The sequence below is a fragment of the Lutispora sp. genome (assembly GCF_041687175.1).
GTDB lineage: Bacteria > Bacillota > Clostridia > Lutisporales > Lutisporaceae > Lutispora.
This window is the reverse complement of record NZ_JAWLCK010000004.1, coordinates 1-57,671: the sequence shown is the minus strand read 5'-3', so window position 1 is coordinate 57,671 and position 57,671 is coordinate 1. Positions and strand designations below refer to the sequence as shown.

The window sequence follows — 57,671 nt, the reverse complement described above, 5'->3', positions numbered from 1 at the left end:
GTATTTTGAGAGCAAGCCTTAACTCAGGTGTCATAATCAATTTTTGCTGCTGCTCAAGCACCAAATCGTATCCCATCCGCATTGCTTTCACCTCACATAAAAGAGCATTTACCTTACATAAATAATTATATCATATAATTATGCTTATCCCAATAGAATTATAGCAAAAACCTTGCCAATGTTATGGTAAAAAAATAAGCCCACAATTGTGAGCTTATTTTTCTCCCTTTTCATAGGGTATTCCATCAGCTGCAGGAGCAACTGATTTTCCAACCAAACCAGAAACCGCCATCATTGTCAGTATATAAGGTAGAGCGAATAAGAATTCTTTCGGCACATCCAGGCCAAGAGACATTGATACGGTTTGAATGGCATCTGCAAAACCAAAGAACAAACATGCCAAAGCTGCACCGATGGGATGCCATTTACCGAATATTACAGCAGCAAGCGCTATGAAGCCCTTACCTGCTACCATTCCTTCCTTGAATAAGCTTATGGAGCCGATGGATAATGCCGCTCCTCCAATTGCTCCTAAGATACCGCTTAGTATCACACATATATATCTTATCATATACACATTAACTCCCAATGTGTCTGCTGCTCTAGGATGCTCTCCTACAGATCTGACCCTAAGACCAAAGGGTGTTTTATATAGTACAAAATAAGATACTACTACCAAAATAAAAGCAAGGTAGGTAAACATGTTAAAGGGTCCCCAGGGTGTAAAATAGCTTACGTTATCTGTCTGTCCCGGCTTGCCCCATATCTCAACAAGCAAGAAAGTGGTTAAGCTTGCAGCCAAAATGTTTATGGCTGTACCCACTACAACCTGATTAGCTTTAAAGTGAATGCTCAGAAAAGCCATAAGCCATCCAAACAAAGCTCCTGCAACTATTGCTCCAAGCAAGCCAAGGAAAGGTGATCCTGTAAAATAAGATACCAATACGGCGCTAAAAGCTCCTATTGTCATCATACCATCAAGACCTATGTTAACTACTCCGGATCTTTCTGAGAAAGTGCCTCCTAAGGCTGTGAATATTAGAGGGGTGGCTGATCTTATGGTGCTTCCAAATAATATAGTTATTATATCAAACATCTTACTTTACCTCCCCTTTCTTTAACTGTGCTTTGATTTCTTTGTTCTCTTTATATCTTTGTACTAATACTCTGACAAAGTTGGAGGCAACAAATAGCAGGATAATACCCTGTATGATACCGACAACCTCTTTTGGTATGCCCTCAATCTGCATCATAGGTCCACCTCTTTGTAATATACCGAATAGAAAACCGGATATTATAACGCCTATAGGGTTGTTATTACCTACCAAGGCTACTGATATTCCATCAAAGCCATACCCTGTAAGCCCAAAGAGATTGTTCACCCTATATTGTACTCCAGCTGTATGGATTCCTCCTGCAAGACCTGCAAACAGACCTGAAAAAACCATTGCCAGTACAATGTTTCGCTTTACATCTATTCCACCATACTCTGAAGCACTTGGGTTAAAACCTACTGACCTTATCTCATAACCCATCACGGTTTTATTTAGCAAATAATAAGCTGCAAAAGCAACTAATAAGGCTATAATAATGCCAATATGAAGTCTGGAATACTTGAACTGCTCGAAGCTTGATGCAAATCTCCACAGCTTAGCCGTAGGAGCTATTTCATAGGAAAAGGCTTTGCCTGGCTCATTCAAAACAGTCATAATAAGATAATTGCTAAAATTCATAGCTATATAATTCATCATGATGCTATTGATAACCTCATGAGAACCAACTTTTGCCTTTAACCAACCTACTATACCTGCCCAAATTCCCCCAGCTAAAGCACCTGCCAACAATGTTATGGTAACATGGATTATTGTAGGCAAATCCTGAAATGCCCATCCAGCCCATACAGCAGCTACACTGCCCATTATATATTGACCTTCAGCTCCTATATTAAATAAGCCGCATTTGTAAGCAAAAGCAACAGATAAACCGGTTAATATCAATGTAGTTGTAGTTACTAGTGTTTCTCCTAATTTGTTTAAATCTCCTAATGCCCCTAAAAACAATGCTTTATATGCTACTGCAGGACTATTTCCAAAAGCATATACTAAAATTGCTCCTGCAACAAATGAGACTATTATTGCAACAAGAGGGTATAGGATTTCTCTCATGGTATTCTTCAAAGTGCTTTTAAACTCATCCATCTTGTTTTCCACTTACTCCACCCCCTACTGCACATCTGACGGTTTACCGCCAGCCATCATAATTCCTAGTTCAAGTTCATTGGTGCTCTTTGCATCAACAATATCAACAATTTTGCCATCATACATTACTGCTATTCTATCTGATAAATCCATTACCTCATCCAGTTCCAATGATACTAGTAGAACTGCCTTCCCTTTGTTTCTCTGTTCAATAAGCCTTTGATGCACGAACTCTATAGCACCAACATCCAATCCTCTGGTAGGCTGGGAAGCAATAAGCAATGAAGGATCTCTGTCTAATTCTCTGGCTAGAATAAGCTTTTGCTGATTTCCCCCTGATAGTGATTTGGCAGAAACCCTTTCATTTGGTGTTCTGACATCAAATTCATTAATAAGCTTCTTGGTGTATTCTCTGATTTTTCTATAATCCAAGCCTAGACCCTTTCTGAAAGCCTGTTTTCTTTGTGAACCAAGAATACTGTTCTCATACAATGGGAAATCCAGTACTAGACCTCTTTTGTGTCTATCCTCCGGAATATAACCTAAGCCACTGTCTATTATCTCCTTTGGAGTTAAATTTGTAATATTCTTGCCATTTATCAGTATTTCACCAGCTTCAGCCTTTCTTAAGCCTGTTATTGCTTGTACCAGTTCGTTCTGTCCATTGCCATCTACTCCTGCAATACCAAGAATTTCACCGCTTCTAACTTCAAAATCTACTCCTTTTACCGCTTCCAAACCTCTATTGTCCAATGCTTTGACACCTTTTACCTGAAGCACGGGTTCCCCAAGTTTTGCTTCACCTTTTTCCACAGTCAGGCTTACCTTTCTGCCTACCATCTTTTCTGCAAGTTCTTCAATGCTTGTCTCAGAAGTTTTCAGCGTATCAATAACCTTACCTCTCCTGATTATTGTAACCTTGTCGCTCATGCTCATTACTTCCTTGAGCTTATGAGTGATGAGTATTATGGATTTACCCTGACTTACAAGACTTTTTAATATTATTCCAAGCTCCTCTATCTCCTGGGGAGTCAATACAGCTGTTGGTTCATCCAGTATCAGTATTTCAGCTCCTCTATACAGGGTTTTTAAAATTTCTACTCTCTGCTGCATACCTACAGAAATGTCTTGAACCTTTGCCCTCGGATCTACTTTTAGCTCATACTTTTTACACAATTCTTCTACATCAGAAATAGCTTTGTTCATATCTAGAGACAAACCTTTTTTGGGTTCTGCGCCCAAAACGATGTTCTCCGCCACAGTAAAGGGTGGAACCAACATAAAATGTTGGTGTACCATGCCTATACCGAGAGAAATTGCCACATTGGGATTGGTTATTCTGACTTTATTTCCTTTTACATATATTTCTCCTTCATCAGGAGTATATAGTCCATATAGTATATTCATTAATGTTGATTTTCCAGCGCCGTTTTCTCCAAGTAAAACATGTATCTCGCCTTCATTAACCGTTAAATTAACATTATCATTAGCTCTTACGCCGGGAAATGACTTACCAATACCCTTCATTTCAATAACAGCCGACAATAATTTTCCCACCTTCCTAGCACAAATATTTAATCAGGCTAAAAGTATTATACAATTAAATCAAAATAAAAGCTAGAGGCTTACGCATCTAGCTTTTATTATTTAATAGCAAATATTATTTGATTTCAACTGGTTTGAATGCTTCCAATTCCTCTCTTGTGGAAGGAACAACTATAGTACCATCGTTGATTGCTGCTTCATATTTATCAACAACTGCTGCTACTTCTGCAGAAACATTGTTTCCACCATCGCTGTAGCCAACGCCTTCTTCTTTGAGACCAAGTTCTATAGCATTAGCTGCGCCGCCTTTGAAGGCATTATCTGCATATGCTTTTATAACTGTATAAGTACCTGTGTCAACTCTCTTTATCATGCTGCAAAGAACTTTGTTCTTTGTGGATTCTGCGGACTGATCCATATCAACACCAATTGCCCAGAAGTCCTTCTCATCTGCTGCCTGAATAACGCCAATTCCGCAAGCACCGGAAGCATGGAATATAACGTCTGCACCTTGTTGATGCTGAGTCAATGCAACTTCCTTGCCTTTATCAGGGTTATCAAAAGCACCTGTGTAGTTTACTATAACCTTAGCATTAGGATTTGCTGATTTCACACCTGCTATAAAGCCAACTTCAAACTTATGGATTGTTGGGAAGTCCATACCACCTACAAAACCTACTGTATTGGTTTTTGTAGTAAGACCGGCAATAAGACCGACTAAGAAGGAACCTTCATGTTCTTTAAATGTTACTGACATAACATTTGGTTTATCAACTACTGTATCGATAACACCAAATAACTTGTCTGCATACTGATCTGCTGCAGTCTTCATTGCATCTTCAAACAAGAAACCTACAGCCAATGTTAAATCAACTGACTGAGCCATACTTCCAAGGTTTGGAGGATAGTCATCTTGTTTTGTGGATTGTAATAATTTTGGTTCAACACCGAGTTCTTGACCAGCTCTTTCAATTCCTGCCCAAGCAGAATCGTTGAAGGATTTGTCACCGATACCGCCAACATCTGTAACCATACCAAAGGAATACTTTGGTGCTTCTGGTTCTGCAGGAGTCTCAGCTGGAGTTGATTCTGCTGGAGTTTCTGCAGGTTTTGCACAGCCTGCAAATAAGCTCATAATCATAACTAGAGCTAATATTAGACTAATATTTCTTTTTGTCAATTGCATCTTCCCCCTTAATTTTTATATAAAATATGCAATATTAATTACATATTCTACACCACTTTTAAAATTCCTGCCTTATTATACTAATATTATATTGAATTACCTCTTAAATATACTTTTCAGTTAATATTATAGCATAAACAGGCAAGAAATAACCAGAACTTCCCACTCCATTCGGAGCGGGAAGTTAATTAGCAATTACAATCCAATGGTTTTTGAGTTATGAGTTTATTATCAAACAATACCTCAACTGCTTTTTCATAGTCTTCATCGGCAGTGAGAATTATAGGACCTGTACAACCCATTCCACTTTCAGAGTAAATACCTGCTTTTGCTAATGTAGCTACGGCATCTTCCAGTTCCAATATATCTACTCCTGCTATGGATTTGGTTACTACTTTTTTATCAGGCATCTTCACTTCTTCTGCATCAGCCTTTTTAACTTCTGCAGTGAGTCCCTTTAGAATGTCATCCAATCCAGCTTTTCTAGCTTTGTTGAATTCTTCCCTTGCTACTTCAGTAAGCTTTCCTTGTGCACAGGAGGCAGCGTATCTCAAAGCCTCACATACTACAGGAGCACCTGAAGCCCTTGATAATATACATATTATCTTGTCATAGCCATCTCCTACACCAGGACCATAGCCATAACCCAAGGATTCAAAGCTTCCGCCGGTAGTATAGGCTGAGAATATTTTCATCATAATATTTCCTGTCAAGGTATCTAACACCATTACATCTGAAGCTGCAGCCAAAAGGTCATTGCCTCTCATGATGCATCCTCCATCAGCTCTTACAGACTCAGAAAAGTTTATGTCGTAATCTCTCTCTTTCAGCTCTTTTAACGCTCTTTCAACCTGTCTGGCTCCGTCAACATTCAGTATGCCTACAGTAGGATTTTCATTTCCTAATGCCTTTGCAGTTATTATCCCATAAAGAGCATTTTTTACCATTCCTTCTACTCTATGAGTAGAGGAAGTGCCTGTAGTAGTAGCAAGAATCAATTCTTTACCAAAACCAGGCGTTACTACTCTACCTACCGTAGAAACACCTATAGGAAAGCTGTAGTGCATGGTGACTGCTGCATCCAATTCTCCTGCATCCAGCAGTTCATCCATTTTTTTATGCATATCTTCCTCAGAATCTACTTCAACTATTCTAAGAGAAGTATCAACTTTAGGACCGATGAGTACAATTTCAAAATCATTGTACTTTTTAGCCGCCAGTTCTGCGCCTTTAACCAGCTCTTCGGTTCCATGCTCGCTTCCAAGTGTGGTTAGTCCAACTTTAACTTTACTACCAAAGTTCCCTGTCAATATGGCGTCAGCAACTTCGTTGAATACCTCCCCTATCATGGTCCTTATATCATCCATTTTATTCACCCCTACTTTCTGTTAAGTAAGAATGCTGCAAATTCTTTCATTGTTTCTGCTACCATTCCCTTGATCTCTTCTTTAGATACTGCTCCTGTTTCCTCAACTTTTCCAGAGTTCTTTTCCATAACAATTGATACACCATCGAATAGATTGGTCATTCTTCCTAAGAAAAGACTTCCTTTACCTACTATCATGGCTCTTTCAATCTTTCCATCCATTATCATTTGTCTTCCGGCTCCAACGAATGGAACACCTGAAGGAATATGACCCTGAGTAGGTGCAAAACCAGGCATGCCATGTTCTTTAATGAAAGCAGGCATACTTGCTCTGTCTATATCGCCTCTCTTAGCTCCCAAAGCTGCAATCATCTTGAAGTTTGCTAATGGAACATCTCCTGCACCAGCTGGTTCAGTTATTTCTGGGTTCTGCATTTCTACAGAGTATTTATCAATGTCAGTAATCTTAAGACCGTTTTTATCCAATGGTTTGGTTATTATGGATTCCATAACCGCCTGTGGCGATGATCCTGTTCCTACAGTGTGCCTTCCAACTATGTCAGTTCTAAGAACTGGGCTTACACCATCATCTTCAGTTACAAGTACAGCAAAGGCTCCAAGACAATCTTCCAGTATAGGAACATCCTTGTTTACGTGGTCTCTTCCATTCATACCAAGCTTTGCAGTAGCTCCACCTGCAACTATAGCAACGCTCTTGTACAGGCCGGATTTTACCATGGCTGCAGCATTGATGAGAGCATGAGTTGGTGCTGCACAGAAGCCTCTTGTATCTGAACCTGTAGCAGACACTAATCCTGCAACTTCAGCTATAGCCTTTGCAAAATTGCCTCCACCTCTTTGGTTCATATCACCACAAGCCTCTTCAGAGCACTCTATTACATATTCTATGGAATCTGCTGGTATATTATCTTTGTATAGCATGTTTTTCATTGCAATAACAGCTGTAGCTTTAGTAACAATGTTCTCAGCCATTATATGAGCAGTTAGATTCTTATCTGTGGCATGTGCAGCCTTTACGCATCCTACTACTTTACCATTATATTCAAGTGGTTCTGCACCTTCTTCTAACTTCTTTTCAATATCAGCTGCATCAAAACCTTCCTTAATCTTTGCAATTTCTGCTTCTGTGAAATATGGTTTCTTTGCTAGTTTCTCCTTTGCTGCATTAGAAAACTCCTTTTCTAGCATAACCAAATCAAAAGCATCGCATAGCTTCATCACAATATATAGTTCATCCTGAGAGAGGATTTCTCCCATTTTACCATCGGCTTTGGCGTCAGCTATCAGGTTTTTGTACCAGGGTCTTGGGATGTTATTTAGTTCATCAGGTAATATATTTCCGATGTATGCTTGATTTGGTGCATATTTCACTGCTTCTTCAAAGCTTCTTAAGTGACTTGGTACTTTCTTTAAAAACTCTGAATTGGGATTTGCTTCATGTTCGGAAGAGCAGGTGGTTCCATAGTGCATAACCATATCAGGCGTATGAACTAGCACATATGCTGCTCCTTTTACTACAGGCGTTGTCATATATTACACCTCCAAAAATATTTTTAAACACTTAACTAACATTCAGTGGGTTTCCAACCCCCTGAAAAACTCTCGTTTAAAAAGGGTGGTATAGCACCACCCTTTATCCTATTTGTCAAATACTGTCTGACCGTGTACTTCTGTTTCAAGTGCTTTTAATGCTTTAAGCACTAATTGTTTTCTCAAAGCCTTCTCATCTTCCTTGCTGAGTGCAGGATTTCCTAAAGGATGTGGAATTGCTACTGCCGGAACTATCCTGTTTGCACCAACTGTCAATGAGATTGGAACTACTGTACAAATGTGAACAACAGGTATTCCTGCTCTTTCAATTTCTTTTACCATCGTTGCACCGCAACGAGTGCAGGTACCTCAGGTAGAAGTGAGTATAACAGCTTGAACTCCATCTGCCACCAATTCCTTGGCAAAAGTTGAAGCAAACTTTTTAGCATTAGCAACAGAAGTTCCGTTTCCTACTGTGGTGTAGAAATATCTATGGAGCTTGCCAATTACTCCTTCCTGCTCAAGTTCTCTCAAAACATCTACAGGCAATACTCTGTCTGCGTCCTGATTTGCATATACAGGGTCGTATCCACCATGGGCAGTTTCATATGTTTCCTGAGTAAGATCCAAAACACCTTCTATATCGTATTTACCGTACTTAGATGCAGAGGATGCTTCTATCCTGTCAGGGTTGCCCTTTGGAACAATACCTCCGGAAGTAACCAAAGCAATCTTTGCATTTTTCATATCCAAAACTGCTGGATTTGGAGCTACTCTATCAAAGTCAGGCATCGGATATTCAGTTTCAAAAGGTTCGCCCTTTAGTTTTGCAACCAGCATATTAACAGCTCTCTTAGAACCTCTCTCTTCCCTGAATATGTTCTTTCTTACGCCTCTAGCAATATATCCCTCTTCTGCAGGAGATCCAATTGCTTCACCCTTAGCAAGCTTAAGTGCAAGCTTAGCTATAGCAGGGATTGCTTTTCTCATGCCTGTTGCTGCATTGGCTGTTTCTACTATATAGAAATCCTTTTTAAACATATCAGCTCCTGGATTCTCAGGATACATACCTGATACTACGGGGATGTCTAAGCTGTCTTTAACAGCCTTACATATAGTACCGCATGCAACTCCATATCTTCCTGCATTGAAAGCAGGACCTGCTATGAATAAATCCGGCTCATAGCTTTTTACCATCTGGAGAATTTCTTCTGTAGCCTCTTCCAGATTTTCATTGAAATATGAGTCACCACAAATGATTGTAGCTACTATTTTGGCATCGTTACCTAAAGCTCCTTGAAGAGCCATACCTGGCCCTACAACGCCTTCTCTTACTTCTGGCTTAACATCGGCTTTCTCTTCACCACCGATTCCACCGTAGAACTGATTTATATAATGAACTACTTTAATCATGTTAGTAACTTCCCTCCTCTCCCATATTTGGTTTCTCAAACATGAGGATATTAAAATTTAGAATACTGATCTCTCATAGCCTTTACTTCTTCTGCAATAGCATCAACATCTAAAACCATTTCCATCATGCCGCATTGCTCATCGAACACATCGGCATCAACTTCATCTTTAAGTTCAAATATATGATATACTGCGAGTCCCAACGAGACTCCTGCTAAAGGACCTGCATAAGTTGGGTCACCTGCTGTAACTGTCTCAGCTGCTAATCCTGCTGTTTCAGCTTCGGAAGCGCCTAATACTACTACAACATTTTCCTTTCCGTATTTTTCGGAAAGTTCCATAACCCTTTTCTGATTTTCCAGGTCCATTGCTCCTGCAGCCGTTCAGACAAAGCATTCTGTAGAAGCAAACACTACTTCAGCGCCTGCTGTCTTAACGCACTCTTCTATCGCAGGAGCAGGAATGCCATCTCTATCGCCTATGATAATGACTTTCTTGCCCTCTAACATGCGATTCATCCTTTCTTTATAATTTATTATCTATAATTTATTATCTCAATTTTTACATTTAATCTAAACTCTGAGTTCTGAGCACTGAGCTCTGAGCTCTAGTATTGTGTTGCTGATAATTTGTTGAAGCCTATTTCACTTGTTGCTCCTGTTATAACCTGAAGTTCTGCTACTATGCTTCCATCTGGCTTTAAGCTTCCAGCAAATCCACCTGCAATAACATCTGCGGGTTTTAAATCGCCTATAACTTTCTTCATTGCAGGTAGTTCAATTATTTCATTTGCATTACCTGCAGTTACTACTGCATCTGCAGCTTTATCCGCATCTGCCAAGGACTGGGATGCGCCATCTCTTCCTGCATATTCATCAGTAACAAGAACTGTCTTAATACCTTTAGCTGTTATTTTCTTGCAGTTCATCATAAGGTCTGTATCTGGATTGCCGAAACCTTCTTCTGATACTATAACCGCGTCTAATCCAAGATATTCAGCTAACTTAGCAGTCCAGTTTGAAGATCTTTCCTTATCGGCTAATGTAACATTTTCATTGGTGATAATAACACCAACAAAGTTGTAATCCTTGCCGTGTCTTTCATATAAGTCTTCTATTATAGGATTGTTCAAATGATTATATGTTGGATTCTTGTCACAGGCAGAAACACAGTTTCCGCTTACTATGGCTCCATCCATAACCTCTGTTGGATATATGAGCGTAGGAACTATTTTCTTTGCATCTACACCGTATACATAGGTATCATGAAGCAAACCTTGAGTTTGAAGCATATACACATAAGCAACTTTTGGAAGATCAGGATACTTCTTAGCACCTTCAAATACTGGAAGGGTTTCATAAACCTTCACTTCATCTGGTTCTACATTTCTTCCTGCTTCACCTATGTAAGCAGCAGCCTTTAATCCTACCATTCTTACTGCCTGCTCATGCTCATGCTGTGGTAGATTGTCAACAGGTGTGCATACTAATACAAGATTGTTAGTTTTTGAGAATGGTGTGTATTCTGCTCCAGGACCACTCATGTCAATGATACCTTCCTGGAATCCCACAATCTTACCTGCAGTAACAACTGCTGCTCCCTTTAATACATGAGTCTTTCCTGAACCTACTACATCAACTTTGTTGATAAATCCGGGGAATATTCCGCCAGGACCTTCAACCTTAACTCTTGGTTCAATAACGTCCTTAACAGGCATTATTCTTGTCTCTTCACCTGGCTTTGCAATATCTACCTCGATGCTGGCTATTCTATTGTCTCCACCAACTGCTTCCAAAAGTTCTTCTTTGTTTACAAAAAGAACTCCATTTTCAACTTTGGTTGCCTCACCAAACTGTAAATCCTTAATGAATATATTGCCTAACTCTAGACGCATGAGATTCACCTCCCTTTTATTTGGAGGGGGTTTTAACCCCCAAGAATACATTATATGTTCTCTTTAATTAGGTTTTCAATTGCTTCTGGAGTACAGTTATCTGCTCCACTTATTTCCTTCACCTTTGCACCATTCTTATAAACGATGAAAGTAGGTAATCCCATAACTTTTTGGCTTATAGCCAATCTTCTGTTTTCAGTGGTATTAAGCTTGCAAAACTTTATTTTATCTTTATATTGTTCTGCTAATCTTTCTACTTCAGGCATCAATGCCTTACAAGGTTCACATTTTGTTCCCCAGAAATCTACGATAACAGGACCTTCTGCTTGCATAACCTCTTGCTCAAAATTTTCCTTGTTTAACTCTAACATTGTTTCACCTCCTTTACATGATTTCAAATGATAATTATTGTCCAAAGGTTTTATCTATATATTTTTCAGCGCTTATTGCAGCAATAGCACCATCTGCTGCTGCTGTGATTACTTGTCTCAAAGGAGTATTCCTTACATCACCTGCAGCAAATATGCCTTCTACAGATGTCTTCATTTCTGAATCTGTTATTATATATCCTTTAGGATCCATATCTACTATACCTTTTACAAACTCAGATACAGGTCTGGTACCTACAAAGATAAATACTCCATCTGTCCTGTAATCTGTTATCTCGCCAGTTTTAACATTTTTTAGCTTAACGCCTTCTACTATGCCGTCACCGTATATTTCTTCCACAACAGAATCCCACATAACATGTATCTTGTCGTTTGCCAAAGCTTTCTCAACTATGGATTTTGCTGCTCTGAATTCATTTCTTCTATGTACAATCGTAACCTTTTCAGCAAACTTAGTGAGATATATTGCTTCTTCAACAGCTGCATCGCCGCCGCCTACTACAACAACTTCAAGCTCTGTAAAGAAGTCTGCATCACATGTAGCGCAATAGGAAACACCTTTGCCTCTGAAAGTATCTTCTCCTGGTGCACCTAGGTTAACATGTTGAGCACCGGTAGCAATAATTATAGCTTTTGTTTTTATTTCTCTTTCCTTTAGCTTTAAAACCTTAATTTTATCACTAAGATCAAAACCAACAACCTCATCGCTAATAAATTCTGTTCCAAATGCTTCTGCCTGCTCCCTCATCCTTTCTGTCAGCTTTGGTCCAGTTGGATGCTCAATGGATCCAGGATAGTTCTCAAGTTCTTCAGTTGTTGCAGCCTGTCCTCCCCATCTTCCTTTCTCTATTATCACTGTATCCAACCTGCCTCTTGAAGCATATAAACCAGCAGATAAACCAGCAGGTCCCCCGCCAATTATGGCGACATCATAAACTTTATCCATTATTCTACCCCTTTCAAACTTTGATATGTATATCATTGGATAAAAATGTTACACTTATTCACATATTAACTTATAAAATTTTTATTCTAAGCTAGCCAATGCGCTTTCCAAAAGCTTCATATCCAGAAATCTAAAGTCAGCCAATACCTTGTCGGTCCAATCCGGAGTCGTTCTGTCTTTTAGCAGTTTTTTACAGTTTTCTATGCTGGATTCTATAATCGAAAGGGATTGGTAATCCAAAGGCCCTGTCCTATTCTCCAACACTATACTTCTATAAGGTGTCTCATTTGGTTTAATGCTTCCCATCAACGGATGGGATATTAATATACTGCCTGTGTGTATTCTATCTCTCACTTCGTATAAAACATCTAAGTACCCACCATCAACATATGTAACATTTATATTTTTGTTAAATAAATCACAAATTGACACATTATTCGTTATTATTTGTATATTTTTTGTCAGGTTAACCACCTCTCACCCCATTGCTTAATAATACGTAAATATTAGTGGGTAATTTGGACTTAGAAATATTCCATGAATTGCTGCTTATTCTCCCATATTATCAAAAAGAGATAGAAGCAACAGCCTCCATCTCTGTCATCAACCTGAGAGATTCTTCTACGAAAATAGAATTGCTCCTTCGGTGCATATGCTTTCCAGAGTCATGTCCGAATGCGGTCCTTTTGCCTGAGAGTTTCATTTAACGGGCCTTTCCGTACTTTCTCCTTCGGCTCCCATTCTTAAAATGAGCATCTCCCGCCAATCATCATCCATGCTATATGAAATTATTCTATGTTAGATACAAAAATATAAACACATCTTAATTTTTGTTTACACTTAGAGTATATACAATAAAATCTATTAATTCAAGAGATATTTGTCTATTTTGATAAAAATTTATTCATAATGTATTACCACTGTTCCTGGTCCGCAATATACTCCAATGACACAGCCTATTTCAAACTCTTCCTTTTCCACATTGCCATAGGCTTCTTCTATTGCTGCTTCAAAATCTTTTAGATTATCAAGGCTATCTGCATGCCCTAGCTTAATAGTCTGACCATTTAATTGTGTTCCCTGCTCCTGCATTATCTCTACAATTCGCTTTAAGGCTTTCTTCATACCTCTGGCTTTATCAATAGCTACAATCTTGCCATTATCCACAGTCAGTATAGGCTTCAGGTTCAGCAGTGTGCCTATAGTTGCCTTGGTAGCAGATAATCTGCCTCCTTTTTTCAGATACTCAAGGGTATCGACTACGAATAAAGTTTTCACATTGTTTATAAGATATTTAACTCTGTCAACAATTTCCTCCACTGCTTTTCCATCCTTCGCCATCTTTGCAGCTTCTACCACCATCTGACCAAAGCCATATGTAAAGTTTCTTGTATCTATAACCGTAATCCTTTCCTTATCTACCATATCCCTGGCAATTACTGCAGAGTTATAGGTACCGCTGGCATCTGATGAAAGATGTATTGATATAATATGGTCATAGTCTTTCAGGTATAATTCATATTTTTCTTGGAAGCTATTGGGATTAACCTGAGAGGTTGTAGGCAACTTTTCTGAGTTTCTCATCCTCTCAAAAAAAGCTTTAGGTGCAATATCTAACCAATCTCTGTATTCATCTTTGTCAAAAAATATGGTAAGGGGTAATACCTCAATGTCGTATTTCTCTGCTATACCCTTTGGCAAGTCTGATGTACTGTCAGTAATAATTTTTATCTTGCTCATAGTACTTCTCTCCTCTACAATTCAAAATGTAGTGCCACGCAACCCGGTCCGGCATGGGTCCCTACAACAGAACCTACCTCTCCCCTTATTATCTCCCTGGGCTTATATTGTATATGGATTAATTCTTCAATATAATCCATATGTTCGGGGCATAGTGTGTGATTGATTCCTATAACCTTATCATCCAATGTCCAGCCATTATCCTTTATCATATCCATCATCATAGATATGGCTTTTTTTATTCCTCTGGTCTTCTCCAACATCTCTAACTTTCCATCAACAGTAGTTATTATAGGCTTTATATTTAGAATAGAACCTATTACAGAAGCGGATAAAGATATTCGACCACCTTTGTAAAGATATTTTAAATTACCTATAATGAAAAACTGTTTTAGTCTCTTCTTAGCTTCTTCAATTTCATTTACAATTTCTTCTGCAGTTCTTCCCTCCTTGGCTAGCCTCGAAGCCTTTATCACCAACAACCCTGCTCCTAAGGTAACTGCCTCAGAGTCTATTATATGGATATTATCATTATCAACCATATTTTTCGCTATTATTGCTGAATTGTATGTACCGCTTAGCTTGGATGAACCTAATATTCCAATTACAGTATTATTATTCCCAATTTCTTCCCTAAATACACTTTCAAATTGAGGTGGATTTATCTGTGATGTCTTTGGCAGTTCCTCAGAAGCCTCAAGTCTTTTAAAGAACTCATCTGCAGTAATATCTATACCATCTCTGAAGGACTCTTCGCCAAAATTCACCAATAGGGGCAATACCCTTATATTATATCTCTCAACGTACTCCTGAGGCACATCGCACATAGTATCTGTCAATATAGTAATGGCCATTAATTAATACCTCCCATGTAAAAATATGCTTTGCAACTATTTTCGCTAGGGAACCCTATTGTTCCTTTCAATCCTGCACAATTAAACTATCGCAAATTTGGATAACCTATCTGCCTCAATGCCTCATATACGACTATGGCAACAGAATTTGACAGATTTAATGACCTGGCCTCATCAATCATAGGTACTCTTATACACCTATCAGGATTGGCCGAAAGCAAGGTTTTAGGTAACCCGGCAGTTTCTTTACCAAAAAGTATAAAGCAATCATCCTCGTATTTCAAATCGCTATGCCTGTATTTGCCTTTAGTAGTGGAAAAAAAGAAATTACCGCCTTTATGAGCATTAAAAAAAGCATCAAGATTGTCGTAGTAACTAATTTCAACCAGATTCCAGTAGTCCAAACCTGCTCGTTTAAGATATTTATCTTCAACAGAGAATCCCAAAGGTTTTACTAAATGAAGTTTAGATCCTGTAGCAGCACATGTTCTTGCTATGTTACCGGTATTTTGAGGTATTTCCGGTTCGACGAGAACAACATTTATTGACAATTTAAACATCTCCTCTGTAAGTCTATATATATAATACAAAATCATCGGGATTTGTACAATAGAAAAAGGAGGGGTTTTCACACCTCCTTTTTGTCTATTATATATTTTATTAATCCTATTTATACCTTATGCTGCTATATCAAAGTCAAATGGAATAAACATGCTGGTCTGACCTGCTACATCTATCAATCTATCATCTACTACGGGACTGATAGTTTTTAGCTCTTTTATCTCATCTACAATTACATCCCTGATGGGAATATTGGTATCAAATGTATTCTTGCTTTCTATAAACATAACATATTCATCTCCACCTGTTGCCTGGAAATCATTTGTAACCACTTTATAAATCTTATCATCAACAAGAGGAGTTCCATCCAGCAATGTTATCTCTATAATTCTTTCTCCTCTCGCTTTTGATGAATCATATTTAACCTTCAAACCTGAGAATTGGCCTGATCTGAAAGTTTTTTCATGGTTTAGGATAATACCATGCTCAATTGCCTCTTTTACTTGTTTGCCAGTTAAATCAAAAGTAAATAGCGTGTTATCAAAGGGTAATAGCTCGTATAACAACCCCATTGTTATATCTCCTTCAGGAATATCCCTTCTCAGACCGCCGCCATTTTGTATTGCTATATCAGCATTGGTAACTTTTCTCATTATATCCGTTACAAAATTACCAACAGGAGTAACCTGTGTTACTGCGGTATCATGATTAAAAGCTGCTGTAGCCTTTCCTATTACAACATTCTTAATAGGAGCTAATTCCTTGCCTATGGAATCTATATAGTTTTTCATTTCAGTATCTTCAGCTGCTTTTATTACATTCCCATCAACATAAGCTTCGGTTCTGGTAATCTTGTTATCAGCATCTAGATAAATATCAATATGAGCAACAGATCTGCCGTTGTAATATGCCTGAACAATAGGTATTCCATTGATCTTACCTGCTATAGTCTGATGAGAGTGTCCTGTTATGATTGCATCCACTCCTTCAACTGATTTAGCGAAGTCGGCTGCTTCACCTGAAATTTCTTTTGTATCTTTGTCTTGCATTGCACCTAAATGACTGAGCACAACTATTATATTAGCACCATCCTCCTTAACTTTCGGTACCAGAGCATTCACAGTCTCAGCAGGATCACTAAAGTTATAAGGTTCTACCATCTCTGCCTTTGTCTTAGTCAGTGTCTCAAGAGTTGCAACCCCTATAATTCCTACTTTAATGCCCTTTCTCTCAACAATTGTGTAGGGTTTTGCGAAGTCGGCTACCTCTCCTGTTTTCTTGTCAATTATATTGGCTGCCAAGAACGGGAATTTACTTAATGATTTCCATTTTTCTATTGGTTCAATACCCCAGTCAAACTCATGATTGCCCATAACCATTGCATCAAAACCTATTTGATTCATCATGTTCTGGACTGGTACTCCATACATAAGATTAGAGTCCGCTGTACCTTGATACATATCTCCAGCGCTCAGTATTATTGTTCCTTCCGGATTAGCTTCCCTCTCAGCCTTTAAATATCCTGCCAATCTTGCTGCCCCCGGATTCTTTCCGCTTTCAACAATATTACCATGAAAATCATTGACAGATAACAGACTGATGACTTTTACGCCTTCAACTTTACCTAGTTTCGCCAAGTCATCAATATTGACTGACTTTATATTTGGAGTTCTACCGTCAAAGGATGAAGGTATTTTTATTTCCCCAGATTTTATCTGGTCATAATATTCTTTATACTTCTCATAATCAAAGTTGGTGCCTATAATCTTCCAGTTGTTATCAACAGTTGGAGTAACAACACCTTTTTTTACTTCCTGTACATACTTCAATACTAAAGACCTCAGTGACTCCTGAGCACCTTCCTGTTCTTTTGAAGGATAGAACTTATCTTCATCAGTGGCAAGTCCCAGAGTCTTTAAGGTTCCAAAGCGATAATCATTCAAAGCCAGCTTATATACTGCATCATCTTTTATAGGTTCACCTTTATATGTAAGGTTGACTATACGATTTCCAGCAGGCTTGGATATATCAATATCATAGTTGACTCCGGAAAACATATCATAATTATAGGCTCTTATATCTGGATTGAAGCTTATGGTCAGGTCCCCTTCCTTATACTGATTATAATAACTTGCAGACCATTCCATATAAGCCTTAAGATTCTTTCCTGTAATATTAAGCCCCACAAGAGTATTGTTGTCATACTTATATATCTTAGCTGCGTCTTGCAGCCTGAATGGACCTGCCTTCACATTGGCATCAATATCGAACAAAGCAGCACCTGAGATATCCGCTTTTGTATAATACATCTGAACCTCATTTATCAAGTCGGTTATGGCATTATCCTCCAACTGTGCCCTTGGCATTGTTGTAACTACATCTTCACCTGTAAAATAATCTACACCCTTCACAAAATCCTCAGTAACAATGCCGACCTCTCTTGCAGCCTCTTTTTTTGATGTTTCATCCACATAAGCGAATCTTTCCAATAGGTCTTTATCAGCCTCTATTTCAGCAGTTACATCTATATTTTTGGTTGCTACCTCTTTTACAACCCATTGGTCTCCTTCTTTAACCACATTGATATCAGCTTTAGCCAGCGCAGCCCCGTTGGTTCCTGGCTCAATGAGCTTTACTCCGTTGCTTGATGCAATATTATCAAATTTTGCATGCTTGTGACCGCAGAATATTACATTGAACTGTGGTAGCGCTTCGGCTATAGGCAATGCGCCATCTGTAGCATCCTTCTCAGCAGTATCTCCTAAATGGAATGCTCCCACTAAAACATCATATTTCCCTTCCAATTCTTTGACAACCTTTTTTGCTTCTTCAAGGGGATCAGTAAAAGTCAATCCTTTGAAACGGTCAGGATTGCTTGCCTCCCATATCGGGATATGAGGTGTTATTATACCTACTATAGCGACTCTTATGCCATCTTTTTCAAATATTTTATAGGGCTCAAAGGCACGGGTTCCATCTTCTTTATATATATTTGCAACCAGTACACTGCCTTTGAAAGCGGCAACATTCCTATTTAAGAAATCCAGACTGAAATTAAACTCATGGTTACCTAAAACCCATGCATCATATTCCATATAGTTTATTGCTTCCACCATAGGATGAACAGGCTGGTTATTGAATAAGTCTGCCAAATTTCCCTGAACAAGATCACCACAATCTACTAGAATTGTATTCGGATTATTCGCTTTTTCTGCCTTAACTAATGTCTGAATCTTAGCAAGCCCTGATTTATCATCTGCTTTACCGGCAGCATACTCCCATGGATAGATTCTCCCATGCAAATCGCTTGTTGCCAAAATAGTAATGGTTTTGGCATTGCTTTTTTCCGCAAACACAGTACTCATTGGTAACAACATGGAAATAACCATGAGGAGTGTAAGCATTATGCTTACTCGTTTTAATCCCTTTCTCATCTTAATACCCCCACATAATATTTATGTATATAAATATATACATATTATGTTTATTTTACCATATTTCCTAACATGTCTCAAAATTATTGAAAGACAAAAAAAGACAGGTTATCTGAATAACCTGTCATATATTCCATGCTTCTTAATATGAACTGCTTTTTGTGGGCAGAGCTCATGGCAGCAAAAGCATCTTATGCATTTGCTTAAATTTACTACTGGCTTACCTGTATCCATATTGATTACTTTTGGAGGACAACTTTTCTCACAAATCCTGCAAGAGATGCAGGTCTCATGATCGAACACAGGCCTTGGTCTTAAATTGTTCATTACCCATTTTTCAACAACTGCAGGTATCCTTCCCCCGATGAAATTTATTTCCAGTGATCTTGGCAGCTTAAAGGGCTTTATATTTATATCTGAAGGCTTCAAGCAAGTATATTCTATATCACCATCCTCACAAGAGAATAATCCCCTGTTCATTGCTTCTTTCATAGTAGGTACTATGGAGGGATTTATTCCTATCAATCTTAATGCACTGAAATCCAATGCATAGGGGTTTTCTGAGGCCATGATTATTCCTACATGTCGCTTGTCCCCTGCAGAGGGGCCGTCCCCTTCCATTCCATCGATACCGTCTATAACTGAAAACACAGGCTTTGCATATTCGCATATATCTACTAAATGAGCGGCAAAATTAGAAACATCGTTCATCTTTAAGTGATAGTCGGCTTTTATTATACCTGGAATTATACCAAAGAGATTTTTTACAGCTCCAGTATAAGTCATCATGGCATGGGTTTTAAGTTTTGCAACGGATACAATAAAATCTGCATCTTCAGCCACTTTGATAACCTGCATCCTCTTTAGCATTCTCCCCTGCTCATTATGTACCTCTGCCACTGAAACATCATAGTTTAATTTGCAGTTTGTCCTCTCAGCCACTTGAACCATACCTGTAGCCTTATATATGCCTTTCAGCATCCATTCAGTGTACGGTCCTCCTGGGCTGTCCCCCAATGTTACTTCACAGCCTAAAGCCTGCAAGTACCTAACTATGGCCTCAGCCACTGCTGGATGTGTTGTAACTGCGTCCTCCGGATTATTTTTTTTGAGAAGATTGACCTTCACCAATGCCTTGCTTCCCGGCTTTATTTTTTCCTTCAATCCCTGAAGGGAATCAAGGCATTGGAATACAGCCTTTTCCACGCTTTCATACTTATAATCACTGCATCTAACTACTCCAACCTTTTCCAATCTGTTCTGCACTCCTTATAGCACAAATTCTCGTATGACCTGAGCCACACCATCTTCATCATAGGTCCCAGTGATATAATCAGCCCTCTCCTTCAAGATATCAACTGCATTACCCATAGCTATTCCAAGACCTGCATACTCTACCATACTTATATCATTCTCGTTATCTCCGATAGCTATTATTTCATCGCGCTTTATGCCATATATTTCAGACAGGATCCTTATGGCATTTCCTTTATTTATACCCTTATTCATCACTTCAAGATTGTCTTTTAGGGATTGGCTCACAGATACTTTACCGGTCTCCATAATTTTTTCTCTTATGTATGCCAGCTTTTCTTCATCATCATCAACTACAACAGCCTTGAGTATTTTCCCCCTCTCTTCCTCTACAGTCTTCTCCAGCGACTCTACCACATTGATGTTTATTCTATCCTCCTCATTGAGTCTTTGATTCCATTCAGAGTATCTTTGAGAAATGTTGATTATCTTCTCAGTATAGACAGTGTCCTGAGAATATAGATGACAGTATAAACCATTCTCCTTGCATAGTCTTATCATTTCCAAGGCTACCTCATCTAAAAGTATGCTCTGGAACATTATTTTATTGGTAGCATCTTCCTTTATTATAGCTCCGTTGCTTGCGATTATAGGCGTATTTATTCCAAGCAGTCTTGTGTAAAACCTGGCTGAAGAGTATATCCTACCTGTTGCAACCACTAGGTGGACACCCTTTTTGGCAGCCTCAGCCAGAGCTTCTTTATTTCCCGGGGAAACTTCTTTATTTTTGTTCAGTAGGGTGTAATCCATGTCCATTACTACCATTTTGTAGTTGTTCTGTCTCGACAACATATTTGCTTTCCTCTCCTTGTTCATTATCATCTTCTTGTTTAGATGCAACTAATTTTAATAAGTATTCAGGTATATCTCTATTGCTAAGCCATATTTTTCTATATTCACTATATGGCAGCTGTTTAAAATCTCCCACATATTCGGGACTTCCTATCTCAATTGTGAAGCCAGGCTTGCCATATTCCTGGATAAACCAATCCTTCATTCCACCAGCTGTATGGCGAGTCATGTCTAATCTGTATCCTGTTATACTGCTTATTTCTTTAGCTATTTCCATATCTCGTTTTTCTTGTTCTTCATCTTGATAAGCATACCAGAATATAACTTCCCCTGCAGAATGATATGCAATACATATTTCAAAATCATTTTTTTGACACAGATCTTTAACTATATTAGTTTCAACTTCACTAAAAGGCGCTTCTCCTTTGTAGTTCATATTGGCAGGTTTGCCTGGATCATTTAAAATATAATCCCATCTCATAGGATAATTCCTATTGAGATCCACTCCTCTTCCATTAGCCTTCCAACCCATATATCTGTTTACTGATGATGATCTGCCTACGGCTACAGCGTTTGGGTAGGCTATTGAATATCCTCTTGCAATATTTATTCCGTCAGGATTGACCATTGGAAGAAATATTATGGACACATCATTGAGCAATTCCTGCAATTCTTTATCATATTGATATTTATTAACCAAATAATCAATTTGATTCATAGCTAGCAATGTTGTCATGTGTTCTTTTCCATGATGGGAAGCATTTATAAAGACGCTCTTCTTACCTTTACCAATCTTAAGGCAAACTATCTCATTGCCCATATAGGAATCTCCTGCTTTTTCAACAGAAATGAAGGAAGGGTATTTTTCTCCATAGCTATAAAGAAGCCTGTTTACATCATTTACAAAATCTTTACTGTAGTATAGCTTATCTGGATAAAATCTCATTTCATCGCCGTGTATTATTGCTGCATTTACAATTACAATCATTAGTGTGATAATTATTAAGTTTTTTAGTTTGTAAATATTAATACCCCCTATTATTTATAATGTCTTGTCCATACATGCCAATTCTATTTTATTATTATTTTATTAGCATTACAAGGCAAATGAGCCAATAATACTCTGGCTGAACACGAAACAACCCCGCCCATTAAGAGATTTACTTAATGAACGGGGATTGGCTGCATATACATGGTCCTAGCCATTCTCGAAAAAATGAACTACATACATCATTTATATAAGCTGCGCAGTAACCTGATCTCCTCCTGATGCCCGGGCAATTCATTAGGGGTCTCCAATATAAAGGGCAGGTGTCTCAGACTTGGATGATTTATGACTCTCTCCATTGTCTCAATCCCAATGCTCCCTTCACCTATACGGGTATGACGGTCCTTATGGCAACCCATTGGATTCAAACTATCATTAATATGGATGGCATAAAGTCTATCAAGTCCAATGCTGTTATCAAATTCCTCCAGGACTCCATCCAGATTCTCAACAATATCATATCCCCCATCATATACATGGCAAGTGTCTAAACACACTCCCATATGTTCCTCCAATTTCACTCTATCCAGAATTGCCTTCAGCTCCTGAAAACGACCTCCTATCTCACTTCCCTTTCCTGCCATGGTTTCTAACAATACCTTTGTCTTTTGATTAGGCTTTAGTAGATCATTGAGGATTTCTGCAATTAACTCTATACCCTTCTCAACTCCCTGCCCTACATGGCTTCCTGGATGAAAATTATACAGCGTTCCAGGCAAATATTCCAAGGTTTCCAAATCCTCTTTTATAACCATATAAGCAAAATTTCTCACCTTTGGATCTGCTGAAGCAGGGTTGAGGGTATAGGGAGCATGTGCAATCAAGGGGGCAAAATTATGTTCCTCCTTAATTCTTTGCAACGCTAAGACATCTTCTTCATCGAATTTCCTTGCCTTTCCACCCCTGGGGTTCCGGGTAAAAAACTGAAATGTATTGGCCCCAATGGAAAGAGCTACGTTTCCAATATGAGCATAACCCTTGGAAACAGATAAGTGACAACCTATATTTAACATAATATTTTATCCTCCTGAATACTCAACTAATGTCAATATCTTTTAATATACCTTACTTTTAAAGAATATAAAACCCTCTCTCAACTTCCCCAGATTTTCTCAAACTCATAATAAAACAGAGTGCCAGCAATATTAACCTGACACCCTGTATCTATTATTACTTATAAAGCGGCACGGCACCTGTAATGGCTTCCATGACAGCAAATATAACGAATATGCTTATTCTCATTTATCAGACTCTTTCTGTTTTATTGAATCTTTACTGTTTATTCATAGCAAACTCATCTTTTATTGCTTGTAATTCTGTTGGATTTGTAAGCAATTTGTAAGCTGAGAGGGCTATTATTTCACCAGCAATAAAGCTGTTTTTCATTGCATATTCTTTTATTGAGGCTTCACGGAATTCATCAGTGTGACTTGCAATTTCTTTACCCGGCTCAACTTCTGCAATTGGGAAATTAATATTTGCTGTAGGCATTTCATAACCAACATTGCCTAAATCAGTGGAACCACCAGCCTTTGTATTAAATAAAAATTTATCCTTGCTGATACCTACAAGTCCCGCTGTATCTGCTACAAAGTTCCATAGCCTGGGAACAGGAACTGCATTTAGGAATGGGGCATCCCATGTGTATTCTGCAGTTGTATCAGTCATCAAGGCTGCACCGGCAATGATATTATCTACACGCTTTGTAAGCTCTTCTAATTCGGGAGTAGTATCTGCTCTTACATAGATATCTACTTTAATAGAATCAGGAACAACATTTGCAGCCTTTCCACCATCCATATATATGTAGTGTATTCTGTCTGTTTCTATCATATGCTCTCTCAAAAACTCTATGCCGATACCCATCAGCATCGCTGCATCAAGGGCGCTTCTTCCTTTTTCTGGAGAAGCAGAGGCGTGGGACGATTTTCCTTTAAAGGTCAGTGCACCTGTTTCATATCTTGCCCATGTCATGGCCTTTGCATTTAACTCAGTTGACCATTGATGTCCTCCAGAGCCATGAGTTGAAAATGCAATATCTACATCTTTCATCAATCCAGCAGCAAGCATGGGTATCTTGCCGCCTAAAGTTTCCTCAGCAGGTGTTCCAAATACGACTACCTTACCAGGAATGGTTTGCAAGGCTTCCTTAATACCTAATGCAGCAACAAAACCTGATTGAGAAATAAGATTGTGACCGCAGGCATGGCCGTTTGGAAGTGCATCATATTCAACTGTTATTCCAATTGTAGGCCCGCCTTCTTTGCCTTCGTATGTTGCTATGAATGCGGTAGGTAGTTCCATATCTAATCCGGTTAAAGGATCTTTAGCCGTTACACCGTGTTGTACTGTAAAACCATGCTTCTTAAAAGTTTCTACCAGCAAAGCCGAAGATTTAAATTCTTCCATACCCATTTCTTTGAGCTCCCAAATTTGCTTGCTTAGTTCAAATGATTCGTCTTTGATTTTGTCCATGGCACTGATCATTTTCTTTTCTACTTCATTTAAGCTATCTGCCTCAGCAAATGCCTGAATAGAAAATGTCAATACCATTATTACACTGAGTATCAAACACAATGCCTTTTTCATTCAACTCTCCCCTTTTCATAGTATTTTATTGGCTACGATAAAGACAAAACCGTGTTTTTATCGTACGACCTCAGTTTGTAGATATATATGAAGGCTTGTGCATATTTATGTATGTCATTTACGATTTTGATTTTATGCCTTTATCTCCAATTATTTAGTGAAACAGAAAAGTCCTAAGTTGAACAAATCAACTTAGGACTAATTATGCAAACTGTTGTATACCTAATATTATAAGCATACACTTTTTATCTCAATTCAGCTTTTAATTTATCAATTAAATCTGTAATTGCACCCACAGCTTCATCTACTGGAACCTTTACTGTAATCCTTTTATCTCTCGTTGCTATCTCAAAGCAATTTTCCTTCATATTTCTCGGGCTGGCTACAACTCTAACAGGTACTCCAAGCAAATCCGCATCGGAAAACATCACACCAGTGCTTACATTTCTATCATCATAGATTACTTCTATATTTTTTCTTAGTAATTCTTCATACAATTCATCAGCTAATTTCTTCACTTCCTGATTATCTGAACGAACACAGCACAAATGTACCTGCCATGGTGCTATGGATATGGGCCAAATTGGACCATAGTCATCATGATGAGCTTCACATACCGATGCGGCCAAGCGTCCAACTCCAATTCCATAACAACCCATTATGGGGTACTGAGATTTGCCTTCTTTATCCAAATACTGCATATTCATAGCTTCTGTATATTTAGTACCAAGCTGAAATATATTGCCTACCTCTATTCCTCTTGATATTTTTATACTATGCTTGCCGCATTCAGGGCAGATACCACCATCCCTAATCTTTGCAAAATCATGATATTCTACATCACCGCAGTCCCGCTCAATATCCAGCCCAGCATAATGATGGTCTGAAATATTTGCTCCACAGCACATATTATTGGTGCCTTTTAGTGATTTATCAAATAGAACTGTATGATTCCCTTTTAAGTTATAGGGTCCAATGAACCCTGCGATTATTCCACAATCTTCTGTAATAGCAGCAGGGCGAATATCTCCTCCCAGATATTTCTTCACCTTTGTTTCACTGACATCCAAATCTCCGCGAATAAATAAAATTACATATTCATTCTCTGATTCCTTCTGATATACTACTGCTTTACAGGATTTTTCCCTTGGTATATCCAAGAATTCACAAAGTTCTTCAATTGTATGAATATCAGGAGTGTGGACAAGTTTCAATTCTTCAGAAATCTCACTTCTTTCATTTTCTACTATTGATTCTGCTGCTTCCGTATTAGCACGATAATCACAGTTTGAACACAAGGCAATTGAATCCTCTCCCACTGGAGTTAGGAGCATAAACTCATGGGACAGGTTACCTCCCATCATACCTGAATCCGATGCAACCGATATTACTTCAGGTATGCCTACCCTCTTAAATATTCTCTCGTAAGCTTTAAAACATTTGCTATAGTATTCCTCCAAATCTTCCCATGATGTGTGAAAGGAATATGCATCCTTCATGGTAAATTCACGGACTCGTATAAGACCACCTCGGGGACGAGCTTCATCTCTGAATTTTGTTTGAATCTGATAGACCATAAAAGGATACTTGGCATAACTTTGTCCGTATTCACGCACAAGATGTACTGACGCTTCTTCATGTGTCATACCAAGAACAAAGGGACTATTGTTTCTATCCTTGAAGCGCAGTAATTCATTTCCTACACTTGTATACCTTCCTGATTCTTCCCATAGGGATGCAGGTAATACAACAGGGAACTGCACCTCTTGCCCATCTATTGCATCCATTTCCTCACGAATAATCTGTTCTATTTTTCTCGTGATACGACGAAGAGGGGTATATGATGAATAAATACCATTAGCAACATGTTTCATATAACCGCCTCTGATCATTAACCCATGACTATCGATTTCACAATCCGCTGGCATTTCTTTAAATCTGTCTCCAACAAGTTTTTGAATTTTCATGTCTTTACCTCCAATACTCTACTAAAATATTAAAAGCCCTAAGTCAAATAAATCAACTTAGGACGAATTATACTTTCATTAAAGATTCTCACCAACCATCTTCTCTCTGAAAAATCCAAAATGCCTACTATTCCTTTTCATAGCCTATAAAATTAAATTTTTTAAATTGTAACAGATAAGGTGCTGAATGTCAATGTGTTTTCTTTCTAAACAGCATCGATATCATCGCTATGTGCATTAATGGGCAGAGTAAAAATGTTACTTCGCAATTTTAGCTATTCTGAATGATATTTTGCCGGCCTTCTTATATTTCTTATCTATCAAATTTATAAATAAATAAGTTGCAGCCATTAAAACAAATCCCAGTGTCACTCCTAACAGATCACTAGAAATTTTGAGTCCAATAGGAATGCTAATATTTGTACCTAACATAATTCCTATAGTAAGTGCAATTAGTGGCAGCACATAAGTGATTAAAACGGCACCCAAAAACATTCCGCTTTTCATCTCAAGAATCACTTCCTGCCCTACTTTGGCTCCAATAAGGTTTTTTGCTTCCACATAAGTCATTTCAGAAGTACATCCTTTACACTTAGCACAATTTTCACCACATGCGCTGGATCTTTTTAATACGACTTTGGCAGTATCACCATCAGTGAAGACTACTCTTGCTCTTTCTTCCATATGTTTTCCTCCATGCACATCTCTAGGATATATCTATAAAATATCGATTAAATGTGTAGATATTATAGTCTTTAAAACTGGTCAAAAAAACCTCATGCTACGACTACCAGTTTTCTACAGGCTCATCGTATTATGAGGTTAATCGTACATAAAGTATGTATTTGCAAGCATTAGAAGTTATTTAAATTAATTGGTGCGCGAGGCGGGAGTTGAACCCGCAAAACTACGAACCTGAATCGTATACGTATGCCAATTCCGTCACTCGCGCTAACGAAAATATTATATCACAGCAATTGATAAAGTACAAATATTTTTTATGGCTTTCCCAAGTAAAAATTCCAGATATACTTGACTTCACCCAGATTTGCCTTAATCTCTCTTTTTAACCTTCTTTCAAACTCGTTCAATTTGATTACTTCATCTGATGTTATGGATTTTCCTCCATATATTATTCCCTCAAGGATTGATATAATATGACCGCTTATATCTTCTTCTATTAAAAAGTACTCATTCATATTACTCATAAACTGTCTCAATGTTTCACTGTCTTTCTTTTTTCTGCCTGCTTTATGTGCCAGCCATATAATGTGATCTATATAGAATTTCGCATATTTATTTGAATCTTTGATTTTGATAAATTTCAGCATGTTTATTTTTATCAATCCATATAATATTCTCAGTAAAATTACAAATATGATAAAATATACAATATGCTTAGTATTAATACCTATTTTCCTATCTCCATTAGTTATATCCACGACAGTATATATTTCATCCTCCATAAGGTCTTTTCTTCTTGTGGTATCGATGATGTTTTCTGAAAATGAAACCAGCTCATCTTCTTCATCATTTGAGGCCTCTTGGGGCTCCTCTTCATTTTCCTTCTTCCAAGGCTCTATTTCTTTATAGGCAGGTGTAGGCTCAAAGGTTATCCAGCCATATTCACCAAAGTAGGCTTCTACCCAAGCATGAGCATTTCTATCGATAATATCATATTTCCCATTCTCAACATCACCCTTGGGCTCTACCAAAAACCCTTCCACATACCTGGCTGGTATTCCTGCAAGCCTTAACATAACAACCATTGATGAGGCAAAATAAGTGCAATATCCTTCCTTGCCTTCAAAGAGAAAATAATCTACAAAATCCCTTCCCGCAGGCACATTTTCAGGTTCCAGTGTATACTGATAGTTGCTTCTCAGATAAGCTTCAATAGCTTTTACCATATCATATGAATTGTTTTTGCCATATGTAATGTGTTCCACAAGTTTACTAAGCCTATCTGGTATATTATTAGGGAGCTTCAGGTATGTATTGCTTATTTCTTTGTCAGCATCAGCCATAGCTTCTCTTAGCATATCTTCAGATATCATTGGAAGCTTTATATTAATATTATAGCTCGAATTTTTATCTATTATTTTTGAAGTATACATTTCTAAATCATCATTAATAAAAATTTTCTCATTATCCAACTTCACATTTACTGGATAGAGAGCACTAAAGAGAGTGGATGAAATCAATCTTTCCGGTTTTATCTCTATATTCAGATCCATAAATTCTATATTTGCAAGCATATCAAGTACCTTTTTTTCATCAAATATGAAAGATTTTCGTCTAGATCTGCTCCAGTTAAAACCTGAATATTTATCATACACACTTCCTCTTAAATAAAGGTTATTCCGAAGACTTCCCTTTACAGTAAGCATACTGCTGCCATTAAAATTTACTGGACCACCCAACTTTTTATCTTTATATACATTACCAGCTAAACTGAAACTATAGCTATATCCGTAGTTCTCCTCTGATGCATTTTTCCATTGGGTGATAAATGGAAAGTTTCGCACCATGAAATCATTTAATATATCAATTTTCAAAGGCTTGATATTCAAAGGAAGCATAAGCATGAAGACTATGGATAAGCCTATAAGCAATGCGGCACTGCTTAGCCAACTTTTATAGAAACTTATTGAAACAGGTATGGATTTGCTCTTCCATTCTTCCTTCTTTTTCTCCCACAAACTGTAAGAATGAAGCAACAATGATGAATACAGAAAAATCATAAGATATAAATGAGACTTTTCTACATATGTGAACCAGAAGAATGAAAAAAGCATAATGCCTATGGCAGTTATTATAAGTTTATTTATCCTTGAAAATACCAGAATTCCCAGCAACCCTGTTGCGAAAATCATTATGATTATCAAAAAAGGTACTGCATATTCCTTCAAAAAGGCTGCATAACCTGCAATATATGCAGGAAGCCATTGAAGAAACAGCAATATATCACTAAGAATTCGATTGAACATTAAGCTATGATGGTATTTCATATATATGGATACAGCTATAAAAAGTATTATTCCCCATCCCAACACCAAAGGGAAACAATATAATATGATAACTATAATAATAAGTACAGCATCATAAAGCATCAGATGTATCAGCTTAATACCAAAATCAAAGTAGTCATTAATGCCCAAGGATATAGCTAAAATCATCAAAAATAATAAAAACGCCTTGAAGAAAATATCTTTGTAATCTTCTTTATGCATATTTGTCCCTCACAATTATATTATCTTTCCCATCCAATGGAATTGCAATATAGCCTATATCTGCTGGAATATATCTCTCTATCTCATCTGATGACATACTTTCATCTTTTATTTCAAGTATTATAAACTCAAATCCCTTTAATTTCATCTGAGAGGCTGTACTTATCAAATTGGTATCTACTTTTGGTGTAATAATTATTATTGTGACACCTGAGTTCAGCTTCTGAGCTTCCTTATATATTATTTGTGATATATCTATGGTTCCTTTTGGATTAAGGCTTGCCAGTACATCGAAGTAGGTTTCTAAGGTGCCTGCTTCTTTATGGGAAAGGTTTATATACTCCTTTGCAGCAGCATAAAGATTAATTCCTATGCCTTTTGACATAGCAAAGTTTATGAGAGAAGCAGCACATTCCGCTGCTCTTTCTTCAATATCTTCCCTTCTATTGCCTATGTATTTGCTCTCATAAAGATCCAAAAAAAGATGCATATGGGTAGAAGCATTCATATCCAGGTTCTTAACATATAAATCACCCTTATGGGCAGAAACCTTCCAGTGTATCTTCTTAAAGCTGTCTCCTATATTGTATTTTCTTATGTCCTTTACGCTGGTAAAATCTTCAAAGGCATTGCTTTTTTTAGATATGGTTCCAAAAAGCTGATTGGCAGGTATGCTCATATTTTCTATGGGATAAATTCTCGGATAAACAATCAAGGATATATCATATTTGAACTGTTTTTTCCAACTGAAAATAAAGAATGGATCGCTATATATGACCTCTATGGAGCCCAAATCATATATCCCCTTATGCTGACATGTAAAGCTTTTGGGCAGCTTTATCTTTCCACCTGGTGATAAAGATCTCACATTAAATTCGTCTTTCTCACCGGTTAGCCTTTCAGGCATATTTAAATAGACCTCCATATATGGTATGGGAAACATGGAGGAATTATATATCTCTGCACTGTAATCTACATAAGCCCCAGTAACTACTTTATCGCTGACCTTCCAAACAAGGCATTCCATAGACTTGTATACTTTTTTCCCCATATAATTGGAAAGCATCAAGAGAAATAATATAAAAAAGAATACTCCATAGAAAAAGGTACCACCGATCAACAAAGCGGATATAAACACCGCTCCAAGAATTAAGAAGGCGCTTATATTTACCCTAAACATTTCTGCTCACCAGTGGTACTCGTATTGAGCTGATTATAGAGTAGATTATATCTTCAACGCTTATCCCCTTCATTTTGGCTTCAGGCTTTAGTATGATTCGATGATTGAGTACTGCTTCGGCTAGTTCCTTTACATCATCAGGCAGTACATGGTCTCTTCCTCTTATGTAAGCCAACCCACGGCACGCATTGAGCAAGGTAAGGCTTCCCCTGGGGCTGCATCCCAGATAAATATCAGGATGGCTCCTCGTAGCCTGAACTATTGTTATGATATAATCCTTTACTGAATCTTCTACATGTATGCTTTTTACTTCTTCTCTAATCTTTAATACGTCTTCATCTGTTATTATGCTTTCAATTTCTTCGGTTGGTTTTCCCTGAAGCTTAAGTATGCTTTTCTCTTCATAAAAATCCGGATATCCTATCTTAATGCGCATTGCAAAACGATCCAACTGAGCTTCAGGCAATGGAAATGTTCCCTCATATTCGATGGGATTTTGAGTTGCCAGCACAACAAAGGGTTTTGGAAGATCATAGGTCACTCCGTCAACTGTTATTTGACCCTCTTGCATGGCTTCCAAAAGACTTGACTGGGTTTTTGGTGAGCTTCGGTTTATCTCGTCTGCTAATATGACATTAGCCATTATAGGGCCTTCTTTGAACTCAAAACTTCCCGTTCTGCTATTATATACAGTAATACCTGTTATATCAGATGGGAGGAGGTCAGGTGTGAACTGTATTCTTTTAAAGCCGCAACCTAATGATTTTGCTATTGCTTGCACCAGAGTAGTCTTACCAACGCCTGGCACATCTTCAATAAGAACATGTCCCCCGCTTAATATTGCCACAGTTATTTTTTCAACGACAGATTTTTTACCAATAAACACTTTGTTTACATTATCAATTAACATGGTAGTTAATTTTTCATAATAGTCCAACAATTCCACCTCCAATTATCTATACTAAAATAGTAATTGGAATTTTTTTAATATTCAATGAAATTTCTGTGAACTTGTATTTAATTTTTCTTCACTAATTCCCTGACAGCATGCCATTGTTCTTTAGCTAGTTTTTGTATTCTCATATTTGAGTTTCGATCAGGATGACTTGCTATTTTGCTAAACCAGTATATTGACTGTTCATAGTTCTCCAGTCTCCTTGAGAGTTCTCCAATGAGATACATCACTGTAAGCTCGTCCATATTATTGACAGGAAAACTTTCCTTATTGTAGGCTTCAATATAGTTATCCAAAGCCATCTTAAGGAAAACCTTCTCTTCTTCATCTTTTACATACCTGTACATCCATGCAGTCTTTAAGGCCAAGCCTGCAATATAACTGTTTTTAGAGTTGATCAAGGTCGCGGTATATAAGGCAATTTTATAACTATCCAAAGCATCCGAGTAGGTCCTTATACCGCAAAAATTCCTCCCTACTTGCCTTCCTGCAAATGCTTCAGCCAATACTACCTTGTCTTTATCGCTAATATTATCGAAGGCATTTTCTGTAGAGGCATAGCCGCAGTTAGGACAAATAAATATGTCATAATAAATTGGATTGTAATTCTCATAATATACGCAAAAATCTTCATCTCTGTGATCTACCCTCAAAGAACTGGTCTTTATTTTTGTAGTATTGAACTTCATCATGCATATAGGGCAGTTAACTTCTTTTGTGTAATAAACATTATTCATCTTATCGCACTCCAATGCATTAATTTTCTACTGTCTTTGCTTCCTCTTCTTCACTATTCGTTCCCTGCACATTAACAGGTTTTGTGCCTACTCGGGTTACACCATCAGAAGCTCTGTATGTGTCTGTGTAAAGAGGTTCAACCAAAACTTCCTTACCATTTTCTACAATTACCCTGTAGCTTCTCACAACATAACCGGGTATGGCCTTTTTTTCAACGATTTTAGTGCCTACAGGAAGGCTACTGTCTTCAATTATTTTTATCTTTGGCTCAATCTTCTTTAAAATTTCCGTCTTTATCTTGATTTGTCTTCCTTTATTCTCATTTTTGCCGTATATGCTGAACCTTACCTGGTTACTCTTTACCTCACCATATATATATAATGGGTATGGGGTGTTATTCATAAACTTAAAATCTATATAATCGCCGGATATGGTAGCATCTCTTCCCATGGCGATATAGCTTGATGGCAGAGAATGATTCTTTCTCTCCACTATCTTTAGATTAGCCAGTAAGGCAGCATTATATAGGGTTGAGGATACCTGACATATACCTCCCCCTATGCCGTCTACATATTCATTATTAATTATTACTTTTGCTGTCCTGTATCCATATTTAGCAAGCCTGGGGCCTATGGTTTTGTTAAGGGAAAATGTTTCACCAGGGCGAACCAAAACATCGGTAACACTTTTGGTTGCAAGCTTAATATTATAGCTTCTTGATTCGTTGCTTGCATTAAAGCTGGTAGAGTATTCTCCCAGTTTATCTGTGATATTTGATAAATCTGCTCTCGTTATTTCTGCATCAATCACTTCTACAGGTAATTCAACATTAGCTATGCTCTTGCTGTCAATGGCTGCAGAAATCATATTAACAGCCTTCTCCTGATCCAATCTGCTTCCAAGTTTTTCGTCTGTAATCTGAAACTTCCCGGAAACAAGCCTTATAGTAGCATCAATAGGTTCAGAATCAATTTCTTTTGAAATATTTTTTATGAATTGAGCTACTTTCTCCTTATCATAGCTGAAGCCAATGGTAATATCTTTTTTATTCATCCTTATCAATATTGAATCAATATATCTATTAAATAAACTGCCTTGTCTTGTTAAGCTGTATGCTTCAGCCAATGCTCTATCGTAGTCATAACTGTAGTCGATATCCTTATAATTTAACTGCCATGTTTTTTCCCCATGTTTCAAGGTCATATATGCCTGGTTTAGATTATTATCAAAAGCATTTTTTAGTTCATTCATTGCTTCTGCCAAGGTCATCCTTCCAACATCATAACCATCTATGGAAACATTGGGGGCGATTTTTTCTCCTGATAAGAATAGAACTGCAGAACTCGCTAGCAGAACTATGAAAAAGGAAATTAAAGCGATAATAATTCCCTTAAAACCTCTACTCATAATAAGCACCCCTCAAAAGTACAATTCATATTTCTGCAATATATATATTCTATTCTCATCAAAAAAATTATACCTATTTGACTTTCATTTCTATCTTGTCCCCATTTTCAATTTTTTCATATATTGAAGCAGTTTTATCGTTAACAGTTATAGAAAAAGAATCTTTTGGGATTCTAAGGTCCTCCAGTATTTCGCCTATAGTATCGGAGTATCTTATACTTACATCATCTCCTTCCTTTATCTCATACCCATCTTGAACAATTTCACCATTTACTCTTATATGCCTTTTTAAATCATATTCCTTCCCATTTATGGTAACAGTTTTTCTGGATATGCTCTCTAATACTTCCTTGATAAATACTTTAGGTTTTTCTCCTCCTGTCCCACTCTGTATCCTTATAATATCCCCATTTGACACCTCTGAATTAATATTCTTTTGTATATCATTGATAAATATTGTAGCAGGCTCCCCTCCGCTTCCTTTTACAACTTGTTCCTTGCCATTTATGGTAAAATGCAGGTCTTTGCCTTTGGTACCAATAAGTAACCTGGGGTTAAAGCCAATAAATATGAGTACATCAGCTACAGTAATTCTGCTTGTATTCAGCAGCTTTACAGGTTTGTCATTGACCACTAAGTGTATAAAGTCATTTTTTCTTATGTTTCGTGCTGATACTCCAATGCCTATTGGTGTAATGAATTCAGGTCCTGTAACCTTTTTGGAGTTAAAAATTACCTCCTTGATTATATCAGTTTTCCTTACTCCTACTCTATCCTTCTGAAGTCCTAGAATCTCAGCCATATAATCTGCCAGCTTGGGAGTACAGCTTCCGCCTCCTATGAGAAAAACAGCGCTAGGAGGCTTGGCATTATATTCGATTATTTTATCACATATTTGTGCTGCCAAATCTCTTACGGCAGGTTCTATAGTTTTTATCACTTCCTCTGCCTTCACCTGATGCTTAATCCCCATGATATCCTTAAACTTTATATTAGTCTTTTTTGACAAGCTTAGCTTTACTTTTTCTGCTGTATCGAAGTCCAATAGATAATTCTCAGCTATTTTCTCAGTGATCTCATCTCCTGCAGTGGGGACCATGGCAAATGCAAATATTGTACCGTCCTTTGTCAAGGCAATGTCTGATGTGCCTGCTCCCACATCCACTAAGGCAATATTCAGAAGCCTCAAGTTATCCTGTATCGCTACATCCATTGCGGCTATAGGTTCCAGCGTCATATTATATATGGATAAGCCTGATTGCTTTATCACTGTTTGAAGGCTGTCTATTACCGTTTTTGGCAAAAAGGTTGCTATAACTTCCACACCCATATTTCTCCCACGCTGGCCTTCCAAATTGCCTATAATAGTATGGTTTAGATAGTAATTAGTTACTGCGTATCCCACACAATAGTATTCCTCGTTTTCGATGCTATCTGATTTTTTCATCTCTTTTTGGGCTTTTTGAATAGCTTCGATTTCCAGGCTTACAATCATATCTCTATCGATATATGTGAGAGGTTCGATTTCTCGTGAAATCTCTATCTTATATGTTTTTAAACTTCTCCCCGCTGCGGCTACAGATACTTTTTCCAGCCTTGTATTCAATCTCTTTTCCAGCTTTTCTTTAACATTTATCACCGACTCAGTCACTAAATTAATATCATGCACCTGTCCATCATACATAGCCCTTTTTTTGTGTTCTTCTACTTCAAAATCTGCTATTTCAAATACATCACCACGAAAAAACCCAACTATGCCTACAATGGTTCTAGTACCAATGTCCAGAGAAAAAAACAGCTCTTCTTTGCCCATATTACCACCTTAATTCATAATAAAAATTACTTTAACAAAAAAATGCAATTAAACTATAATTCTATATAAAAATCTATAATCCTTCTATTTTCGACTAATCCTATTGAACTCATAAATAGCAAGATTAAAAATAAATTCTACAATTTGCATGTTTTATTTGTATAAAAAAACATAAGCTAAATATTGAACACATCAGATTCAAATCTGAAAGGAAGTGACTTTTATGCTCCAAAGAAGGCGTAATCTTATGCGAATGGGTACCATGGGAGCTATAGGTGGCTTGGTGCTGCTGCCCATTTTTAGCGGAAAAGTAAGAAAAAAAATAACTAGAACAGGCAGAAATGCCTTCTTTAGAATCAATGACATGATACAAGATATGATAGACATGAGAAAATGAATGGTATAAAAAACTCAGGTCCTTAATAGGCCCTGAGTTTTCTTCAATCTTTCCCAAACTCTCTGATAAATTCGCTTTTTAATGCTCCCATCAGGATTTCATCATAAAAGGTTCCATCTATAAAGGCGGATTTTCTAGTCCTTCCTTCATATTTGAATCCACATTTCAAATAACACTTTGATGCTCTTTCATTGTATTCATAAAGCTTTAATGAAACTCTGAATATATCCAGCTCATAGAAAGCATAACGCAATAATGTTTTTATAGCGTCTTTTCCATAGCCCTTTCCCCAATAATCCCTGTCTCCAATTCGTATGCCAAGCTTGCAGCTTTGGTCCATTTCGTTGAAATCATACAACTGTATAGTGCCTATAGGTTTTCCTTCATCTATGGTTTCTATAATTAGATTCATAGGATCATATCCAAAACCTTTTAAAAGATTCATCCTTAATTGGGTTGTACCAAGCTTGCCCTCAGTCCAACCTGCCAATTTGTTAAGTTCCTCGTCATTGTACCAGTTGTGAAGATAGAATAAATCCTTCTCACAACCTTGCCTCAATATTACTTTATTACCCTTCAGGTAATCACCCTCCGGATACTTCTTAGTTATTTTAACTGAAGAAAAAAGGGAGGGTACAAATTTGAGAAGTTTGTATGGCTTAGAAGCATATAGGCTTTTATTAGCCAGTACATCATCGAAGATAGATTTCTGTACTTTAAATCTCACGCTTACCTTGCTGTCCAGCCCTTCTTTCACTATGTTTCCCTCATTGGTAGTATATATGGTATAGTTTCCTATAATTTTATTATCTTCAATAATGGATAAACCGAAGTTGCCTGAAGAATGAAACAGTATTTTGGAAATAAAAAGTTTGAAAACCGGGTATCGTTTAAAAAATACATAGTATAAATGGGAAATATCATCTGCAAAGGTTTTAATATAATTTGACCTCAAGGCACTCATCATAATACTCTCCCTCAAATAAGAATGAATTAAACATAATTATATCATATTTTTACAATTTCTTCATTATCAGCGAACATAATTCTTTAGTGTCCCTACATTTTCTATTCTCACCTGTACTATATCTCCTTCATTAAGAGGGCCTACGCCAGAAGGAGTGCCTGTAGCAATTATATCTCCCGGATATAATGTCATTATTTGACTTATAAAGCTCACCATTTCACCCACATTGAATATAAAATCAGATGTGTTGGATTTTTGCTTGGTTTCTCCGTTCAATAGCAGTTCAATATCAAGATTATCATAGTTTAGATCTGTGACAATACTTGGACCAAAGGGAGCAAAGGTATCAAAGGATTTTGCTCTAGTCCATTGTCCATCCTTTTTCTGCAGATCTCTGGCTGTCACATCATTAAAGCAGGTTGCACCTAGTATATAATCATATGCCTCTTCAGGTTTAATATCCTTCCCTGCTTTTCCAATTACCAAACCTAGCTCTGCTTCATAATCAACCTGCTTTGATATTTCTGGCCTGATTATTTCTCCCCTATGAGCCAATGCGGATGTAGGCGGCTTTAGAAATAATACAGGCTCTTCAGGCAGTGTCATATTCATTTCCTGAGCATGGGATCTGTAATTCAATCCTACACAAATTATTTTGGAAGGTGCGCAAGGAGTCAAAAAATCTATCTCTGTAATATCATAAAAAGAATCTGTTACTTCATAATCTTCGAAAATATCCCCGTTGATTACTTTTACTTTATTTCCTTCCCAGGAGCCGTATGCTACAAAATCATCTTTTTTAAATCTTATAAAATTCATAATGCTTTTCCTCCTTATATGCTTATTGCTGCCTCCAACAGTATTTCCGGCAGCATCAATGCTGTATCCCTATAGTGTTTATCATCATCTTCTTCTATTCCTTCAAAAAGACTCCTTTGCTTCAAGGGCAAATCGCTTATTGTAATGAGGGCAGCTGCGTTGCGACCTATGGCCTTTGAAGCTGTAAACACTGCCGATACTTCCATTTCAACTGCATCGCAACCTTTTTTTATCATAAAATCAAAGCTTCTCTTATTTTCCCCTAGTATGGAATCAATTGAAAAAATTCTACCTCTATGTACCGATACTCCTAGGGAATGTGCTGTTATCATGGCCTTTTGAAATATAACATTAGCTAAATCAGTGCTCCCGGATACAATATTGCCGAAGCAATCTGTGTATATATCATTGGAGTGGTATCTGGAAAAACCTTCGCCTATGACTGCGTCACTGCATACTAAAATATCGCCAAAATTCAACTTTTTGCTTATTGCTCCTGCAGAGCCTGAGAAAAATATGTTCTCACACTCAGAATATCCTAAGGCTATAACACAATCACCAGTCATGGGTGCACCTATACCACTGCTTATAACAGTTACTGGATTCCCCTTATATAGCATGGTGACTCCCTTATACCATCCTTTGAATTCTCTAACTATGCTTTCAGCTCTCTCCGTAAAACCGGACAAAGGCCATACGGGACTAATGATTACGCTCTTTGAAATATCTCCTATAGAACATCCAAAATGCTTTTCGATCATCACTTCTTTTTTTATGTTCTCATACATCAGCATCCCTCCGATTCTAATTATAGCAAAGATTTCTACAATACACTATAATATGATGGACTCTTACTCATTAATCCTTCCTGAACTCTCTTATAAATAGCGGAGGAATTGCAACAAGAATAATTAAAATCCCTACAAACTTAAAAGTCGTAAGTACATTTATACCATATGACATTATACCTGATACAGCATAACCCAAAGGCAGTCCTAACAGAGATAAAGTTGAAGCTGTTGAAGATACTCTACCCATCTTATCTACAGGAGTTGATTCCTGCATTAGAGTAGTTGCTCCACCACTTATAACAGGTATAAAGGCCCCTCCAACGACTGCTGCAACACAAGCCAGCTGCACATTGCTTATAAATCCGAATAACATCATGCCTGCACCTAAACCTATAAAACCTATTATCACTAATGTGCTCTTTTTAAATCTATGCCCAATCTGTCCTATGATAAGGGATCCTGCTACCATTCCAATAGTAAATGACATAAGTATTAAGCTCATTCCTTTCTCTCCTGCCATCAGTATTTTGTCCGAGTACTCAGGCATAAGCACATTAAAGGGAGCCAGCACCAGATTTACCAAACATGCCATAGTCAAAGATACCATTAATACCACATTGCTCTTTATAACAGTTAAACCTTCAACAAATTCATAATAAAATTGCTTAATATTTAAAGGTATGTTCTTACTACTTGAAATTTTAATTTTTGCAATAATTGCCGTAAACGATGATATCAAGAATGTTACGGAATCTATCAATATTGCTACTCCGATACCTAAATATCCCATAACTATAGCTGCAATGGCGGTACCTGCTATTTCTGCTAACGATGACGAAGCTTGCCGAAGGGAGTTAGCAGTAAGATAATGTTTTTTATCGACTAAAACCTGCATAACCGATGCCCTGGCAGGACTCGAGAAAACCTCACAAGATGAATTTATAAATGTGAAAACATATAAATGCCAAAGACTAATCATATCCCACATATAAAGGAATGCCATCATAGCCGTGCTAAAGCCTCGCAGTAAGTCTGTTATAATCATAACCTTTTTCTTATCCATCCTGTCAACTAAAACTCCTGCCATCATACCAAACAATACAGCCGGTGCTGCATTAACCGCCATAACAGTACCCATCATCAATGTAGAACCTGTCATCTCATATACCATCCAAAGAAATGCTATACTATCTATGGCATCACCAAACCTGGATACTGTATTTCCCACCCATATTTTAATAAAATCTTTATACTTCAGCAGCGCCTTATATCCTTTTTCTTCTGTGGTAACCACATTTAAATCCATCACTTAACCCCCAAATCTTAATCATATTTTTTAAACACTCCGATTATGTAGGTATAAGCTTTCGTATTTTTTCTCTTGCTGCTCCTTTCTATTAACTCTTCTAACTTTTTCTTCAACTCATCAAACTCTTCATAGGTCAGATTAAGTATCCCATAATTCAATATTTCTTTGTCATCATCATGCCTTTTGGTCAAATAATTTTTAAAATCCTCTGATGCATTTTTAAACATAGTTTCCCTTAAGTTCTCTATCTGATCTTTCCAACCATCTTCTTTGGCAACTACCTTTTCCACCCTAAATCTTTCCGCAGTAGGAAAATAGTATTTTTCAACGATGCCTGCCTTTTCTTTTTTATCCACTATTTCCAAAACACCTATTCTCTCTAACTCCTTAACATGATAATGCACCTTGGAAGGAACTTCTCCAAGTCTGTCTGCAAGCTGCTTAACAGTTAAAGGTTCTTCGTCCAATGCAAAAAGTATCTTCATCCTGAAAGGATCAGTAAATACCTTTATTTCTTCCAATGAAGTAAGAACTTTTTCCTTTTCCATAAACTCCTCCAAAAATAATTTAATAATATATTTGTTTTTATCGTTAAAATTTATTTTATTATATAATTTAATTTTATTATATGCCTACAGATAATTTTGTCAACAAAAAAGGCTTGTAATAATTACAAGCCTTTCAATGCATCATCTATCAGTTTTGAGAATTCCTCTGTGGAGCGTGCTCCTGCTATTATTTCCCCTACCATCTCTCCTTTGCTGTTGACTATCAATGTGGTAGGAACATACATTATCTGATCCAAGAAACCTTCTATTAAACTCTCAGTAGTTATTATGTTCTTATACTTGCCACCTGTTTGTTCCAATATCTTTTTAGCAGCATCAACTTCATTATCTGCCAGTATGGCTAAGACTCTAACACCTTTATCGGAATACTTTTTATCTATTTCCTGCAACGCAGGAATTTCTGTTATACAGGATGGTCAGGTTGTAGTCCATACATTTACAACTGTCAGCTTATTATCAGCAAAAAAATCGTTTGTAATCTCGTTGCCATCAAAATCCTGGGATGAAAAATCAGGTATCCTGTATGCTACATCTTCCGAAGAAGTGCTTTCATCAGGGTTTTCTTTCTCATCGCTGCCAGGACTTTCTTGGGGTTCCGGCTTTGAAGTCTCCACATCCTCTTTAGCCGGTTCTATGGTTTCTTGGAGCTTTTCTTCTTGTTGTGGTTCTTCTACAGGTGTTTTATTTCCGCATGCTGAGATGCTAATGACTATTATCAGCACCACAGCTAGCATCCAGAATTTTTTCATGGTTTAATCTTCCTTTCTTTTCAGAGATAAATCCAGATTTTATTGCTTTTGTAGGGCATCTGTCTACACATTTGCCGCATCTTACACACTCAGGGCTGTTGGCGTTCTCATATATTTTGATGTCTACAGGGCAGTTTTTGTTGCACACATTGCATTTTGTACATTTGGTCCCATCAACACTCATCCTGTAGAAGCTTACAGAGTTAAATAATGAATATATGGCACCTAAAGGACATACTGCTCTGCAAAAGGGTCTTGATATTAATATTGAAAATATTATTGTTACTGTCAGGAGCATAAGCTTCCAGTAATACATGATGCCTATAGCACCTCGTAGAGCGGCATTCTTGATTGTAAGGGGTATGCCTGCCTCCAGAGTGCCTGCGGGGCATATGTACTTGCAAAAATAGGGCAAGCCTATTCCTACTTCATTGGTAAAAAATGCAGGTAAAAGCAAAACAAAAACTACCAGGAAAAAGTATTTAACCTTATTTAGTATTTTGGGCATTTTAAACTTTTTGGAAGGAATCTTATACAAAAGCTCCTGGAAGAATCCAAAGGGGCATAACCATCCGCATACCAGCCTTCCTCCAATTGTGCCTACAAGCATCAAAAAACCTATTACATATAGTGATACTTGATGCTTCAACCCTGCTGCCACAGACTGTAGTGAACCTATGGGGCAGGAAGTATAGGCACCGGGGCAGGAATAGCAATTAAGGCCTGGAAAACAAACTGATTTCAACTTCCCCCTATATATAGTTCCTTTTGCAAAGCCTTCCATATAGCCATTGCCAATAATGGTGGATGCCAATTGGGCAATCCTCCTCTTTATCCTAGCCAATTCCTATACACTCCAAACAGATATTTATTGCTTTCTGCAGCACTTCCTTTACTTCCCCTCTGTAAACTCCCATCGCAATTAATACAAAAGACATGAGCAATAATATATATTTTGTCTTTTCTTTCATAATGTTAACCTCCGAACTAAACAATAATAAATATTATTAACATTATACCAAATATATTCGGAATGCCAATGATTTTTAAGGAGTATAAATAAGGGCTGAAGCCTTTAACCCACGGACTTCAACCCTTTAGCCCAATTTGACTAAATTTTATCCCACTTGTTTTTTATGCTATGGCGTTTCTTCTAAGCTTCTCTATAGCAGCTTTAAACTGGGGTATCAATGCTATAACCAAGCAGATTGCTGTTTCGACCCCAATCAGCAAGAAATTTACAGTAAATGAATACCATATGGGGTTCATGCCCTCCGGTGCATACATTCCAAAGAATACAAAGCCGGAAATGAAATGTGCAAAGAATCTCCCAAAACCTCCTATTACAACACTGACAGGCAGATGTTTTCTGTTCAGTCCTGCAAGGCCCATGGCAGCAAAGGCAATAGGATAATCAAGGAGAACCTGTGCCCAATGCACCACATAGGGGTCTTGAATAAACTGAAGAAATCCATAGGCTATACCTGCAACAATACCAGCCCGTGCCCCAAATATATAAGCAAATATGAACATGGGCAGCATACTTCCAGGGGTTATAGAACCTCCCTGAGGCCAATGATAAATCCTTATATAAGATAATACAAAGGACATTGCTATACAAAGGCCGCCATATACAAGAATTTTTGTATTAGTTTTTTTGTTTCTAGCTGAGTAAGCCAAAAGCAGTGAAACTCCAAGAAGAGCCACTAGTATGAGAATAGTGGTCCCTTTCAGCTCTTTAAACTCCTCAAACATTTGAGTCAGATAACTCATAAAAATACCTCCTTTTTGATATGTCCTCGGAGGAGACGATTAAATACAAAAAACCGCAACGAGCGTTGCGGCTATGATAAATCATTTAACCGAAACCGCTTCCCTTCGTTAGGATTAACTACACAGGTTCCAAGGGTCAGTGACTTAAGCCACCCTCTCAGCACAAGCTCCCCTAGCGGACATTATCTATTAAATTCAAGTATAATATACTACTTATTTATATGAGTGTCAAGGAGGTTGGGAAATTATTCCTTATGTATTTTATATCCCCATATTCTATTCCTTCTATCTCAAACAGTTTTCTCTGCACATCAAGCCCTGCAGAATAATTGGATATCCTTCTTCCCATTCTGATAACCCTATGGCATGGCACTATTATTGGGATAGGATTTGCCTTGTTTGCTGTTCCTACAGCACGGCTATATTGTTTTCCTCCCAAAGCTTCTGCAACCTGGGCATAGGTACGAAGCTCACCGTAGGGTATTTTCAATAACTCGCCCCATACCTTCTTCTGAAACTCGCTACCCTGCAAGTCCAGCTTAACGGTAAATGTTCTGCGTTTGCCTTCAAAATACTCTTCAAGTTCCTTTTTAGCTTGCCTTATATGCTCATCTTCTCTTTCTTCACATTCGCATACTGGTTTTTTATCTTCTCTCAAGTTTAAAGCCATTATGCCCTTCCCAGATGATTGCAAATATATTCTCCCTACAGGAGAATCCATATAGGATATGTACATAATCAAAACCTCCTAATGCAGAAATGCCGGCATCATCATGATGCCGGCAACTTATCTGATTGATACTATAGAGATTTTATCACATCAAGATTAGTTTTTCCAGTCTTAGGTTCCAGAGCTTTGTTTAGCTTCTGGACTCTTCCTTCGCTGTTGGTATATGTGCCTTCTGTTTCCGCAAAGCTGTTCAATGGAAGGACCACATCAGCTAATTTTGCTGTTTCAGTGAGGAACATATCACATACTGCAAGGAAGCCTGTTTCTTTAAGGGATTTTTCAGCTTCTACATTTTCAATTCCTATTGGATCTTCACCATATATCAATACTGCCTTATCCTTCAAGCTGCATTCATCTGCTTTGAAAGCTTTAACGCCTTCATTGATCAAGCCTAAGCTGTTAGGCTTATTCTGCATCAGCAGTATGTTCTGTGCACCTAGACCTGAAGCTTTCGCAAGTTCTGCAGCAGCCTTGGCTTCAGCATAGCCTGCAGCACCGCCGATTATGATCAATGGGTTGGCTTCAACCTTAAGCTTGCCATCCAGTGTTGCAGCCACTTCAGCTAATTTCTCGTCTTTAACTGCTTTTGTCAAGGCTTCAGTATACTCTCTAACCTTATTATCATCTACTCTAACAACCATCTTAGCAAATTTGTCAAGCTTAGATGATGCTTGGCTTACCATTACCAGTACAGCACCCTTTTCAGATGCTGCTTTAACCTTAAGTGCCGCTACAGGGTTTTCTTCCTTTATATCAAAGCCTAGGCATAGGATTAGATCAGCATTATCTATATCTTCATAGGTAGCATTCTTGTAATCCTTGCCGAAAACCTCCTGTAAGCCATAAGCCGCATCCTTCAACTCAAAGCTATATGCTTCTTTGAAGCGTTTCATCAATTCCGCTGCTTCTTCATTGGTAGCTTTCTCAGATACAATGGCTACTGCTGTTTCTGCTTTCATATTCTCTGCCACTATCTTTAAAGCTTCTTCCCAAGTGCTTTCTACCAGCTTATCATCTTTCCTTACCATTGGTTTTAAGAGCCTGTCAGGTGAATTGATAAAGCTGTTTTGGAATCTTCCCTTTTCGCACAAGTTTCCGTTGTTTACTCCCAATCCTGCTTCTGAAGTAGCCCTTACGAATACATCTCCCGCTGTATTAAGTTTCAATGTGCAGCCAGTACCGCAGTGGTTGCATATAGTTTCTGTAGTTTTCTCTGCAAAAGGTCCTGGTTTTGGAAGCTCAACCTTCTCTGTCAAAGCTCCTACAGGGCATGTAGATACGCACTGACCGCAGGACTCGCATCTGCTGTCTTCACCAAAGGGTTTGCCAAAGGAAGGTTCAATTGTAGTATTATATCCTCTTGAAATAAAGCCCAAAGCTCCTGCTCCCTGTACTTCAAGGCATATTCTTACACATCTTCCGCACATTATACATTTATTTTTGTCTCTGCTGATGAATGGATGGCTTTCATCTATAGGATGCTTTGTGATTGCTCCTGCCAATCTGTCCTGTTTAGCTCCATATATTGTAGCGAATTCTCTCAGTTTGCATTCATTAACATCCTTGCATCCACAAGACAAGCATCTCTGTGCTTCTGCCTTCGCCTGCTCTTCAGTAAAGCCCAGCTCAACTTCTTTGAAATTGTGCTTTCTTTCTTCCTTATTGAGCATTGGCATTTTCATTTTTTCTTTCTTTTCATATTGCTCGAATTCTTTTTTATCCATATCTTCAAGCTTTTCTGCTTTCACATGGTTATACAACTCAGGAAGCTTCTCGATAATCTTCTTGCCTCTTAGATATTGATCCATGGAATAAGCAGCTCTTCTTCCTGCAGCTATTGCTTTGATAGCAGTCTGAGGACCTGTTACCACATCTCCGCCAGCAAATACACCTTCAATATTTGTAGTTAATAAATCCTCATCAACAACTAATCTATTTCTGTTTACTTCAAGCTTGAAGTTTTCATTTATAAAGCTCAAGTCCTGAGTCTGTCCTATAGCCCCTATTACATAATCTGCAGGCATCTGGAATTCTGAGCCAGGTATTTCTATAGGTCTTCTTCTGCCTGATGCATCCGGCTCTCCCAGTTCCATCCTTATGAACTCAATATATATTGGTTTTCCTGCTTCGCTAACAATTTTCTTAGGAGCAATCAGGAATTCAAATTCCACTCCTTCATATTCAGCTTCTTCTATTTCCATTTCATGGGCAGGCATTTCCTTCTTAGTTCTTCTGTAAGCAATTGTAACCTTTTCTGCTCCAAGCCTTAAGGCAGTTCTTGAAGCATCTATGGCAGTATTACCGCCACCAATAACCACTACATGCTTGCCTGATAGATCAATATTGTGGCCTAAGCCTACTCTGCCCAAAAAGTCCACACCGGAGTATACTCCCATAGGACATGCTTCTCCCTCGCAACCTATAGGCTGCCCAACCTGTGAACCTACACCTAAGAATATGGCATCATATCCATCCTTCTTCAGGCTTTCATAGGTTACATCCACTCCAAAGGTTTTTTCATATTGTATCTCAACACCTAATTCCTTTATAGTGTCTATTTCCTTATCCAAAGTAGCCTTTGGCATTCTGTATTCTGGGATACCGTATCTCAGCATTCCGCCGCCTTTTGGCCATCTTTCGAATATGGTTACATCATGTCCTTCCTTTGCAAGATAGAAGGCACAGGAAAGCCCGGCAGGTCCTGCTCCAATAACGGCTGCTTTCTTGCCTGTTGAAGGCTTCTTGTAGGGCACATAGTGGTTTCCGCTGTTTAGATCATAATCAGCAGCAAATCTCTTAAGATAATCTATTCCTACCCTTTCATCAACCAGATTTCTTCTGCACTGGTCTTCACAAGGTCTGGTGCATACCCTTCCGCATACAACTGGTAGAGGGTTTCTTTCCTTAATTAGCTTTACCGCCTCTTGATATTGTCCGTTGGCAATGTGTGCTATATAACCTTGTACATCTATACCCGCAGGACATGTCATGCTGCAGGGAGCTGTACAATCTCCATAATGCTGAGAAAGAAGAAGTTCCAGGCACATTTTTCTGGCATCATTTACACCTTCAGTCTCAGTCCTTACTACCATTCCCTCTGTAACCTGGGTTCCGCAGGCCAGCATATTTCCTCTGGCGCCTTCTACCTCAACCCTGCAAAGCAGGCAGGAGCCGAAGGGCTTCAATCTGTCATCGTGACAAAGAGTAGGTATCAATACATCATTTTCTCTTGCCACATCCAATATAGTCTGACCAGGGTTGGCAGTAACTGCTATTCCATTTATGGTTAAGTTAATTTTTCCCATAGTTCTCTACCTCATCCCTTTACAAATTATTCAACAATTATTGCATCAAACTTGCAGGTAGCCTTGCAGGCTCCGCATTTTGTGCATATACTGCTATCGATCTTGTGGGCTTTCTTTACCTCACCAGAAATAGCTTTAACCGGACAAACCCTGCTGCAAGCAGTACAACCGATACATTTGTCTTCAAGTATTTTATATTCTATCAAGGCCTTACACTGTTTTGCAGGGCACTTTTTATCTCTTATGTGGGCTTCATATTCATGCCTGAAGTATTTAAGAGTAGTCAGAACCGGATTTGGTGCAGTTTGTCCCAAACCGCAGAGAGAATTCTTCTTTATATTTGCGCATAGCTCTTCAAGCAGCTCTATATCTCCCTCTTTGCCTTCTCCCTTTGTGATTCTTTCTAGTATCTCAAGCATTCTCTTTGTCCCTATTCGGCAATAGGTACATTTTCCGCAGGATTCTTTCTGGGTAAATGTTAGGAAGAACCTTGCTATATCAACCATACAGTTGTCCTCATCCATTACTACCATACCGCCGGAACCCATGATTGCACCTGTCTGATTTACTGAATCATAGTCTATAATTGTATCGATAAGGTCTGCAGGTATACAACCGCCGGATGGTCCACCCATTTGAACAGCCTTGAATTTCTTTCCTGATGATGTTCCTCCACCGATATCATATATGATTTCCTTTAGCTGCATTCCCATTGGAACTTCTACCAAGCCGCCCTTTGCAATTTTACCTGCTAAAGCAAATACCTTAGTGCCTTTGCTCTTCTCTGTACCATACTTTGCATATTCTGCAGCACCGTGTAGTATAATATAAGCCACATTGGCATAGGTTTCAACATTGTTGATATTTGTAGGCTTATCCCAAAGACCTTTTACTGCAGGGAATGGAGGCCTCATTCTAGGCATACCCCTCTTACCTTCAATGGAGCCTAAAAGGGCTGTTTCTTCACCGCAGACAAAGGCTCCTGCTCCTTCTTTAATCTTTATCTTAAAGCTAAAATCTGAACCTAAAATATTCTTACCCAATAATCCTCTTTCTTCCGCATCTCTGATGGCTATTTTCAGCCTCTGAATAGCCAGAGGATACTCAGCTCTTGCATATATATATCCTTCATCTGCTCCAATAGCATAGCCTGCAATCATCATACCTTCTATTAAAGAATGAGGGTCGCCTTCAAGAACGCTTCTGTCCATGAATGCTCCTGGATCTCCTTCGTCAGCATTGCAAACTATATATTTTTTGGAATCTTGAGAGGCTCTAGCAAATTTCCATTTCATACCTGTTGGGAAGCCGGCGCCTCCTCTTCCCCTTAGGCCTGAGTTAAGTACTTCCTCAATTACCTGCTCTGGTGTCATAGTCTTTATTGCTTTTTCAATGGCTTTATATGCATCCATAGCAATAGCTTCATCTATGGACTCAGGGTTAATAGCACCGCATCTTCTAAGGACTATCCTCATCTGCTTATTAAAGAAAGCATCCTCAGAAGTTTCCATATCATCTGCTTTTACAACCCATTCAATAACAGGTTTACCTTCTATAATATGTGATTCAAATATTTTATTTGCTTTTTCTGGAGTAACTTCTCCATAGATTATGCTTTTACCATCAGAATCTATAACTTCTACCAGTACCTCTTTGTAGCACATGCCCATACAGCCTGTCTCATCAAGAGTCACTGGCTTATTTGATTTTTCAATATTTGCTTTGAAAGCTTCATAGACTTTATTGCCACCTGCAGCAATACCACAGCTTCCAAGGCCTACTATAATCTTAAAATCGCCTTTTTTCATATTACTCACCCCTATTCTCATAGAATCCTCTTATAATTTTCCTTGCCTTATCAGGAGTAAGTCGCCCGTATGTTTCATCTCCTATCATCATAACCGGGGCAAGGCTGCAGCAGCCCAGGCATGCAACAGTTTCCAAAGTAAATCTACCGTCATCTGTGGTGCCGCCAATTTCAATCTTTAATTCGTCAGCCAAAGCTTCGGCCACCTTTTCTGCACCATTTACATGGCATGCAGTACCAAAACAAAGCTTTATTAGGTTCTCGCCTGTAGGCTTGAGTCTAAATTGGGAGTAGAAAGTTGCTACACCCATAACTTGTGAAGGATGCAGGCCTGTCCTATCGCAAAGCTCATCAAGAATGTCCTGTGGCAGATAACCATAAGCTTCCTGGATATTTTGCAGTATAGGGATTATATCTGCTTCTTTTCCTTCATACTTCGCCAAAATTTTATCAAACTTGTCAAAATAATGGCTGCGTTCATTACAACAGCATTTGTTGCTCATCAACAAATGCACCTCCCTTTTATAAATATTGAAACTGTATGCATAAAGTCACTTTTTGAACAATAATTATATTATATGTTATTGAAATTACAGTGTCAATTCATCCCTCTACGCAAAAAATATGGCTACAAGATTCCAATTGCATCTTTTGGACTCTCCTAGCCAATTCGGTTTCAATTGTCATAATAGCGCTATTTATCTGATAATTTATAATTCCTTAGTGAAGAAGATACTTCAAAATCATCATCAATATATTCAGATTTTACAAGACCTACACCCTTGCAATAATAAAAATTGCTGGATGCACCACTTTCCTTGTATATTTTTTTTATAATTATACAGTTTTCAAAAGTACCTGCAGGGACTGTCACAGTAGCATCAATATCTGTTATTTCACATTGATTGCCCTCGCTCTCCCACTTGGTTCCTATTTCTATAGGAGCCTTTATGATTATATCCTCCATATTCTCTTCTTCATCCAATACATTTTTTTCATCATAAACTTCTGCTTCCGAATAGGTACGAATCAGGCTTTCATCATTAATTACATAAATATTTGCTGATATAGTTCCTCCATTATCAATCATAATCTGATATTTATTGTCTTTAGAGTATACTACCTTCTGAGTATATGTTGCATACTCATTCCCTACTCCTTCATACTCCCACTGATTGCCAACTGCAAGAGGGTAGTATGTTTCAACAGTCACTTTATCTTCTTGTTCTTGTGGTTCCTCTGTACCCTGTTCCTCTACTTCTTGAGCGCATGATGCCAGTAACATAATTGTCAGCACCAATATAAAAGTATAAGAAATTATTCTTTTAAACTTCATTATTTATTCACTCCATCCATTTTATCTTTGAGTTGCTATTATTATTGTCAAACCCGATTATATATATGACGCAGAAATCCAAAATTGGTTTCAAAAAGCTCAAATTATTAAATTTTCATGATTTTTTATGTATTTTTTTGGTATAATAAAGATAAGCACAGACAAGGAGGTATGAGTATTATGAATAAGGGTATTAACAACTATGTAGTGTGGATTATAGTAATATTCTTGGAATGGTTCATATTGAGAATTGGCAATAGTGCTCATTTGTGGATTTTTGTTATCATACCTATAATTGCTGCATTTATATACACCGAGTATAACAATAAGCCTACAAAAAAAAGGAGAAACTTGAGATAACGAGGAGAGATGAAATGTCATACATAGAATTATGTGCGCCCTGCGGATTTGCTCTGGAAGCTGTACTGTCAAGGGAAATAAAAGAACTGGGTTATGAGGTCACCAGAGTAGAAGATGGCAGGGTATACTTTTTGTCAGACGAATACGGCATAGCAAGAGCAAATCTTTGGCTCCGAACTGCTGATAGGATACTTTTGAAAATGGGAGAATTCTATGCCACTTCTTTTGAGGAACTTTTTGAAAACACTAAGAGCCTGCCATGGCATGAATGGATCCCCAAAGAAGGCTCCTTTCCTGCTGCAAAGGCCTCTTCAGTGAGATCCAAGCTGTTCAGCACATCTGATATTCAGTCCATAGTAAAAAAGGCTGTGGTAGAAAGCCTTAAGAAAAAATATAAGGTTAATTGGTTTAGCGAAAGTGGCTCATCCTATCCAATACATATATTAGTTTTTAAAGACAAAGTCACATTATATCTTGATACATCTGGAACAGCCCTGCATAAAAGAGGATATAGAGAAATAGGCAGTGCAGCTCCTTTAAGAGAAACTTTGGCTGCAGCATTGGTATCCCTGACTCCTTGGAGAGAAGGCCGCCTATTGGTAGACCCTTTCTGTGGCTCTGGTACCATATTGATTGAAGCAGCTCTAAAGGGCTTGAATATAGCTCCTGGTCTTAAAAGAGATTTTATATCAGAAAAATGGTTCAGAATACCTGAAAAATTATGGAATAGGGCACGGCAAGAAGCTCAGAACAGTATAAAGTCCGGTAATGATATTTATATACAGGGCTATGATATAGATGATAAAGTCATAAAAATCGCCAGAAGCAATGCTAAAAAAGCAGGCGTGGAAGATTATATACACTTCCAGCAAAGAGATGTAAGGGATTTTTCAAGCAAGGAAAAATACGGGTTTATAGTAACAAACCCTCCTTATGGTGAAAGATTGGAAGACATAAAGACAGTGGAGCAGCTTTACAAGGATATGGGTAAGGTATTCTCAACCCTTGACACATGGTCCTTTTATATATTGACTGCCCATGACGGTTTTGAAAGATATTTCGGAAGAAAAGCAGATAAAAAAAGGAAGCTTTATAACGGTATGATGAAAACTGATTTATATCAGTACTTCGGTCCAAAGCCTCCTAAAACATATACTACTGAATAGCATGTTATGTCCAGAGATCATCCATGAGTCTCTGGACTTTTTCTTTTCTCCTGTTGGTCTCATCCAGGTCAATGAAATACTCATCCCCCTGCTGAATCAAAACATCGCCTTCCTTAGCTTCTGCAGGTATCCTATCTTTCTCTATATTCACCACCTGTCTGTTTTCGTCCTCACAAACAGCATAATTCCCTTCAAACCTATCAATAATATATTTCATAGACATGCTCCTTCTTTGAAATATCATTGGTTTACTTGAAAGCTTCTTCAAAGGTTATGGATTCTCCGTCAGAAGTAGCTATTATGGTTCCATTCTCATCTGTTCTGTATATTTTTATGCCCATTTTATTTAATAAATCCACGATTTCCCTATGGGGATGCCCATACTTGTTATCCTTACCAACACATATAACTGCATATTGAGGGTTAACCTTCATTAAAAACTCTTCAGTAGTGGACGAACTGCTTCCATGATGGCCTACTTTAAGAACGTTTGCAGATAAATCATAACCTTTTTCAATCATTTCTTTTTCTGATACATCTTCTGCATCACCGGTAAATATGAAAGAATTATTTCCATGTTCTAGCTTAATTACTATTGAATAATTATTTGTTTCCTTATAGCTGTCACTATTGGGTGCCAGTATAGTAAAACTGGCTTCTCCTAATCTAACTGTGGTTCCAGGTACCGGTGTAGTAACCTTCATACCTTTATTTGATATTGCATTCAGTACATCTTCAAAGGTCTTAGTGGTGCTCATGGCTTTGGGCATATATATGACACCAATATCAAAGCTCTCTATTACTGCATCCAATCCGCCTATGTGATCTTCATGGGGATGGGTGCCTATAACATAGTCCAACAGTTCAATATTCTGAGATTTTATATATGCTACCACTTCTTCTGAATCACCGTTATTCCCTGCATCTATTAGCATGGCTTGTTCATCACTCTGTATGAGAATGCTGTCAGCCTGCCCTACATCTATGAAATGAACCTTTAATTTGCCAAGCTCAGTGGTACCATTATCTGGCTCAGCATCTCTATTTATATCATTCTCTATGGGTATGCCATCTGCATTATTGGCTGAGTTGTTTTCTTGTTCTACTATCGAAGCTGGATCTTCAATATTATTGCTATTGTCTATGTCATTGCTGTTATTTATAAAAGAGATAGCTGCAGCTATTATCAAGACTATTATGTAGTATATGGGTTTCTTTTTCACATCATTACCTCCTGTCAAATATAATTATTATATCATATGACAAGATGTATGATAAGTATTAATGTCTTGAGTAATTTAGGCTTTCCATGAGTCATAAGAAAGGCTTCCTATGGGTTTTAAAAACTATTTGAAAGAACGTTTAAAAGCTGTTAAAATTAATTAGGATAATGCTATTGTAGCTCAGTCGGTAGAGCAGCTGATTCGTAATCAGCAGGTCAGGGGTTCAAGTCCCCTCAGTAGCTCCATAAAAGCAAAAATACCAAGCTTTTCTGGCTTGGTATTTTTTATCCCTTTTTTAAAGCCTTATGCACTCCAGCAGCCCCTTTGTATAGGCCTCAGGATTTGTAAACAATCCCTCATGATCACATTCTACTTCAACAACAGGGTGATCCCCCAAGGATTTGAACATTTCTAAAAATGCATTGGGAGGTACGGACATATCCTTGGTACAATAGAGCAGAACCATTGGTATATCCAACTTCTCAAAGTCTCTGGTATAAACAGGTGTCTCCATGATCACAAGAGGCTGAGTAACAAGAATATTCATTAGTGCATTAAATTGCTCATCAGTTGCCATTGTAGCAAGCATTCCTCTGACAAACCTGGGATCGATAGGAATTGCTCCATCACCTCTCTGGACAGCCATTTCCCGCATGGCAGACTTAATATCATCAGGTACAAAATCAAACTGAGATTTTCCATGGGGTAGTATCCAGGCATTGTTGAAAATTATCTTCTCTACCTTATCCTTAGCCAGTGGAATTGCCATCTGCATAATATGCCCGGCACTGGAATGTCCAACAACAATGACCTTCTCTTTTTGAGCATTTAGAGACGATGCAACATAAGCTACATAATCTTCATAAGTTACATCCTTGCTGTCCTCTGGTCCATTGCCCGGAAGAGTTAAGGCTTCTACCTCATATCCTTCCTTTTCCAATAAGCTGGAAACCGCATTCCAACACTGCCCATTGTGCCATGCTCCATGAAGCAATACAATTTTACTCATAGTTAAATCCTCCTATCTAAATTGATTATTAAAAAGCATATAGCCTTCTCTTATCAAATTGCACATCACAGCGGTACTGTTTACCTCTTTTCCAAAATACTTTTCTGCTGATTCCGCTATTGATTGTGCTAAAAATCTTATAAAACTTTGGTCGTTGGTCTCTGAAATCCATAAGGTTATGATCAAATGATCCTTGTTGCTGCCTATGAAAGCCTCAGATATATCAAAGTAATCTACAATAATATTGATCCTCTCTATACTGATTTCTGTCTTTTCTGAAATCTCATGGGCTAAGCCACTAATATCAGGTATTGTGTCTGTTTTGTTTGCTCGGATAACTATACAAGGCATAGAATCACCTCCTACTTTTTACATAGCAAATTGCCTGCCAAATTTAATTAAGAGAGCTAAGCTTAGAATACTGTAGCTTTATAGAAGCTAATAAAAACAAAAAGAACTGTAAACTTTTTTTACAGTTCCATGTTTGTAATATGTTTTTACAACTAAATATTTAGATCCTTAATTTTTTTATATAGTGTAGGCCTTGATATTCCTAACCGTTTTGCGGTTCTTGTTATATTGCAGTCTTCTTCCTTATAGACCCGCTTGATTATTATATCTTCTGCAATTTGCAGCAAGTTTGTGCCCTCAGGCAGCTTTTCTCCAAAAACCCGATTAAAATCTTTTTCCAATTTGGCTGCCATATAGCATTCTTTTATACCAGTGGGAAGCACTGATTCGTCAATAACTCCATTTTCCGACAGAACCAGGGATCGCTCTATAATATTAATCAGCTCTCTTACATTCCCAGGCCAATGGTAAGCCTCAAGATATTGTATTAATTTATCATCTATTGAAGTGATTTCTATGCCGGTTTTATCTGAAAATTCTCTGATATAGTGGTCAAAGATAATCCTTATGTCTTGCTTTCTTGCTCTAAGAGGAGGTATGTTTAACTGAACAACATTGATGCGATAGTATAAGTCCTCTCTAAAGTTGCCTTTTCTGATTTCTTCCTGTAAATCCTTTTTTGAAGCTGCAATCACCCTTATATTTATAGGAATGGGTTTGTTTCCTCCGATTCTATTGATGGTAGATGATGACAGGGCTCTTAATATTTTTACCTGAGCCTGCAAAGGCATATTTTCGATCTCATCCAAAAAGAGGGTTCCCCCTGAAGCATATTCCAATAATCCCTGCTTTCCCGCTTTAGCAGCTCCTGTAAAAGCACCTGCCTCATAACCAAAAAGTTCGCTTTCAATCAAGTCTTTTGGTATGGCACCGCAATTTATAGCCACAAAGGGCTTGTCATGTCTCCTGCTTTCGTTATGAATAGCCTGAGCGAATACCTCTTTTCCGCTTCCGCTTTCCCCATATATCAGTATGGAGGTATCTACCTTTGCTGCTCTTTTTGCTATTTTTATTGATTGAATGATAGCTTCGGACTCTCCCAGAATATTGCTGAAAGTGTAAAAGTCTCTATACTGGTTGATACTTTTTACCTGAGAGTTCCTTTTTGTTGTCTTTGCTGCTCTTTTTAAAACCAGAATTTCGTAGAGTCTTGCCAGACTGTAGATAATATTTAATGTATCGCTATTAACTGATGTGTTTAGAAAGGAAGCATTTATTGTTCCTGCAATGTCATTATTCTCATTATAAAAAGGTGCTGCAGCACAACTGAATTGATGAAAGATATATTTATAGTGATCAGGACCAATAACCATAAAAGGCTTGTTCTCCAAAATAGCCAAACAGGTAGAATTTGTTCCGATGCTTTTCTCTGAAGCATCTAAAAAATAGCCTACCTTAGGGTATAGATTATCATATATATCATCGTAATTTACTATGTATTTAAGCTTTGCGTTATGGTCATATATGCTGATGTTCATATTGAGGTCTTCAACTATTTTACAGAACTCCTGATACTGAGGTTCACTATACTCCGGCTGGTATTTCAGAATATACTTTTCTTTATCCTCTGGTTTCATTAATAGCTTTTCATTAAAATCATACAATGAAACCCCATATCCTTTGCAGCGCCTCCATGAGTTCAAAATATCCTGCTTTATGTGCTTATCATTAAAATCCATATTATTAACAAAGCACTCCCTGATTTTTTTATAATCAGCCATAAATGCACCTCCGCTCTTATCCTGTATAGTTTTATTATACAGATAAAAGGGCAAAGATGTAAAATTTTTTTACATCTCTCCTCGAAACAGTGGGTAAGCAAAAAGGACGGCAGACCGTGTCAGAATGGTAAAATACTCCATGTATACTTATTTCTGCTCCTGAATTCCAAGATATGGATTATGGCTTATAAACCCGGACTCCAAATCATTCCAGAACTTATCCCTTAGTATTTCGGGATAAACATTTATTGATGTCTTTTTAATATCTTCCCTGCTCATGAAGCAGCATTGAACTATGTATTGTTTTTCTAACTCTGGATCGGTGCCAGTTATTATATCATAGCTATCAGCTTCTGCGGTAAAATATAGTTCCACATGATGGACATTCTTATCGGAACCAATAATGAACTCCCTTACATATGCCAGCTTCCCCGGCCTGCAGTTGATGCCGCATTCTTCCCTTACTTCTCTTATAACTGCTTCGGTGGCACTTTCTTCGCCTTCCAGGCCTCCTCCCGGCATAGTCCACCATTCTTCACCAGTTTCAGGGTTTTTGTAAAGGACAAGAAGTACTTCATTGTCTTGGTTTAATATTATTGCTGCTGCTCTTACCCTAAATCTATATTTCATGAAAATATCCTCCTGAATTATATTGGGTTATATTTAGGTCAACATATATATTTTACAACAAAAAGAGAATCCTGTTTGTTTTTTTTGGATTCTCTGTATATATATGATTCTTTGGAGGACATGTAAACATTAAATTCTTCAAAAATAACCTTCAGGATGGCAATAGAAGCTTTTTTAACATTGGTAATTTATCATGGTTTCAAAACTACCTTTATACAATTATCCTTTTTCTCGTCAAATATTTCATAAGCATATTCTCCCTTTTCCAATGATAGCTTGTGGGTTATTATATCTGGATCTCCTACATTTTTTGCTTATACATCCTTTATGCCTTCATACACTATGGTCTTCATCACATTCCTCCAATCATTATGTGCAGTTTCTCTATTCAAAATCAGTTAGCCGTCTTTAAGCTTAGTTGCAAGTAATCTCCTGAATATTATTCTTTACTAATACAAAAATTATAACAAAGCTCATTTTTTCTCT

The 57,671-nt window shown here is 37.7% G+C and carries 54 protein-coding genes, 2 tRNA genes and 2 riboswitches (1 of these 58 running past the window's edge); of the genes, 4 read left to right on the top strand and 52 right to left on the bottom strand.

What is annotated here, in order from left to right; translation table 11 throughout:
- From rpoN to ACESM9_RS01465, 31 genes are all read right to left on the bottom strand, one after another.
- Nucleotides 1–82: the 5' end (the start) of an RNA polymerase factor sigma-54 gene (gene rpoN, locus ACESM9_RS01615; RefSeq protein ID WP_372994617.1), read on the bottom strand. Its footprint begins 1,322 nt before the window's first position; 82 of the gene's 1,404 nt are visible here — the first part of the coding sequence; it begins with the start codon at nt 80–82; its stop codon lies off the left edge, out of view.
- 132 nt (nt 83–214) lie between these two features.
- On the bottom strand, nt 215–1,096 hold the full coding sequence (locus tag ACESM9_RS01610) for an ABC transporter permease (protein ID WP_372994615.1): 882 nt from the start codon (nt 1,094–1,096) through the stop codon (nt 215–217).
- Between the two features lies 1 nt (nt 1,097).
- Nucleotides 1,098–2,210, bottom strand: a complete 1,113-nt coding sequence (locus ACESM9_RS01605) for an ABC transporter permease (protein ID WP_372994613.1) — start codon at nt 2,208–2,210, stop codon at nt 1,098–1,100.
- Between the two features lie 12 nt (nt 2,211–2,222).
- On the bottom strand, nt 2,223–3,743 hold the full coding sequence (locus ACESM9_RS01600) for an ABC transporter ATP-binding protein (RefSeq protein WP_372994611.1): 1,521 nt from the start codon (nt 3,741–3,743) through the stop codon (nt 2,223–2,225).
- A 115-nt stretch (nt 3,744–3,858) separates the two neighbouring features.
- Nucleotides 3,859–4,923, bottom strand: a complete 1,065-nt coding sequence (locus ACESM9_RS01595) for a BMP family protein (protein ID WP_372994609.1) — start codon at nt 4,921–4,923, stop codon at nt 3,859–3,861.
- 194 nt (nt 4,924–5,117) lie between these two features.
- Nucleotides 5,118–6,296, bottom strand: a complete 1,179-nt coding sequence (grdD, locus tag ACESM9_RS01590) for a glycine/sarcosine/betaine reductase complex component C subunit alpha (RefSeq protein ID WP_372994607.1) — start codon at nt 6,294–6,296, stop codon at nt 5,118–5,120.
- A gap of 11 nt (nt 6,297–6,307) precedes the next feature.
- The gene (gene grdC, locus ACESM9_RS01585) at nt 6,308–7,846 is read right to left on the bottom strand and encodes a glycine/sarcosine/betaine reductase complex component C subunit beta (RefSeq protein ID WP_372994605.1); all 1,539 of its coding nucleotides are present in this window, start codon (nt 7,844–7,846) and stop codon (nt 6,308–6,310) included.
- Between the two features lie 108 nt (nt 7,847–7,954).
- Nucleotides 7,955–9,259, bottom strand: coding sequence for a glycine reductase complex selenoprotein B (gene grdB / locus ACESM9_RS01580; protein ID WP_372994603.1), 1,305 nt, complete (start codon nt 9,257–9,259; stop codon nt 7,955–7,957).
- 50 nt (nt 9,260–9,309) lie between these two features.
- Nucleotides 9,310–9,768, bottom strand: coding sequence for a glycine/sarcosine/betaine reductase complex selenoprotein A (gene grdA, locus ACESM9_RS01575; RefSeq protein ID WP_372994601.1), 459 nt, complete (start codon nt 9,766–9,768; stop codon nt 9,310–9,312).
- A gap of 98 nt (nt 9,769–9,866) precedes the next feature.
- The gene (locus tag ACESM9_RS01570; RefSeq protein ID WP_372994599.1) at nt 9,867–11,153 is read right to left on the bottom strand and encodes a glycine/sarcosine/betaine reductase component B subunit; all 1,287 of its coding nucleotides are present in this window, start codon (nt 11,151–11,153) and stop codon (nt 9,867–9,869) included.
- 50 nt (nt 11,154–11,203) lie between these two features.
- Nucleotides 11,204–11,524, bottom strand: a complete 321-nt coding sequence (gene trxA, locus ACESM9_RS01565; RefSeq protein ID WP_372994597.1) for a thioredoxin TrxA — start codon at nt 11,522–11,524, stop codon at nt 11,204–11,206.
- A 34-nt stretch (nt 11,525–11,558) separates the two neighbouring features.
- Nucleotides 11,559–12,488: a thioredoxin-disulfide reductase gene (trxB, locus tag ACESM9_RS01560; protein WP_372994595.1), complete on the bottom strand. Its 930-nt coding sequence runs from the start codon at nt 12,486–12,488 to the stop codon at nt 11,559–11,561.
- Nucleotides 12,489–12,569: 81 nt separating this feature from the next.
- The gene (locus ACESM9_RS01555) at nt 12,570–12,962 is read right to left on the bottom strand and encodes a GrdX family protein (protein ID WP_372994593.1); all 393 of its coding nucleotides are present in this window, start codon (nt 12,960–12,962) and stop codon (nt 12,570–12,572) included.
- A 194-nt stretch (nt 12,963–13,156) separates the two neighbouring features.
- Nucleotides 13,157–13,260, bottom strand: a riboswitch (glycine riboswitch).
- Nucleotides 13,261–13,388: 128 nt separating this feature from the next.
- Complete coding sequence (locus ACESM9_RS01550) at nt 13,389–14,228, bottom strand: DegV family protein (protein ID WP_372994591.1); 840 nt, start codon at nt 14,226–14,228, stop codon at nt 13,389–13,391.
- Between the two features lie 14 nt (nt 14,229–14,242).
- Nucleotides 14,243–15,082 carry a DegV family protein gene (locus ACESM9_RS01545; RefSeq protein WP_372994589.1) on the bottom strand — a complete coding sequence of 280 codons (840 nt, stop codon included), beginning with the start codon at nt 15,080–15,082 and terminating at the stop codon, nt 14,243–14,245.
- A gap of 86 nt (nt 15,083–15,168) precedes the next feature.
- A complete protein-coding gene (gene trmL, locus ACESM9_RS01540) occupies nt 15,169–15,633 on the bottom strand; it encodes a tRNA (uridine(34)/cytosine(34)/5-carboxymethylaminomethyluridine(34)-2'-O)-methyltransferase TrmL (protein WP_372994587.1) in 465 nt (154 codons plus the stop codon).
- 126 nt (nt 15,634–15,759) lie between these two features.
- The gene (locus tag ACESM9_RS01535) at nt 15,760–19,077 is read right to left on the bottom strand and encodes a 5'-nucleotidase C-terminal domain-containing protein (protein ID WP_372994585.1); all 3,318 of its coding nucleotides are present in this window, start codon (nt 19,075–19,077) and stop codon (nt 15,760–15,762) included.
- A gap of 108 nt (nt 19,078–19,185) precedes the next feature.
- Nucleotides 19,186–20,331: a DUF362 domain-containing protein gene (locus ACESM9_RS01530; protein WP_372994583.1), complete on the bottom strand. Its 1,146-nt coding sequence runs from the start codon at nt 20,329–20,331 to the stop codon at nt 19,186–19,188.
- Between the two features lie 15 nt (nt 20,332–20,346).
- The gene (locus ACESM9_RS01525) at nt 20,347–21,183 is read right to left on the bottom strand and encodes a Cof-type HAD-IIB family hydrolase (RefSeq protein WP_372994581.1); all 837 of its coding nucleotides are present in this window, start codon (nt 21,181–21,183) and stop codon (nt 20,347–20,349) included.
- Nucleotides 21,113–22,171 carry a M14 family zinc carboxypeptidase gene (locus ACESM9_RS01520; protein ID WP_372994579.1) on the bottom strand — a complete coding sequence of 353 codons (1,059 nt, stop codon included), beginning with the start codon at nt 22,169–22,171 and terminating at the stop codon, nt 21,113–21,115. Before ACESM9_RS01520 ends, ACESM9_RS01525 begins: the two co-directional genes overlap by 71 nt.
- A 242-nt stretch (nt 22,172–22,413) precedes the next feature.
- The gene (locus tag ACESM9_RS01515; RefSeq protein ID WP_372994577.1) at nt 22,414–23,244 is read right to left on the bottom strand and encodes a deoxyribonuclease IV; all 831 of its coding nucleotides are present in this window, start codon (nt 23,242–23,244) and stop codon (nt 22,414–22,416) included.
- Between the two features lie 259 nt (nt 23,245–23,503).
- A complete protein-coding gene (locus tag ACESM9_RS01510; protein WP_372994575.1) occupies nt 23,504–24,820 on the bottom strand; it encodes a M20 family metallopeptidase in 1,317 nt (438 codons plus the stop codon).
- Between the two features lie 245 nt (nt 24,821–25,065).
- Complete coding sequence (locus ACESM9_RS01505) at nt 25,066–26,787, bottom strand: proline--tRNA ligase (protein WP_372994573.1); 1,722 nt, start codon at nt 26,785–26,787, stop codon at nt 25,066–25,068.
- A gap of 258 nt (nt 26,788–27,045) precedes the next feature.
- Nucleotides 27,046–27,471 (bottom strand): SoxR reducing system RseC family protein, encoded by a 426-nt coding sequence (locus ACESM9_RS01500; RefSeq protein WP_372994571.1) that lies wholly within the window; start codon nt 27,469–27,471, stop codon nt 27,046–27,048.
- Between the two features lie 191 nt (nt 27,472–27,662).
- A tRNA-Leu gene (locus ACESM9_RS01495) sits at nt 27,663–27,739 on the bottom strand.
- Between the two features lie 46 nt (nt 27,740–27,785).
- Nucleotides 27,786–30,020: a transglutaminase domain-containing protein gene (locus tag ACESM9_RS01490; RefSeq protein WP_372994569.1), complete on the bottom strand. Its 2,235-nt coding sequence runs from the start codon at nt 30,018–30,020 to the stop codon at nt 27,786–27,788.
- The gene (locus ACESM9_RS01485; protein ID WP_372994567.1) at nt 30,013–31,200 is read right to left on the bottom strand and encodes a DUF58 domain-containing protein; all 1,188 of its coding nucleotides are present in this window, start codon (nt 31,198–31,200) and stop codon (nt 30,013–30,015) included. The genes ACESM9_RS01490 and ACESM9_RS01485 overlap by 8 nt, the downstream gene beginning before the upstream one ends.
- Complete coding sequence (locus ACESM9_RS01480) at nt 31,193–32,146, bottom strand: AAA family ATPase (protein WP_372994631.1); 954 nt, start codon at nt 32,144–32,146, stop codon at nt 31,193–31,195. The genes ACESM9_RS01485 and ACESM9_RS01480 overlap by 8 nt, the downstream gene beginning before the upstream one ends.
- A 71-nt stretch (nt 32,147–32,217) precedes the next feature.
- The gene (locus tag ACESM9_RS01475; RefSeq protein WP_372994565.1) at nt 32,218–32,892 is read right to left on the bottom strand and encodes a DUF2225 domain-containing protein; all 675 of its coding nucleotides are present in this window, start codon (nt 32,890–32,892) and stop codon (nt 32,218–32,220) included.
- Between the two features lie 19 nt (nt 32,893–32,911).
- Nucleotides 32,912–34,300 (bottom strand): VanW family protein, encoded by a 1,389-nt coding sequence (locus ACESM9_RS01470; protein ID WP_372994563.1) that lies wholly within the window; start codon nt 34,298–34,300, stop codon nt 32,912–32,914.
- 73 nt (nt 34,301–34,373) lie between these two features.
- Nucleotides 34,374–36,113 carry a cell division protein FtsA gene (locus tag ACESM9_RS01465; RefSeq protein ID WP_372994561.1) on the bottom strand — a complete coding sequence of 580 codons (1,740 nt, stop codon included), beginning with the start codon at nt 36,111–36,113 and terminating at the stop codon, nt 34,374–34,376.
- 223 nt (nt 36,114–36,336) lie between these two features.
- On the opposite strand from ACESM9_RS01465, the gene ACESM9_RS01460 reads away from it, so the two are divergent.
- Nucleotides 36,337–36,510, top strand: coding sequence for a hypothetical protein (locus tag ACESM9_RS01460; protein WP_372994559.1), 174 nt, complete (start codon nt 36,337–36,339; stop codon nt 36,508–36,510).
- A gap of 43 nt (nt 36,511–36,553) precedes the next feature.
- Here the strand turns inward: ACESM9_RS01460 and ACESM9_RS01455 are convergent, their stop codons facing one another.
- The 15 genes from ACESM9_RS01455 to ACESM9_RS01385 all read right to left on the bottom strand — a co-directional run bounded on the left by ACESM9_RS01455 (nt 36,554) and on the right by ACESM9_RS01385 (nt 50,665).
- Nucleotides 36,554–37,474, bottom strand: a complete 921-nt coding sequence (locus tag ACESM9_RS01455; protein ID WP_372994557.1) for a GNAT family N-acetyltransferase — start codon at nt 37,472–37,474, stop codon at nt 36,554–36,556.
- A gap of 69 nt (nt 37,475–37,543) precedes the next feature.
- A complete protein-coding gene (locus ACESM9_RS01450) occupies nt 37,544–38,296 on the bottom strand; it encodes a fumarylacetoacetate hydrolase family protein (RefSeq protein WP_372994555.1) in 753 nt (250 codons plus the stop codon).
- Nucleotides 38,297–38,310: 14 nt separating this feature from the next.
- On the bottom strand, nt 38,311–39,084 hold the full coding sequence (locus ACESM9_RS01445; RefSeq protein ID WP_372994553.1) for a hypothetical protein: 774 nt from the start codon (nt 39,082–39,084) through the stop codon (nt 38,311–38,313).
- A gap of 70 nt (nt 39,085–39,154) precedes the next feature.
- Complete coding sequence (locus ACESM9_RS01440; protein WP_372994551.1) at nt 39,155–40,393, bottom strand: MFS transporter; 1,239 nt, start codon at nt 40,391–40,393, stop codon at nt 39,155–39,157.
- Between the two features lie 17 nt (nt 40,394–40,410).
- The gene (locus ACESM9_RS01435; RefSeq protein WP_372994549.1) at nt 40,411–40,944 is read right to left on the bottom strand and encodes a helix-turn-helix domain-containing protein; all 534 of its coding nucleotides are present in this window, start codon (nt 40,942–40,944) and stop codon (nt 40,411–40,413) included.
- 122 nt (nt 40,945–41,066) lie between these two features.
- Nucleotides 41,067–41,354 (bottom strand): TlpA family protein disulfide reductase, encoded by a 288-nt coding sequence (locus ACESM9_RS01430; protein WP_372994547.1) that lies wholly within the window; start codon nt 41,352–41,354, stop codon nt 41,067–41,069.
- Nucleotides 41,355–41,381: 27 nt separating this feature from the next.
- The gene (locus ACESM9_RS01425) at nt 41,382–41,714 is read right to left on the bottom strand and encodes a lipoprotein (RefSeq protein ID WP_372994545.1); all 333 of its coding nucleotides are present in this window, start codon (nt 41,712–41,714) and stop codon (nt 41,382–41,384) included.
- On the bottom strand, nt 41,668–42,528 hold the full coding sequence (locus ACESM9_RS01420; protein ID WP_372994543.1) for a 4Fe-4S binding protein: 861 nt from the start codon (nt 42,526–42,528) through the stop codon (nt 41,668–41,670). The genes ACESM9_RS01425 and ACESM9_RS01420 overlap by 47 nt, the downstream gene beginning before the upstream one ends.
- Before the next feature lie 22 nt (nt 42,529–42,550).
- Entirely contained in the window at nt 42,551–42,685 is a 135-nt protein-coding gene (locus tag ACESM9_RS01415) for a CD1871A family CXXC motif-containing protein (RefSeq protein WP_372994541.1), read from the bottom strand.
- 163 nt (nt 42,686–42,848) lie between these two features.
- A complete protein-coding gene (gene thiT / locus ACESM9_RS01410; RefSeq protein ID WP_372994539.1) occupies nt 42,849–43,487 on the bottom strand; it encodes an energy-coupled thiamine transporter ThiT in 639 nt (212 codons plus the stop codon).
- Nucleotides 43,488–43,570: 83 nt separating this feature from the next.
- Nucleotides 43,571–43,671, bottom strand: a riboswitch (TPP riboswitch).
- 33 nt (nt 43,672–43,704) lie between these two features.
- On the bottom strand, nt 43,705–44,223 hold the full coding sequence (locus ACESM9_RS01405; RefSeq protein ID WP_372994537.1) for a methylated-DNA--[protein]-cysteine S-methyltransferase: 519 nt from the start codon (nt 44,221–44,223) through the stop codon (nt 43,705–43,707).
- 65 nt (nt 44,224–44,288) lie between these two features.
- Nucleotides 44,289–47,522 (bottom strand): NAD(P)-binding protein, encoded by a 3,234-nt coding sequence (locus ACESM9_RS01400; protein ID WP_372994535.1) that lies wholly within the window; start codon nt 47,520–47,522, stop codon nt 44,289–44,291.
- A 26-nt stretch (nt 47,523–47,548) separates the two neighbouring features.
- A complete protein-coding gene (nuoF, locus tag ACESM9_RS01395) occupies nt 47,549–49,330 on the bottom strand; it encodes an NADH-quinone oxidoreductase subunit NuoF (protein WP_372994533.1) in 1,782 nt (593 codons plus the stop codon).
- 1 nt (nt 49,331) lies between these two features.
- A complete protein-coding gene (gene nuoE, locus ACESM9_RS01390) occupies nt 49,332–49,832 on the bottom strand; it encodes an NADH-quinone oxidoreductase subunit NuoE (RefSeq protein ID WP_372994629.1) in 501 nt (166 codons plus the stop codon).
- Nucleotides 49,833–50,023: 191 nt separating this feature from the next.
- The gene (locus tag ACESM9_RS01385; protein ID WP_372994531.1) at nt 50,024–50,665 is read right to left on the bottom strand and encodes a hypothetical protein; all 642 of its coding nucleotides are present in this window, start codon (nt 50,663–50,665) and stop codon (nt 50,024–50,026) included.
- 180 nt (nt 50,666–50,845) lie between these two features.
- On the opposite strand from ACESM9_RS01385, the gene ACESM9_RS01380 reads away from it, so the two are divergent.
- On the top strand, nt 50,846–51,025 hold the full coding sequence (locus ACESM9_RS01380) for a hypothetical protein (protein WP_372994529.1): 180 nt from the start codon (nt 50,846–50,848) through the stop codon (nt 51,023–51,025).
- 14 nt (nt 51,026–51,039) lie between these two features.
- A complete protein-coding gene (locus ACESM9_RS01375) occupies nt 51,040–52,191 on the top strand; it encodes a class I SAM-dependent RNA methyltransferase (RefSeq protein WP_372994527.1) in 1,152 nt (383 codons plus the stop codon).
- A gap of 4 nt (nt 52,192–52,195) precedes the next feature.
- On the opposite strand, the gene ACESM9_RS01370 is transcribed toward ACESM9_RS01375, so the two are convergent.
- On the bottom strand, nt 52,196–52,408 hold the full coding sequence (locus tag ACESM9_RS01370) for a DUF3006 domain-containing protein (RefSeq protein ID WP_372994525.1): 213 nt from the start codon (nt 52,406–52,408) through the stop codon (nt 52,196–52,198).
- 31 nt (nt 52,409–52,439) lie between these two features.
- Complete coding sequence (locus tag ACESM9_RS01365; RefSeq protein ID WP_372994523.1) at nt 52,440–53,414, bottom strand: ComEC/Rec2 family competence protein; 975 nt, start codon at nt 53,412–53,414, stop codon at nt 52,440–52,442.
- 169 nt (nt 53,415–53,583) lie between these two features.
- Between ACESM9_RS01365 and ACESM9_RS01360 the strand changes: the two genes are divergently transcribed.
- Nucleotides 53,584–53,659: transfer RNA gene (locus tag ACESM9_RS01360), tRNA-Thr, on the top strand.
- 50 nt (nt 53,660–53,709) lie between these two features.
- On the opposite strand, the gene ACESM9_RS01355 is transcribed toward ACESM9_RS01360, so the two are convergent.
- From ACESM9_RS01355 to ACESM9_RS01340, 4 genes are all read right to left on the bottom strand, one after another.
- The gene (locus ACESM9_RS01355) at nt 53,710–54,423 is read right to left on the bottom strand and encodes an alpha/beta fold hydrolase (protein ID WP_372994521.1); all 714 of its coding nucleotides are present in this window, start codon (nt 54,421–54,423) and stop codon (nt 53,710–53,712) included.
- A gap of 12 nt (nt 54,424–54,435) precedes the next feature.
- On the bottom strand, nt 54,436–54,774 hold the full coding sequence (locus ACESM9_RS01350; RefSeq protein ID WP_372994519.1) for a hypothetical protein: 339 nt from the start codon (nt 54,772–54,774) through the stop codon (nt 54,436–54,438).
- A 152-nt stretch (nt 54,775–54,926) separates the two neighbouring features.
- Nucleotides 54,927–56,555 (bottom strand): sigma-54 interaction domain-containing protein, encoded by a 1,629-nt coding sequence (locus ACESM9_RS01345; RefSeq protein WP_372994517.1) that lies wholly within the window; start codon nt 56,553–56,555, stop codon nt 54,927–54,929.
- Between the two features lie 147 nt (nt 56,556–56,702).
- The gene (locus ACESM9_RS01340; protein ID WP_372994515.1) at nt 56,703–57,185 is read right to left on the bottom strand and encodes an NUDIX domain-containing protein; all 483 of its coding nucleotides are present in this window, start codon (nt 57,183–57,185) and stop codon (nt 56,703–56,705) included.
- Between the last annotated feature and the right edge of the window lie 486 nt (nt 57,186–57,671).

Coding starts and splice junctions, on each gene's coding strand:
- ACESM9_RS01490 (WP_372994569.1), bottom strand. CDS start 30,020: ATGCATAAAGAAGATTACAAAGATATTTTCTTCAAGGCGTTTTTATTA.
- ACESM9_RS01465 (WP_372994561.1), bottom strand. CDS start 36,113: ATGGGCAAAGAAGAGCTGTTTTTTTCTCTGGACATTGGTACTAGAACC.
- ACESM9_RS01415 (WP_372994541.1), bottom strand. CDS start 42,685: ATGAAAGAAAAGACAAAATATATATTATTGCTCATGTCTTTTGTATTA.
- ACESM9_RS01405 (WP_372994537.1), bottom strand. CDS start 44,223: ATGTACATATCCTATATGGATTCTCCTGTAGGGAGAATATATTTGCAA.
- ACESM9_RS01425 (WP_372994545.1), bottom strand. CDS start 41,714: ATGAAAAAATTCTGGATGCTAGCTGTGGTGCTGATAATAGTCATTAGC.
- ACESM9_RS01385 (WP_372994531.1), bottom strand. CDS start 50,665: ATGAAGTTTAAAAGAATAATTTCTTATACTTTTATATTGGTGCTGACA.
- ACESM9_RS01450 (WP_372994555.1), bottom strand. CDS start 38,296: ATGAATTTTATAAGATTTAAAAAAGATGATTTTGTAGCATACGGCTCC.
- ACESM9_RS01355 (WP_372994521.1), bottom strand. CDS start 54,423: ATGAGTAAAATTGTATTGCTTCATGGAGCATGGCACAATGGGCAGTGT.
- ACESM9_RS01535 (WP_372994585.1), bottom strand. CDS start 19,077: ATGAGAAAGGGATTAAAACGAGTAAGCATAATGCTTACACTCCTCATG.
- thiT (WP_372994539.1), bottom strand. CDS start 43,487: ATGAGTTATCTGACTCAAATGTTTGAGGAGTTTAAAGAGCTGAAAGGG.
- nuoF (WP_372994533.1), bottom strand. CDS start 49,330: ATGAAAAAAGGCGATTTTAAGATTATAGTAGGCCTTGGAAGCTGTGGT.
- ACESM9_RS01345 (WP_372994517.1), bottom strand. CDS start 56,555: ATGGCTGATTATAAAAAAATCAGGGAGTGCTTTGTTAATAATATGGAT.
- ACESM9_RS01375 (WP_372994527.1), top strand. CDS start 51,040: ATGTCATACATAGAATTATGTGCGCCCTGCGGATTTGCTCTGGAAGCT.
- ACESM9_RS01380 (WP_372994529.1), top strand. CDS start 50,846: ATGAATAAGGGTATTAACAACTATGTAGTGTGGATTATAGTAATATTC.
- ACESM9_RS01500 (WP_372994571.1), bottom strand. CDS start 27,471: ATGGAAGAAAGAGCAAGAGTAGTCTTCACTGATGGTGATACTGCCAAA.
- ACESM9_RS01545 (WP_372994589.1), bottom strand. CDS start 15,082: ATGGCCATTACTATATTGACAGATACTATGTGCGATGTGCCTCAGGAG.
- ACESM9_RS01460 (WP_372994559.1), top strand. CDS start 36,337: ATGCTCCAAAGAAGGCGTAATCTTATGCGAATGGGTACCATGGGAGCT.
- ACESM9_RS01525 (WP_372994581.1), bottom strand. CDS start 21,183: ATGTTGTCGAGACAGAACAACTACAAAATGGTAGTAATGGACATGGAT.
- ACESM9_RS01440 (WP_372994551.1), bottom strand. CDS start 40,393: ATGGATTTAAATGTGGTTACCACAGAAGAAAAAGGATATAAGGCGCTG.
- ACESM9_RS01400 (WP_372994535.1), bottom strand. CDS start 47,522: ATGGGAAAAATTAACTTAACCATAAATGGAATAGCAGTTACTGCCAAC.
- trxB (WP_372994595.1), bottom strand. CDS start 12,488: ATGGATAAAGTTTATGATGTCGCCATAATTGGCGGGGGACCTGCTGGT.
- grdC (WP_372994605.1), bottom strand. CDS start 7,846: ATGACAACGCCTGTAGTAAAAGGAGCAGCATATGTGCTAGTTCATACG.
- ACESM9_RS01570 (WP_372994599.1), bottom strand. CDS start 11,153: ATGCGTCTAGAGTTAGGCAATATATTCATTAAGGATTTACAGTTTGGT.
- ACESM9_RS01550 (WP_372994591.1), bottom strand. CDS start 14,228: ATGAGCAAGATAAAAATTATTACTGACAGTACATCAGACTTGCCAAAG.
- ACESM9_RS01370 (WP_372994525.1), bottom strand. CDS start 52,408: ATGAAATATATTATTGATAGGTTTGAAGGGAATTATGCTGTTTGTGAG.
- ACESM9_RS01515 (WP_372994577.1), bottom strand. CDS start 23,244: ATGTTAAATATAGGTTGTCACTTATCTGTTTCCAAGGGTTATGCTCAT.
- ACESM9_RS01520 (WP_372994579.1), bottom strand. CDS start 22,171: ATGATTGTAATTGTAAATGCAGCAATAATACACGGCGATGAAATGAGA.
- ACESM9_RS01485 (WP_372994567.1), bottom strand. CDS start 31,200: ATGTTTAGGGTAAATATAAGCGCCTTCTTAATTCTTGGAGCGGTGTTT.
- ACESM9_RS01340 (WP_372994515.1), bottom strand. CDS start 57,185: ATGAAATATAGATTTAGGGTAAGAGCAGCAGCAATAATATTAAACCAA.
- ACESM9_RS01350 (WP_372994519.1), bottom strand. CDS start 54,774: ATGCCTTGTATAGTTATCCGAGCAAACAAAACAGACACAATACCTGAT.
- ACESM9_RS01505 (WP_372994573.1), bottom strand. CDS start 26,787: ATGAAAATTCAAAAACTTGTTGGAGACAGATTTAAAGAAATGCCAGCG.
- ACESM9_RS01510 (WP_372994575.1), bottom strand. CDS start 24,820: ATGAAAAAGGCATTGTGTTTGATACTCAGTGTAATAATGGTATTGACA.
- ACESM9_RS01435 (WP_372994549.1), bottom strand. CDS start 40,944: ATGGAAAAGGAAAAAGTTCTTACTTCATTGGAAGAAATAAAGGTATTT.
- trxA (WP_372994597.1), bottom strand. CDS start 11,524: ATGTTAGAGTTAAACAAGGAAAATTTTGAGCAAGAGGTTATGCAAGCA.
- ACESM9_RS01470 (WP_372994563.1), bottom strand. CDS start 34,300: ATGAGTAGAGGTTTTAAGGGAATTATTATCGCTTTAATTTCCTTTTTC.
- ACESM9_RS01610 (WP_372994615.1), bottom strand. CDS start 1,096: ATGTTTGATATAATAACTATATTATTTGGAAGCACCATAAGATCAGCC.
- ACESM9_RS01445 (WP_372994553.1), bottom strand. CDS start 39,084: ATGTATGAGAACATAAAAAAAGAAGTGATGATCGAAAAGCATTTTGGA.
- ACESM9_RS01455 (WP_372994557.1), bottom strand. CDS start 37,474: ATGAGTGCCTTGAGGTCAAATTATATTAAAACCTTTGCAGATGATATT.
- grdD (WP_372994607.1), bottom strand. CDS start 6,296: ATGGATGATATAAGGACCATGATAGGGGAGGTATTCAACGAAGTTGCT.
- ACESM9_RS01475 (WP_372994565.1), bottom strand. CDS start 32,892: ATGAATAATGTTTATTACACAAAAGAAGTTAACTGCCCTATATGCATG.
- nuoE (WP_372994629.1), bottom strand. CDS start 49,832: ATGAGCAACAAATGCTGTTGTAATGAACGCAGCCATTATTTTGACAAG.